Source organism: Pseudomonas sp. Leaf48, assembly GCF_001421885.1.
In the GTDB taxonomy this organism is placed as follows: Bacteria; Pseudomonadota; Gammaproteobacteria; order Pseudomonadales; family Pseudomonadaceae; genus Aquipseudomonas.
This window is the reverse complement of the sequence record NZ_LMLH01000007.1, coordinates 53,987-109,653: the sequence shown is the minus strand read 5'-3', so window position 1 is coordinate 109,653 and position 55,667 is coordinate 53,987. Positions and strand designations below refer to the sequence as shown.

Sequence of the window (55,667 nt, the reverse complement as noted above, 5' to 3'; positions counted from 1 at the left end):
CACGTCGGTTGAACTGGGTTATCGTTACCTGCGCAGCAATGCCAGCACCGAGATGGTTCAGCGCAGTGGCAGCAAACAAGGTTCGCTGGATCTGACCAGCAGCGCCCAGACTTACCTGGCAGCCAACTTCGCTTTCTAAAAAGTGTATTGCAATGGTCTGCGCCGGATCGCCTCAGTGGCTGATCCGGCATAGTCCTGTTAGCCGCCGAGGTACACTGTCGCACCTTTGCAGATGTTGATTTGCCTGGAGAGCGTTATGAAATTGCTGGTCGTCGAGGATGAAGCGCTATTGCGTCATCACCTGCAAACCCGCTTGACCGATAGTGGTCATGTGGTCGAGTCCGTTGCCAATGCCGAAGAGGCGCTGTATCAGACACAGCAGTTCAACCACGACCTGGCGGTGATTGACCTGGGCCTGCCGGGAATGGGCGGCCTCGACCTGATCCGACAACTGCGCTCCTCGGGCAAGACCTTTCCGATCCTGATCCTTACGGCTCGAGGCAACTGGCAAGACAAGGTCGAGGGCCTGGCCGCCGGTGCCGACGATTACGTGGTCAAGCCGTTCCAGTTCGAAGAGCTGGACGCCCGGCTGAATGCCTTGCTGCGTCGCTCCAGCGGATTCACCCAGTCGACCATTGTCGCCGGCCCCTTGTTGCTCGATCTCAATCGCAAACAGGCGTCCCTCGACGAACAACCCCTGGCGTTGACCGCGTATGAATATCGCATCCTCGAGTATTTGATGCGCCACCATCAGCAGGTGGTGCCCAAGGATCGTCTGATGGAGCAACTCTACCCGGATGACGATGAGCGTGATCCGAACGTGATCGAGGTATTGGTCGGCCGCCTGCGCCGTAAACTGGAAGCCCCGGCGGGGTTTAAACCGATCGATACCGTTCGAGGCCTCGGTTATCTGTTCAATGAGCGTTGCACTTGATTCGCTCGCTTCGCGTTCGTCTGATGCTCGCCGCCACGCTCCTGGCGGTGTTGTTCATGCTGGCGTTGTTGCCAGCGATGCAGGGCGCGTTCAGTCTGGCGCTGCAGGATTCCATCGAGCAGCGCCTGGCGTCGGATGTCACCACGCTGATTTCCGCCGCCCGGGTTGAAAACAACGGCCTGCAGATGCCGGCGCAATTGCCTGACGAGCGTTTCAACCTCACCGACAGCCGTTTGCTCGGCTACATCTACGACCGCGAAGGTCAACTGGTTTGGCGCTCGAAAGCCACCCAGGAAGAGCACATCAATTACAAGCCGCGTTATGACGGACGTGGCAATGAGTTCGCGCGAATCCGCGAAGCCAACGGCCAGGAATTCTTCGTCTATGACGTCGAGGTCAAATTGCTGGGCGGCAAGAGTGCTGCGTTCAGCATTGTTGCGCTGCAACCGGTTCGCGAGTACGAAATTACCCTCGAAGGACTGCGGGAAAATCTCTATCTGGGCTTCGGCGCTGCATTGCTGGTGCTGCTGGCGTTGCTGTGGATAGGTTTGACCTGGGGCCTGCAGGCGTTGCGTCGCTTGAGCCAGGAACTGGACCAGATCGAAGGCGGTACGCGCGAAAGCCTCAGTGAAGAGCATCCCCGGGAACTGTTGCGCCTGACCGGTTCCCTGAACCGTCTGCTGCACAGCGAACGTGAGCAGCGCAGCCGCTATCGGGACTCTCTCGATGATCTGGCCCACAGCCTGAAAACTCCGCTGGCGGTGCTGCAAGGTGTCAGCGAGGACATGGCTCAGCGTCCGGAAGATCGTGATCAGGCCTGGGTGCTGCAGACCCAGATCGAACGCATGAGTCAGCAGATCAGCTATCAGTTGCAGCGCGCCAGCCTGCGCAAAAGCGGTCTGGTGCGGCATCAGGTGCGGCTACGGCCGGTGCTGCAAAGTCTGTGCGATACGCTGGACAAGGTCTACCGCGACAAACGGGTGAAAGTCGCTTTTGATCTGCCGGAGCCCTGTTATGTGCCGATCGAGCAGGGGGCCTTGCTGGAAATGCTGGGTAATCTGCTGGAAAACGCCTATCGCCTGTGCCTCGGTGAAATTCGTATCAGCGTGCGCCAAACCCTTGGCGGCATCGAATTGTGTGTCGAGGACGACGGTCCCGGTGTACCACAGGATCAGCGCGCGCGAATCCTGCAACGTGGTGAACGCCTGGATCGTCAGCATCCGGGGCAGGGGATTGGCCTGGCGGTGGTCAAGGACATCATCGAGAGTTACAACGCCAAGCTGACCCTGGAGGACTCGTCGATGGGCGGGGCGGCGTTCAGGATCCATTTTCCGGTGGCGTGATTCAGGCGCGAGCCTGTCGCGTCAACCCTCGCAGGAGCCTGGCGTGCAGCGGTGCTCCTACATTTCCTGCGCCCGATAGGCGCCCGGTGTAAGCCCTGTCCACTTCTTGAACGCGCGGTGAAACGCCGAAGGCTCGGAAAAGCCGAGTTGTTCGGCAATCTGTTGCAATGACAAATCGGCGCGGTTCAGGTGATAAATCGCGATATCCCGGCGCAACTGATCCTTCAGCTCCTGAAAACTGGAACCTTCCTCACGCAGGTGCCTGCGCAATGTCTGCGGGCTGATGTGCAGATGTGCCGCCACGGCTTCCAGATCCGGCCAGTGCGAACTGTCGCGGTTGAGCAGGCGCCGCAACTGACTGGTCAGGCTGTCGCCGTCGTCGGGGCGCGACAACAGGTCGGCGGGGGAGCGCTCAAGGAAGTGCTTGAGCGTACGTTCGTCCTGTAGCAGTGGCATGTTCAGGTAGCGACTGTGAAAGCGCAGGCTGCTGCGGTCAGTGGAAAACTCGAGCGGGCAGGAGAACAGTAAATCGTATTCGGCACCGTGGTCGGGCCTGGGGTAACCGAAGGTGGCCTGCTCCAGACGGATGCGCTGGCCGATCAGCCAGCTGCCGAAGCGGTGCCATATCACCAGCAGACTCTCGCTGAGGAAGTGGTCCGGGTCCCACAGTTGTGAGTCGTCCAGGCTCAGGCACACCCAATCGTCCTCCTGGCTCAGGGTCAGGCGCGGAGCCCCGGGGAATAGGCTATAAAACAATAAGCCGCGACGCAGTGCCTTTTCCAGATTGCGGCAGTGAATCACGGCATGACACATCATCGCGAAGCTGCCTGGTCTGCTTGGGGCTTGCCCAAACCCCAGGTATTCGTCGTCCAGTGCCAGCCATAACCCTTGTATCAGTTGGGTGAACTGCTCTGGCGCAATGCGCGCCCTGGGCTCCTGGAGCAACTCGGGACTGATCCCCAGTTGCTGCAACAGACCCGAATAATCGTAGCCGTGCCGACGCGCACCGCCGAGAGCGGCCCGGGCGAAATGACTGGCGATGGTACGTTCGCGCATAACAGGCAGATCCATCCATTGAGCGACGGATGGTAGCTGCTCGGCAGCTGGTGTGAACAGGGCGGATATCCGCCAATTTGCAGGACCGGTTTTAGTGGAAGGGCGGATATCCGCCACCTGGATGTAACTGTCAGGCGACCTGGGAAACCCTGCAACCCTTGATGGCATGAGGCTGGCGGAGTTTTCGCATTAAGTGGCACGGGCCTTGCGATGCCATGAGCAGATGCCTGCCATGGTGCAGCTCGGAAAAACAAATCCCTCCAGTGCAGGAGGGTTCGCAATTGAGGTGTCACGTGCAACAGATGGATGTTGTCACCGGGCACCCTTGAGGAACTTTGCAATGACGACTCGTCAGCCACTGTACAAATCCCTGTATTTCCAGGTGATCGTTGCAATTGTCATCGGTATTTTGCTCGGTCACTTCTATCCACAGCTCGGTGTGGCCGTAAAGCCGCTGGGTGACGGGTTCATCAAGCTGATCAAGATGATCATCGCCCCGATCATCTTCTGTACCGTGGTCAGCGGTATTGCCGGCATGCAGAACATGAAGTCAGTGGGCAAGACCGGCGGGTATGCGTTGCTGTACTTCGAGATCGTGTCGACCATTGCCCTGCTGGTGGGGCTGGTTGTGGTCAACATCGTGCAACCGGGCGACGGCATGCATATCGACGTAACGACCCTGGACACCTCGAAAATCGCCAGCTACGTCGCAGCCAGTGCTGATCAAAGCGTTGTCGGCTTCCTCCTCAATGTGATCCCGAACACCATCGTCGGCGCATTCGCCACCGGTGACATCCTGCAAGTGTTGATGTTCTCGGTGATCTTCGGTTTCGCCCTGCATCGCCTGGGCGCCTACGGCAAGCCACTGCTGGACTTTATCGATCGCTTCGCCCACGTGATGTTCAACATCATCAACATGATCATGAAGCTCGCGCCACTGGGTGCCTTTGGTGCCATGGCGTTCACCATCGGTGCCTACGGCGTCGGCTCGCTGGTGCAACTGGGCCAGTTGATGATCTGCTTCTACATCACCTGCCTGTTGTTCATCCTGATCGTGCTGGGTTCGATTGCCCGTATGCACGGCTTCAGCGTGTTGAAGATGATCCGCTACATCCGTGAGGAACTGCTGATCGTACTGGGTACTTCCTCTTCGGAGTCGGTGCTGCCACGCATGCTGATCAAAATGGAACGCCTGGGCGCGCAGAAGTCCGTAGTTGGCCTGGTGATCCCGACTGGTTACTCGTTCAACCTCGACGGTACGGCGATCTACCTGACCATGGCGGCGGTGTTCATTGCCCAGGCAACCGACACTCAGATGGACCTCACCCACCAGATCACGCTGTTGGTGGTACTGCTGTTGTCCTCCAAAGGGGCTGCGGGCGTGACCGGTAGCGGTTTCATCGTCCTGGCTGCCACCCTGTCCGCCGTGGGCCACCTGCCGGTTGCCGGCCTGGCGCTGATCCTCGGTATCGACCGCTTCATGTCCGAAGCCCGGGCCCTGACCAACCTGGTGGGCAACGCGGTTGCGACCATCGTTGTGGCCAAATGGGTCAAGGAGCTGGATACCGACGTGCTGCAAGCGGAACTGGCTTCCGGCGGTCGCGGCATCGCCGACGAGCGTGAGCAAGACGACCTGGGTGTGGCCGAGGGCCCGACCCCGAGCAACGTCAAGTAAGACAGGCTGCAATGAAAAACCCGCTTCGGCGGGTTTTTTCATGAGCAGGATTTGAACGTTACGGTCATTGCAACTGGCGCATAAGGTGATTGCCGCAACGCCCTCGGCTGCCTAGGCTGGGGCATCGTAAAGGGAGAATTCTCATGCTCGGTCCACTGGCGTCACTCAAGGTTCTGGATTTCTCGACATTGCTGCCGGGGCCGTTCGCCTCCTTGCTGCTGGCGGACATGGGCGCCGAGGTGTTGCGCATCGAATCGCCGACCCGCATGGACCTGCTGCGGGTCCTGCCGCCCCAGGATCACGGGGTGTCGGCCAGCCATGCCTATCTCAATCGCAACAAACGCAGCCTTGCCCTGGACCTCAAGCAGCCTGAGGCACTGGAGGTGATCAAGCAGTTGCTCGAAGACTACGACATCGTGCTCGAGCAGTTCCGCCCTGGCGTCATGGATCGATTGGGCCTGGGCTATGAAGCCCTGAAGGCGATCAATCCGAAGCTGATCTATGTGTCGATTACCGGTTACGGTCAGACCGGCCCCTATAAGGACCGCGCCGGCCATGACATCAATTATCTGGCGCTGGCCGGGCTGGCGAGCTACACCGGTCGTGCCGACGCGGGGCCGCTGCCATTGGGTATGCAGGTGGCGGATGTCGCCGGTGGGTCGCTGCACGGGGTGATCGGCCTGCTGGCGGCGGTCATCGCCCGGCAGCAAAGCGGTCTGGGTCAGCATCTGGATGTGAGCATGACCGACTGTGCGTTCAGCCTCAACGCCATGTCGGGTGCCGGGTATCTGGCCTGTGGCGTTGAGCCGGGGCCGGAGGACCAGCTCCTCAATGGCGGCAGTTTCTACGACTACTACCGCTCCCGGGATGGGCGCTGGCTGTCGGTGGGTAGCCTGGAACCGGCATTCATGAAACCGTTGTGCGCGGCGCTGGGGCTGGAGGAACTGGCCAGTCTGGGTCTGTCAGCGCAACCGGCGCAGCAGAAAAAGCTCAAGGACGCGCTGAAGGTCGAGTTCGAAAAGCACGACTTCGCCGATTTATGCGCGTTGTTCGCCGAACTTGATGCCTGCGTCGAGCCGGTGTTGAGTCTGGGCGAGGCAGTGCTGCATCCGCAGTTGCAGGCGCGGGAACTGGTGACGCAAGTGCCGCGAGGTGATGGTTCGAGCCAGGCGCAGATGGCGTGTCCGTTGAAGTTTTCGCAAGGTTTGCCTGAGCCTCGGCATATTGGCGCGGCGCTGGGGCAACATACCGATCAGGTGTTGGGGGAGTTGGGGTTCAGTGCGCAGCGGATTGAGCAATTGCGGCGAGCCAAGGTAATTCTCTAGCGCCTGCTCTGGCCCCATCGCGAGCAGGCTCGCTCCCACACGGGTTCTGCGCCGTACACAAAATTTGCGTCTGATAGAAATCCAATGTGGGAGCGAGCCTGCTCGCGATGGGGCCCGACCAGACACCGCAAATCTGCTTTACTCAACCCGCATCTCCCCACTGAACACCAGCGTATTGCGACAGCGCCGGCACAAATACCGCCGCCCCTTTCTCACCAAACCATGGCGCTGGGCCGAGAAGGGAAAGTCGCTGTCGGCGCACGGGCACTTGTAGATATAGCGGGTCACGCTGCGGCGCTTGACGTCGTAGGTGTGGCAGCGATTGGGCGGCAGTTCATACACGCCGCGCATGATTAATTGCCACTCTTCGCCGTGGGGCTGGATGCGGTCGCCGAACAATTGATGGGCGATCAGGTGCGCGACTTCGTGGGCCACCGTCTGCTTGAGGAAGTCTTCGCTGTTTTCCCGGTACAGCTGTGGATTGAAGCGCAGCAGGTTTTCGTGCAGGTGGGCGACACCGGCTTTTTGCCCGCGCAACTTGAGGCTGACCACCGGGCGTTTGAACGATCGTTTGAAAAAGGATTCGGCTTGTTGGAAGCAGTCTTCGACGCGAGTATTGAGTTGCTCGGGCATGCTTGATGGATCTCCAGAGCAATCGAGTATGCCGCAACCTTGGGGCCTTGCGAATCGTCCGGGCGCCGAATGGTTATTCACCTTGCGATTAACCGGGGAACGAAAAGGCCGCCTTGCGGCTAATGCTGTTAACTTAAGCGGGTAGCACACTTTGTGGCGAGGGGGCTTGTCGGACCGCCGCACCGCCCCGTTCGGCTGCGGAGCAGTCGTAAAACCATCACACGCGGTGTACCTGATACTCCTCGATGGCTGGTTTTGGGGCCGCTCCGCAGCCCAACGGGGGCAAGCCCCCTCGCCACAAGTGTGTGCCCCAGCTTAAGTGAACAGCATTACGCCTTGCGGCGGCCTGTGTCGGCAGATCTGAGTTTTTTGTGGTGAGTTGCTAATTGGTATAGACCGGGCCCACGCCGAGTCCCCAGACAATCACGGTGAATGCCATGATGGCCACCAGCACCACCAGGCCAACGGCGAGCACCGAACTGGAAAACAGGAAGCCCTCGTCGGATGGAATGTTCATGAACGTTGGTAGCCCGACATAGAGCAGGTACACCGTGTAGCAGATGGCCGCGGTGCCGACGATCATCCCCAGCCACAGGTGCGGATACAGGGCCGCGAGGCCACCGATGAACAGAGGGGTCGCGGTATAGGTGGCAAAAGCAATGCAGCGTGCCAGGCTCGGATTGGCGTCATAGGTGCGAGCCATCCAGTGGATGAACGCGCCCATCACCGCGACTCCACCGATCATTGCCAGATACGACATGACCGTCATCCACAGCGCACTCTCCATGGTCAGCATCACCGGTGGCCGATTGCCGATCACCCAGCCGACCTGCGTGGTGCCGATAAAGGCCGACACTGCGGGAATCGCTGCCAGGATGAGGGTATGGGTCAAGTACATGTGGCTGATGCTTTCCTCCTGGTCGCCACGAATATCTTTCCATTCTTGGTCAGGGTGGGTGAAGAGCCCCACTACGTGATGGATCATGCCAGTCACTCCTCTTGTTTTTACCGTCGCCCCCCAGCGGAGCGCCTACGGGCCAAGGTGGCCAAGTAAGTTGCAGGTCTCGTGCGACCTTATGTCGCAGTATAGAAAGGAGTTCCCCCGAGGGCTTAGAGCAAATTGCGCTGTAAAGCCCCCAGGTAATCGCGGTTGTGTCTGTAGAGTCACCGCAGGAGCCGGCTGTGTTCGGCAGCTCTGCACAGGTTCGGATTTTTGCGTAAAATGCCGGCCTTTCGTCACACCTCACGGATTTCGCGTCATGGGCACTCTTACGGTCAACCAGAACAAACTGCAAAAGCGCCTTCGCCGTCAGGCCGGTGAGGCTGTCGCCGATTTCAATATGATTGAAGACGGCGACAAGGTCATGGTCTGCCTGTCCGGAGGCAAGGACAGCTACACCATGCTCGATGTGCTGATGCACTTGCAGAAGGTCGCCCCGATCAAGTTCGAGATCGTGGCCGTGAACATGGACCAGAAGCAGCCAGGTTTCCCCGAGCATGTGCTGCCGGCCTACCTCAAGGAACTGGGCATCGAGTATCACATTGTCGAGAAAGACACCTACTCGGTGGTCAAGGAGCTGATCCCGGAAGGCAAGACCACCTGTTCGCTGTGCTCGCGCCTGCGTCGTGGCACGCTCTACACTTTCGCCGACGAAATCGGTGCGACCAAGATGGCGCTCGGTCACCACCGTGACGACATCGTCGAAACCTTCTTCCTCAACATGTTCTTCAACGGTTCGCTCAAGGCCATGCCGCCAAAACTGCGCGCCGATGACGGTCGCAACGTGGTGATCCGCCCGCTGGCCTACTGCAACGAAAAAGATATCCAGGCCTATTCGGACCTCAAGCAGTTCCCGATCATCCCGTGCAACCTCTGTGGTTCCCAGGAAAACCTGCAGCGGCAGGTGGTCAAGGACATGCTGCAGGATTGGGAACGCAAGACCCCGGGTCGTACCGAGAGCATATTCCGCAGCCTGCAGAACGTGATCCCCTCGCAATTGGCGGACCGTAATCTGTTCGACTTCACCAGCCTCAAGATCGACGAAACGGCGGCCTCGCGGTTCGTCAATGTTGTAAACCTCTGATCTAACCTGTGGGAGCGGGCTTGCTCGCGAATGCGTAGTGTCTTCAACATATTTGTCGACTGACACTACGCATTCGCGAGCAAGCCCGCTCCCACAAGTTTTTTGCTTCGTTTCAACTTTCAGGAGAGGGCATGCGCGACTACAAGTGGCTGAATGAATACTGCTTGAACCGCTTCGGTTCGGCAGCAGAGCTGGAAGCCCATCTGCCCGTTCCCAAGACGTCCGCGCAATTGCGCAAGATCAGCGACGACCGTTACCTCTCGACCATGGCTTTGCGCGTTTTTCGGGCCGGGCTCAAGCACAGCCTGGTGGACGCCAAATGGCCGGCCTTTGAGGAAGTGTTTTTCCGCTTCGATCCGGAAAAGGTCGTGCTGATGAGCGCCGAGCACCTCGAACGCCTGATGCAGGACACGCGGATCATCCGCCATCTGGGCAAGCTCAAGAGCGTGCCGCGCAACGCGCAGTTCCTGCTGGACATTGCCCATGAAAAGGGCAGTTTTGGTGAGTTGATCGCTGAGTGGCCGGTGACCGATATTGTCGGGCTCTGGACCTTCCTGAAAAAACGCGGTCACCAGCTGGGCGGTCTGTCAGCTCCACGCTTCCTGCGCATGGTCGGCAAGGATACTTTTGTGCCGAGCTATGACGTGGTGGCGGCGTTGAATGCGCAGAAGATCATCGACAAGGTGCCGAGCAGCCTGCGCGACCTGGCGTTGGTGCAGGATGTGTTCAACCAGTGGCATGAGCAAAGTGGCGGCCGGCCGATGAGCCAGATTTCGATGATGCTGGCTTACACCGTTAACCATTGAGACCGGCCAATCGCCAGCAGGCTGGGATCTGCGGCATACACAGGTCCCCTGTGGGAGCCAGCCTGCTGGCGATTGCAATGTGTCAGGCGACGGAAATTTCGCCCTCGCCAGCCAGCTTGCGGTTCAACTGATACCGCCAGCGCACATACATCAGTGCCGAGCAGAACACCGCCAGGCTCGCGCCCATCTCCAGCAAACCGAAGATCTGCCGGTTCGGATCGTAGGCGGCCAGTGCACCCTTGATGAAATACAGGTTCACCACAAAACACATCCACGAATGCCCCCGGGCACTGCCGACGATCATCCCCGGCGCCAACAGCAGCAGCGGCACCAGTTCGATCAGCAGGATCACCCAGGGGCGCGCGCCATGCAGATCGGCGACCAACAGGTAGTAAACGCAGAGCAGTCCCGCCAGGCCGAAAAAGCACAGCAGACTGATGATGCGCATCGCCCGCACCCGGGGCTCCAGCCACTCGATGGCGGGCAGAATCTTCGGCTTTTTCGCCACCTCAGCTCTCCAGTTTCTGTGCAGTCTTCGCCAACCGCAGGCCCAGCGCCCGGCATAGCGCCACTTCATGTTCATTCAAACCGAGCTTACCGTCCGCCCCGGCGTGATGACTGGCGCCATACGGCGTGCCGCCGCCACGGGTTTCCAGCAGCGCCGACTCGCTGTAGGGCAGGCCGGTGATCAGCATGCCGTGGTGCAGCAATGGCAGCATCATCGACAGCAGGGTGGTTTCCTGACCGCCGTGCAGGCTCGCCGTGGAGGTGAACACACCGGCGGGTTTGCCCACCAGCGCGCCAGTCAGCCACAGGTTGCTGGTGCCATCGAGGAAGTACTTGAGCGGCGCCGCCATGTTGCCGAAGCGGGTCGGGCTGCCAAGCGCCAGGCCGGCGCAGTTTTTCAGGTCGTCGAGGCTGGCGTACAGCGCGCCTTCATCCGGAATGTCCGGTGACACAGCTTCGCATTCGGTGGAAATCGCCGGCACCGTGCGCAACCGCGCTTCCAGCCCGGCCTGTTCGACGCCCCGGGCAATCTGCCGGGCCATTTCGTTGGTCGAGCCGTTGCGGCTGTAGTACAGAACCAGAATGTACGGCGCACTCATGGCAACAGTTCCAGGATTTGCTCCGGTGGGCGGCCAATGACGGCTTTGTCGCCGACTTCAAGAATCGGACGTTCCATCAATTTCGGGTGGGCGGCGATGGCAGCGATCAATTGCGTTTCGCTCAGGCTGCTGTCGGCCAGGTTGAGGGCTTTGTACTCGTCTTCGCCGGTGCGCAGCAGTTGCCTGGCGCTCAGGCCGAGCTTACCCAGCAGGCTGTGGATTTGTGCGTCGTTCAGCGGAGTTTCCAGGTAGCGCACCACGGTCGGAGTCAGGCCGCGGGCTTCGAGCAGTTCGAGCGCACCGCGCGATTTCGAGCAGCGCGGATTGTGATAAAGCGTCAGATCGGTCATGAGCGGGTCGCATCTTGCGTAAGGTGGCGGCTATTCTAACTGTGCAGCGCGCATTCCAGAACCTTGAGAGGCGATGGGTCGCAGGCGCATTCAATTTTTCACAAGGAATACGACATGACTAGGCGACTGGCAGCAGCATTGACGATCATCGGGACGTTGATGCTGGGGGGCTGCGGTAATGACTATGGCATCGACCAGAACGGTCAGAAAGTAGTCGCCGAGCGTCTGGACGACAAATGGCTGGTGCTCAATTACTGGGCCGAATGGTGTGGCCCGTGCCGAACCGAGATTCCTGAATTGAACACATTGGCCGAGCAGCTCAAGGACAAGAAGATCGGGGTATTCGGGGTCAATTTCGACAATGTGCAGGGCGAAGAGCTGAAAAGCGCGAGCGAGAAGCTCGGGATCAGGTTCACCGTGCTGGCCCAGGACCCTGCCGAACTGTTCGAATTGCCACGCAGCGAGGCGTTGCCGGTGACCTACATCATCGATGACAAGGGCAAGGTGCGTGAGCAGTTGATGGGTGAGCAGACGGCGGCGGGGGTGATGGCGAAGCTCGAGGCGTTGCAGGCGAAGAATTGACGGGGGAGTGTAAAGAGCCTCCCCTCACCCCAGCCCTCCCGTGGGAGAGGGGGGCTTTCGAACCTGAGTTCGACTCGGTCGTTCAGGTCGATGTACAGCGAAAGAACGACTCCGTCGGTCCCCTCTCCCCTTGGAAGAGGGTTAGGGTGAGGGCCAGCGGTCTACCGGCTCAACCCTCTTCCAGCCACCACCTTAACGGCTTGCCTTCAGCCGGCCAGAAGCGCATCTGGTCGATCGACGAGACGTCCCAGCGCTGCACATTCTCCAGCGCTTGCAGGAAACGCTTCTCCTGTTCCATCAGCGCCGGCGCGCAGAGCTTGCGGGTGCTGCCGACTTTGCCGAAGCTCAGCTTGTTGCCTTCAAGGGTGTATGGGGCGAACCAGTGGTTGCAGCCGCCGTTACCGTAGGCCCGGCCGTCTGCTCCGAGGGTGATGGTCAGGTGGCTGTAGTCCATCAACGGACGCTCACCGATCCACTCCAGGATGTAGCTGCGGTTCTGTTCGAGCTGCACCGGATCGGCGGCGCAGCCCAGCAGACTGGCGCCGACCATACCGGTCAGAGCGAGGTGTTTCATCACGCGGGCTCCTGGCATTTCGGGCACAGGTGTTTCTCGGCGACGCTGGTCCAGCCCAACTCGGCGATCCGCGCGGTGGCCGCAGGCTTTTCAGCCTTGTTGCCCAGTTTGGCGTCGACCGCAAACTCGAAGCTCAGCTCTTTGGCGCAGCTGTCGCAATTGACTTGCCAGGTGTGGATCGCCAGTTCACCGAACACCGGACCGCTGGCCACCGCGACCCATTGACCGGGCGGGTTGATCAAGTGGCGAACGGTTTCGACGGTCAGGCGCATGGACAGGTCCTTGGCTCCTTTGAGGGTCACTACCAGCACGTCGTTGTTGCGAATCGAGCCGCCGTTGCCGGTGACTTGGTAACGCCCCGGCACCAGAGCGCGGCATTCAGTGAGGGTGTGTTGCGGGTTCATCAGGCTGTAGCGGAAATCGTGTTCGACCATGGGTCCTCCAAATATGCGCGATATGCTAGCACGGGCTAACACGCGGTATCGCGCAGGAGGATGACCTTCGATCCGTTTCAGTCGTCTGGAACCTGATTTTGTGGCGTGCCCGCCGCCCAGGCCGCGATGTTCTGCAGGGTGGTATCTGCAATCGCTCCCAGTGCTTCACGGGTCAGAAATGCCTGGTGCGCCGTGACGATCACATTCGGGAAGGTCAGCAACCTTGCCAGCACATCGTCTTGCAGCGGCAGGTCGGAGCGGTCCTCGAAGAACAGTTGTGCTTCTTCTTCATAAACATCCAGCCCCAGATAACCCAGGCGACCGTCCTTCAAGGCATCGATCAGGGCCGGCGTGTCGACCAGGCCACCACGCCCGGTGTTGATCAGCATTGCTCCCGGTTGCATGTGGGCCAGTGACTGGCGGTTGATCAAGTGCTTGCTCTGCTCGTTGAGCGGGCAGTGCAGGCTGATGATCTGCGACTCGGCCAGCAATTGCGGCAGGCTCAGGTACCGCGCGCCGAGGGCTTCGACCTGTGGGTTGGGGTACGGGTCGTAAGCGAGCAACTGGCAGCCGAAACCGTTCATGATTTTGGCGAAGGTCGCGCCGATCTGTCCGGTGCCGACCACGCCGACAGTCTTGCCCCGCAGATCGAAGCCGGTCAGCCCGTGCAGGCTGAAATCCCCTTCGCGGGTGCGATTGTAGGCGCGGTGCAGGCGGCGATTGAGCGCCAGGATCAGCGCTACCGCATGCTCGGCCACCGCGTGGGGCGAATAGGCAGGAACGCGCACGATGGTCAGCCCCAGGCGCTTTGCCGTCGGCAGGTCGACGTGGTTGAAACCGGCCGAGCGCAATGCAATCAGGCGGGTGCCACCGGCGGCCAGGCGTTCGAGCACGGCGGCGCTCAGGTCATCGTTGATGAACGCGCAGACCACTTCATGACCCTGGGCCAGCGCTGCAGTGTCCAGACTCAGGCGTGCGGTCTGAAAATGCAGTTCGATGCCAGCCGGTAGCTGGGCACCGAGGAAGCTGTCCTGGTCGTAGGTCTGGCTGCTGAAAAGAATCGTACGCATGACTTCCTCCTTGTCCGGTTCCTGTAGGAGCGAGTTTGCTCCGGGCGGCGTTCCGACGATGGACGACAACGATAATGCGGGCATCCTGAATGCCCGCGGCGCCCTCAGGTTTTTCGCGAGCAGGCTCGCTCCTACAGGGTTTGCGTTGAGTTTACGCGGTTGCGTGGCAACGCCATTGCTGTGAATCAAGCATTCATGCGCGACTGGGCAGCCAGGCGATTGATTGCCCGGTCCAGCTCTTCCAGGGCAATGGCAGCTTTCGGGTCCTGTTGCTTGAGCAGGGTCTCGCTGCGCTGGCAGGCGGCGCGCAATTGCGGTACGCCGCAATAACGCGTCGCACCATGCAGGCGATGCACCCGTTCGATCAGCGCGTTATGGTCGGCGGCGTGGCGAGCGCTACGTATGGCTTCGCGGTCGGCTTCCAGTGACGCCAGCAGCATTGCCAGCATGTCCGCCGCCAGATCCGCCTTGCCGGCGGCCAGGCGCAAACCTTCTTCGTGATCGAGCACCAGCAGGTCATGGGTTCCACCATGGCTATCACTGGCGCGATCCAGGCGGTGATCGCGCAGCGCCAGGCCACTCCACTTCAACACGACCTGCGCCAATTGCCGTTCGCTGATCGGTTTGGTCAGGTAGTCGTCCATGCCGCTTTGCAGCAGTGCGCGTTTTTCGTTGGCCATGGCGTGGGCGGTGAGGGCGATGATCGGTAGCGGTGTGCAGTGCCGTTCACTCTCCCATAGACGGATCGCCTCGGTGCTCTGGCGTCCGTCCATGCCCGGCATCTGTACGTCCATCAGCACTAGGTCGAATGTCTCGTGCTGAACCGCCTTGATCGCAGCGTAACCGCTGTCCACGGCGAGCACCTTGGCCCCCATGTCTTCGAGCAGGGTCTGCACCAACAGCAGGTTGGCCGGGTTGTCGTCGACGCACAGCACCTTCGGCGCACGGCTGGACAGCGGTTCGCCAGGCTCGCTGCGCGGGGGGCGCGGGCTGACCAGATCGGACAGGGCCCGGCGCAGTTTGCGGGTGCAGGCCGGTTTGGCCTGAAGCTGGCTGTGCGGGTTGGGCACCGAGAGATGGAACAGCGTCTGTTCAGTGGTCGGGCACAGTACCAGCACTTTGCAGCCGAGGTGTTCGAGGTCCCAGATATGCTGGTTGAGGCGCTCCGGCGGCATATCGTTGCTGGTAATTCCCAGCACCGCCAGATCGATGGCCTGATCGGTCTGATGGGCGCTGGTAACCCCGTTGGTCAGACTTTCCAGGGTATTGAACGGGATGACCGAGAGGCCGCAGTCTTCCAGTTGATGCTGCAACGCCTGCCTGGCCAGTTCGTGGTTTTCCAGCACCGCCACGCGGCGGCCGAACAGCGGCGCTGCGGGCAGGTCTTCGGCATCGTCACGGGTTTTGGGCAGGCTCAGGCTGATCCAGAATTCCGAACCTTCGCCCGGCGTGCTGTCTACGCCGATTTCGCCGCCCATCTGTTCGATAAGACGCTTGGAAATCACCAGCCCCAGGCCTGTACCGCCAGGTTGGCGCGACAGTGAATTGTCCGCCTGGCTGAAGGCCTGGAACAGGGCGCGCACGTCCTGGCTCGACAGGCCGATGCCGGTGTCTTGAATGCTGATGCGCAGTTGCACGGTGTCGTCGTGATCTTCTTCGAGCATGGCACGGGCGACGATGGTGCCTTCACGGGTGAACTTGATCGCGTTGCTCACAAGGTTGGTGAGAATCTGCTTGAGCCGCAGCGGATCGCCCACCAGGGACAGCGGTGTGTCGCGATAAACCAGGCTCACCAGCTCCAGCTGCTTGGCGTGGGCGGCAGGGGCGAGGATGGTCAGCGTGTCCTGTATCAAGTCGCGCAGGTTGAATGGAATATGGTCCAGGACCAGCTTGCCGGCCTCGATCTTCGAGAAGTCGAGGATCTCGTTGATGATCCCCAGCAGGCTGTCGGCGGATTTTTCGATGGTGCCCAGATAGTCCAGCTGACGCGGTGTCAGTTCGCTTTTCTGCAGCAGGTGGGTGAAGCCGAGGATGCCGTTGAGTGGTGTGCGGATTTCATGGCTCATGTTGGCGAGGAATTCGGACTTGATCCGGCTCGCTTCCAGGGCTTCCTTGCGCGCCAGGTCCAGTTCGATGTTCTGGATCTCGATGGTTTCCAGGTTCTGGCGCACGTCTTCGGTGGCCTGGTCGATGCTGTGCTGCAATTCTTCCTGGGCGTTTTGCAGGGTGCCGGCCATGCGGTTGATGCCGGAGGCCAGCTCGTCCAGTTCCTGGCTGCCCAGGGGTGGCAGGCGGGTTTCCAGATGCCCGTCCTTGAGCTGGGCCACCGCTTGCTTGATCTGGCCCAACGGGCGATTGATCGTGCGGCCCATGCGTAACGCCAGCAGTGCCGCGCCCAGCAGCCCGATACCGATCAGCAGCAGGCTGGCGAACAGGCTGCGGTAACCGCGTAACAGCATGCCGTTGTGCGACAGTTCGATTTCCACCCAGCCCAGCAGGCGTTCCGCTTCTTCGGGGATCACGTCGCCCGCCAGATTGCGGTGTTTGCCGAACACGGGAAGCAGGTAACGTGTCGCATCGTTGCCGCTGCGGCGCAGCATCTGCGTGCCGTCGCCCGAAGGCGCCGCATTGAGCATCGTCGGGCCGGCATGGGCCAGGAGAGTGCGGTCGGGCGCCAGGAAGGTGACTGCGCGCACATCCGGATGCTCCAGGGCCTGAGTGGCGATACGTTCGAGCAACTCATTGTCCTGGTGGCCCATGGCCGGGGCCACCAACGGGGCGAGTTGCTCGGTGAGCATTTCACCGTGCTTCAGCAGTTGGGTTTGCAGGTCCGATTGCTGCATCCAGGTAAAATAGCCGCCCAGGACCAATGCCATCAGGCTGGTCGGCAGCAAGGTCAGCATCAACACGCGGCCTTTGATTCCCAGTTTCTTGTGCACGCCTCTCTCCTGCATCCGGCTATTCATAGACCTGCACATGCGTCCGGCATGCACCACTTGCGCAGTGTAGCGATTTGCATGCGGGCGATCCTGGCAAAATTAATGTTGTCACGGGTAACGCTGGACCGCTCTTTTGCCATACCGGCAAACCTTGGGTTGCTCCTGGCGAAGCAATCTTGAATAATTGCATAACTGAGAATTATTAGCAGATAGTCATGAATCCCATTGCTGCCGGCCATCCTCGAATCCTGTCCATCGAAGACGACCTCGTGCTGGGCGCCTATGTTCACGAGCATCTGGACCGCAGCGGTTTCCAGGTGACCTGGTGCCAGAACGGCCAGGAAGGCCTGGCCTTGGCCCGCGAGCAATCGTTCGATGTGGTGTTGATGGATATCCTGTTGCCGGGCATGGACGGCCTGGCGGTGCTGACTCAATTGCGCCAGAGCCATTCCACCCCGGTTTTGCTGATGTCAGCCCTTGGCGCCGAGGCGGATCGCATCAGCGGTTTTCGCCTCGGCGCCGATGACTACCTGCCCAAACCCTTCAGCATGGCGGAGTTGCGAGTTCGTATCGAGGCGATTCTGCGACGGGTGGCGCTCGATCGGCGGCCGGCGCCGGCAGTGCCAGCACCGTCGACGGACAGTCTGCGATTCGATGATGAGTGTGGCGAGGTTTTCTACGGCGAGCAGGCGGTTGGCCTGACGCGCAGCGAGTATCGGCTGCTGGAAACACTCAAGCGTGCCGATGAGGTGCTGAGCAAGGCCTTTCTTTACCAGCATGTGCTCAAACGCGGTTATGCAGCGCATGATCGTAGCCTGGACATGCATATCAGCCAGATCCGCCGCAAGCTCAAGGCCGTCGGCTACACCGAGCGCGAAGTGCTTACGGTCTGGGGCAAGGGTTACATCCTGAGCGCAGCCGATGAGTTGTAATCTGCCGGGCCGGCATTCACTGTTCTGGAAGCTGGCCTGCCTGCTGGTGGCGTTCTGTCTGCTGATGATCTGGCTCAGTTGGTCCTGGGGGCGCTACATGGAACAGCGCAACCAGTTTCTGTCGGATGGCGCCCGGGGCACACTGACGCGTTATGCCGCCGAGGCCGAGCAGGCGTGGCGGCAAGGCCAGGAGTCAGGCGTCGATAGTTGGTTGCAGGCGACGCGTGAGCGCGAAGCAGTCTGGGTAGGCGTGATCGACGGGAACTTGCAGTCGTTGAGCAGTCAGCCGCTGACAGACGATGAGATCCGCCACCTGACCTTCCTGCGCGGCCTCGACTGGCCAATCCACAAGAAAGGCCAGCCCTGGATGCGCGTGCCGTTTCCCGGTGACCCGTCCGACGGCAGCCTGGTCATCGAGTTGCCGCAGCGCTTCGTGCCCGGGCAGTACCGGGTGTTCTGGCGCGTGATCACCAATGGTGTCATACCAGGGCTGTTTACCTTGCTGCTGTGCGTCGGGCTGTACCGCCTTCTGGTGGTGCCGCTCAATCACCTGCGTGAACAGGCCAATGCCTGGCGCGCCGATCAATTGAATGTGCGGCTGTCGAGCAGCACTACCAGGCGTTCCGATGAGCTGGGCGAACTGGGCCGGGCGTTCGATCACATGTCCGAACGTTTGCAGAATACCGTGGCGTTACAGCAGCAGTTGCTGCGCGACCTTTCCCACGAATTGCGTACGCCGCTGAGCCGCCTGCGGGTGGCCAGCGAAAGCGAGCAGGGGCTGGAGCAACTACGCGAGCGCATCGGTCGTGAAGTCGATGGCATGCAACGCCTGGTGGAGGACACTCTGCAACTGGCCTGGCTCGACACCGAACGCAAACGATTACCCGACGAGGCGATCCAGATCCAGGCCTTGTGGGAGATGCTCACGGAAAACGCCTGCTATGAAAGCGGCTGGCCTTCTGCCCAGTTGCAATGCACGGTGGATGCGTCCTGCTGGGTTCGCGGGAATCTCAATACCCTGGCCCAGGCACTGGAGAACATCCTGCGTAACGCCATTCGACATTCACCTGATGGCGGCATCGTTCACCTCGGTGGGCGGCGTGAGGGCACGTTCTGGCATTTATGGCTGGAGGACCAGGGCGGTGGCGTGGCTGAAGCTGATCTGGAGCGCATCTTTCTACCTTTTACCCGACTCGACGGTTCGCGCCCGGGGGATGGTGGATTCGGCCTGGGCTTGAGCATTGCGAGGAATGCGGTGCGGCGGCAGGGTGGCCGGCTTTGGGCGCAGAACACGGGAGCCGGGTTGCGCCTGAATATGTGTCTGCCGGCGGATTTCGATAGTGCAGGTGACGACGCCTTCGCGAGCAAGCCCGCGCGCTGACCGTGTTCCAGTCGTCGAATGTGTGAGCAACCTGGCACCTCTGTGGGAACGGCGGTGCGGCAAGCCGGCTTGCCCGCGAAGCGGCCCTTGCTCCCATCACAATACTCCCCTGTTTTCTTGCCCCCAGAGCCACCTCCAATGTCGCTTGCCGCTCCAGGCTTGCTGCTTATTCCCATAAACCATAAGCACCGCACTTTGCGTGATATGGCCTGCGAACGTTTGCCGGTATGATAGTCGCCCCCGCAGTCTGGATTGCGAATACGCCATGACCTTGCAGTACCCAACCATCGCCGATTGCGTCGGCAACACTCCGCTGGTCCGTTTGCAGCGCCTGCCCGGCGCCACCAGCAACACCCTTTTGCTCAAGCTCGAAGGGAACAACCCGGCGGGTTCGGTCAAGGACCGTCCGGCGCTGTCGATGATCACCCGTGCCGAGTTGCGCGGGCAGATCCACGCCGGCGATACGCTGATCGAAGCGACTTCCGGTAACACCGGGATCGCCCTGGCCATGGCCGCCGCGATCAAGGGTTATAAAATGATCCTGATCATGCCGGACAACTCCAGCGCCGAACGCAAGGCAGCCATGACCGCGTATGGCGCCGAGCTGATCCTGGTCACTCAGGAAGAAGGCATGGAAGGCGCCCGCGACCTCGCTCAGCGAATGGAAGCCGAAGGCCGTGGCAAGGTGCTGGATCAGTTCGCCAATGGTGACAACCCCGAGGCGCACTACACCACCACCGGCCCGGAAATCTGGCGCCAGACCGAGGGCACCATCACCCATTTCGTCAGCTCCATGGGTACTACCGGTACCATCATGGGCGTCTCGCGCTACTTGAAAGAGCAGAGCGAGAGCGTGCAGATCATCGGCCTGCAACCGATGGAAGGCTCGGCGATTCCGGGCATTCGTCGCTGGCCCGAAGAATACCTGCCGAAAATCTACCAGGCCGACCGCGTCGATCGCATCGTCGACATGGCGCAAAGCGAAGCCGAAGACGTGACCCGTCGTCTGGCCCGCGAAGAAGGCATCTTCTGTGGTGTGTCCTCGGGCGGTGCCGTGGCAGCGATGCTGCGCCTGTCCAGAGAAGTTGAAAACGCGGTGATCGTCGCGATCATCTGCGACCGTGGCGACCGATACCTGTCGACCGGCATTTTCGACGCGCCCAACTGATGGCCAAACATGAAAGAGGTCTGCGCTTCCAGCCCACCGGCGGCAGCAAGGCCCCGCAAGTCCCGACCGGCAAAAAGCAGCGCCTGAGCATCGAGCGCCTGGCCAATGACGGTCGCGGTATCGCGTTTTTCGAAGGCCGCACCTGGTTCGTCATCGGCGCATTGGCCGGTGAGGAGATCGAGGCGCGCGTGCTCGGTGCCCACGGCAAAGTGGTTGAAGCGCGCACCGAGCGGGTGTTCAAGGCCAGCGAATTGCGCCGCCCGGCGCCGTGCGCCCATGCCGGTCGTTGCGGCGGTTGCAGCGTGCAGCATCTGCCGCATAACGAACAGCTCGCCCTGAAACAGCGCATGCTCGCCGAGCAGTTGTCCAAGGTCGCCGGTGTCGAGCCCGACGAGTGGGCTGCGCCATTGAGTGGTCCGGAGTTCGGCTACCGTCGTCGCGCCCGTGTCGCCGTGCGCTGGGACATGAAGGCAAAGAAACTCGAAGTCGGTTTCCGCGCCGCCGGCAGCCAGGACATTGTTGGTATCAATGAATGTCCGGTGCTGGTACAGCCTTTGCAGCCGATCATGACCGGCTTGCCGGAAATGTTGCGGCGACTGAGCAAACCTCAGGCCCTCGGGCATGTGGAGTTGTTCAGCGGTTCCTCGCTGGCGGTGTTGCTGCGGCACATGGCGCCGTTGTCTGAAGCTGACCTGACGATCCTCAAGGATTTCTGCGCGTTCCATGAAGCCCAGTTGTGGCTGCATGGCGACGGTGAGCCGCAGCCGGTCGAGGCCGGTCAATCGCTGGGTTATCGTCTGGAGCAGTGGGACCTGGAACTGGCGTATCGCCCGGGGGATTTCATCCAGGTCAATGCCGGCGTCAACGAAGCGATGGTTGCCCAGGCGCTGGACTGGTTGAAGCCGGCGGCGGATGAACGGGTACTGGATCTGTTCTGCGGGCTGGGCAACTTTGCCTTGCCGCTGGCCCAGGCTGCTCGTGAAGTGGTGGCGGTCGAAGGTGTGCAGGTGATGGTCGACCGCGCAGAGGCAAACGCCGCCAGCAACAATCTGCATAACGCGAAGTTTTTTCAGGCCGATTTATCCCAGCCTTTGGCTGACGCCGAATGGGCCGCCGAAGGCTTTTGTGCGGTACTCTTGGACCCACCGCGTGACGGTGCTTTCGAGGTTGTGCGCAAGCTCAAGACCTTGGGCGCCGAACGGTTGGTGTATGTGTCGTGCAACCCTGCAACTCTGGCGCGCGACACGGTCGAATTGATCAAGCAGGGCTACCGGTTAAAACGTGCCGGGATTCTCGATATGTTTCCTCAAACGGCACATGTCGAGGCCATGGCGTTATTTGAAGCGAGCTAGGATGCTCGTCTGGTCCGACTGGCCCGTCCGTGCAGCCGCACTCCAGCCCGGCGTGGCGCACGGGCACCGAAGGTCAGCGATTTGACGCATTGAATCTGCGTCGTAGGGAAGGTAAGCAAGATGGTACAGGTGAGAGCACACCAGCCGATCAACACCGACGGCAGTATCAATCTCGAGGCTTGGCTCGATCATGCGGTCAGTGTCGATCTGGCACTGGATCGCGAAGCCTTGAAGGAAGCCTGCGAGTACGCTCGCGAGGCCGAACAACAAGCCAATGCGGCACAGAATCTGTGGTCGGAAGGCAACTCGACTTTCCGCACCGGCCTTGAGATCGCCGAGATCCTCGCCGACCTCAAGCTCGATCAGGACTCACTGGTCGCCGCGATCCTGTATCGGTGCGTGCGCGAAGACCAGATCAAGCTGCCGGCCGTCAGCCAACGCTTCGGCCCGGTGGTCGCCAAGCTGATCGACGGCGTGTTGCGCATGGCTGCGATCAGCGACAGTCTGAGCCCGCGTAAATCCCTGGTGCTGGGCACACAGGGCCAAGTGGAAAACCTGCGCAAAATGCTGGTGGCCATGGTCGACGACGTGCGCGTTGCCCTGATCAAACTGGCCGAGCGAACCTGCGCGATCCGCGCGGTGAAAACCGCCGACGATGAAAAGCGCAACCGCGTGGCCCGTGAAGTTTTCGACATCTACGCGCCGCTGGCCCATCGTCTCGGTATCGGTCATATCAAGTGGGAGCTGGAAGACCTGTCTTTCCGTTACCTGGAGCCGGACCAGTACAAGCAGATCGCCAAGTTGCTCCACGAGCGGCGACTGGATCGCGAGCGCTTCATCAGCGACGTGATGAGCCAGCTGAAAAACGAACTGCACGCCACCGGCGTTGATGCTGACATCAGCGGCCGGGCCAAACACATCTATTCGATCTGGCGCAAAATGCAGCGCAAGGGTCTGGAGTTCAGCCAGATCTACGACGTGCGCGCCGTTCGCGTGCTGGTGCCGGAAATGCGCGACTGCTACACCGCGCTCGGTATCGTCCACACCCTGTGGCGGCACATTCCGAAAGAGTTCGACGACTACATCGCCAACCCCAAGGAAAACGGTTATCGCTCGCTGCACACCGCGGTGATCGGGCCCGAGGGCAAAGTGCTGGAAGTGCAGATCCGCACCCACGCGATGCACGAGGAAGCCGAGCTCGGCGTGTGCGCGCACTGGCGCTACAAGGGCACCGACGTCAAGTCTGGCTCCAATCACTACGAAGAGAAAATCTCCTGGCTGCGTCAGGTGCTCGAGTGGCATGAAGAGCTGGGCGACATCGGTGGCCTGGCGGAACAGCTGCGGGTCGATATCGAGCCTGACCGGGTGTACATCTTTACCCCGGACGGTCACGCCATCGACTTGCCGAAGGGCGCCACACCCCTGGACTTCGCCTACCGCGTGCACACCGAAATCGGTCACAACTGCCGTGGTGCGAAGATCAACGGGCGCATCGTGCCGCTCAACTACAGCCTGCAAACCGGTGAGCAGGTCGAGATCATCACCAGCAAGCACGGCACTCCGAGCCGTGACTGGCTGAACCCGAACCTGGGTTATGTCACGACCTCCAGGGCGCGGGCGAAGATCGTTCACTGGTTCAAGCTGCAGGCCCGCGACCAGAACGTCGCGGCCGGTAAAACCTTGCTGGAGCGAGAACTCAATCGCCTCGGTCTGCCGGCGGTGGATTTCGACAAGCTGGCTGACAAAGCCAACATGAAAACCGCCGAAGACCTGTTTGCCGCCCTCGGTGCCGGTGATTTGCGCCTGGCGCAACTGGTCAATCTGGCACAGCAACTGGTCGAGCCGGAGCGCGGAAACGAGCAACTGGAACTGATTCCACGCAAAGCTACCGGCTACAAGCCGGGCAAGCGCGGCGACATCCAGATCCAGGGTGTTGGCAACCTGATGACCCAGATGGCCGGCTGCTGCCAGCCGTTGCCGGGTGATGCGATCGTCGGTTACATCACCCAGGGTCGAGGCGTGAGCATTCACCGTCAGGACTGTGCTTCGGTGCTGCAACTGTCGGGTCGCGAACCGGAGCGAATCATCCAGGTCAGTTGGGGGCCGGTACCGGTGCTCACCTATCCGGTGGACATCGTTATCCGCGCCTACGACCGTTCGGGGTTGCTGCGTGACGTCTCGCAAGTGCTGCTCAACGAGCGGATCAACGTACTGGCGGTCAATACCCGCTCGAACAAGGAGGACAACACCGCGCTGATGTCCCTGACCATCGAGATTCCGGGGCTGGATGCACTGGGGCGGTTGCTGGGGCGGATTTCCCAGTTGCCGAACATCATCGAAACCCGGCGTAACCGAACCCCCTGAAGAACGACGCCAATCAACTGTGGGAGCGGGCTTGCTCGCGAAGAGGGCGTGTCAGTCGGAATGTGCACTGAATGACACACCGCATTCGCGAGCAAGCCCGCTCCCACATTGGTTTTGTGTAGAGACATGACAGATGTATTCACTCGAAGACCTGCTGCACCTGATGAACCGCCTGCGTGACCCGCAGTACGGTTGCCCGTGGGACATCAAGCAAACCTACGCCACCATCGTCCCGCACACCCTCGAAGAAGCCTATGAAGTGGCCGATGCCATTGAGCGCGGTGATTTCGATCACTTGCAGGGCGAGTTGGGCGATCTGTTGTTTCAGGTCGTCTATTACAGTCAATTGGCTCGGGAAGAAGGGCGCTTCGAGTTTTCCGGCGTGATCGACAGCATCACCCGCAAGCTGATCCGCCGTCATCCGCACGTATTTCCCACCGGTGATCTGTATGCGCAGCGGGATGTGCCGCGCCTGAATGAAGAGCAGGTCAAGCAGCGCTGGGAGGAGATCAAGGCCGAGGAACGCGCCGAGAAATCCGTCGCACCGCAGCAACTGTCTTTGCTCGATGATGTGCCTGCCGCGTTGCCGGCGCTGTCGCGTTCGGCCAAGCTGCAGAAGCGCGCAGGGCAGGTCGGTTTCGACTGGCCCGATGCGCTTGCGGTGCTGGACAAGGTGCGTGAAGAGCTCGATGAAGTGCTCGAAGCCATGTCCGAAAACGATCCGCAAGCTGTGGCCGAGGAGATCGGTGACCTGCTGTTTTCCGTGGTCAATCTGGCGCGGCATCTCAAGGTCGACCCGGAAACCGCATTGCGGGGCGCCAACGGCAAGTTCGAAAGGCGCTTCCGTTTTATCGAACAGGCATTGCGCGATACCCTGCGTCCCATACAAGATTGCACCCTCGAAGAGTTGGACGCCCTGTGGGGCGAGGCCAAACGACAGGAAAAGAATTTGCCCAGCTGCGGTTGAGCAGTTGCCTAAGTGAGTAATAAGCACCATGAGCATTTCCCTTCGCGACCAGTTGCTCAAAGCAGGGCTGGTCAACCAGAAGCAGGCCAAGCAGGTCAGCAAAGACAAACAGAAACAACAGCGTCTGGCTCACAAAGGCCAGATCGAACTCGATGACTCCCAGCAGCGTGCTGCACAGGTAGCCATGGCCGAGAAGGTCAAACGCGACCAGGAGCTCAACCGCCAGCAGCAGGAGAAAGCCGAGGCGAAAGCCCGCGCCGCTCAGGTCAAGCAACTGATCGAAGTCTCGCGCCTGCCGAAACTGACGACCGAGGACTACTACAACTTCGTCGACGACAAGAAGGTCAAGCGTATTTGCGTCAATACGCTGATGCGCAACAAGCTCAGCAGCGGCTCGCTGGCCATCGTGCATCATGCCGGGGGCTATGAAGTGATTCCCCGTGAAGCTGCGCTGAAGATCCAGGAGCGCGACCCGCAGCGTATCGTGCAGCTGAATGTGCAGACCGAAGAAGTCATCGCCGAGGACGATCCGTACGCGGCCTATCAGATCCCGGATGATCTGATGTGGTAGTCGTTCAAATCTGTAATAACGACAAACCCCGCTCATGGCGGTAATGCTGTTCACTTAAGCGGGGCACACACATGTGGCGAGGGGGCTTGCCCCCGTTCGGCTGCGAAGCAGTCGTAAAACCATTGCACGTGGTGTACCTGATACGCCCCGATGGTAGGTTTTGGGGCCGCTTCGCAGCCCAACGGGGGCAAGCCCCCTCGCCACAGATTTTGTACTTGCCTGATGATCGTGTNTTACCTGATACGCCCCGATGGTAGGTTTTGGGGCCGCTTCGCAGCCCAACGGGGGCAAGCCCCCTCGCCACAGATTTTGTACTTGCCTGATGATCGTGTTAAGTGAACAGCATTACGCTCATGGCGGGGTTTGTCGTTTTCAATGCTGTCATTGCTCAAGCGGAGCGTAGCGCTCTTTGCTGCTCCAGGATTTCCAGTTCGGCCTTGTAATTGTGGGCGTCGATCTCGTTGTGGAACATCCCCACCAACAAATCCTGTTGATGCACATCCCAAATCCGTACCCCGGCGGCTACGCCTTCATGGGACATGTGTGAATCGTCGCGTTCAGTCACTTTTACAGTCATCTGCTAGCTCCAATCTCTGATATCTGCAGCAAGGCGTGTGCAGGACTCAGTTATAGAGTTTGTTAGCTTGCTAAGTAAACCTTCGCTTTGTGCAATGTATTTTTGCGAAAACCGCAACAGTGCTGCAGCCCGCTAAATCCGCGACATTCGGTCACAGGGCGATTGGTTGCATGACAGAAGTTTCATTTTCAGCACGCCACAGACCCTTGTAGGAGTGAGCCTGCTCGCGATGACGGAGTGTCAGACACCGATGATGGTGGCTGATCCACCGCTATCGCGAGCAGGCTCACTCCTACAGGGGGTTTGTGTTGGGGCATGATGTTTTCGCAGACCAAAAAAAACGCCCCGAACCAGTCGGGGCGTTTTCATGTGCGGCTCAGCGGCGGGGAATTACTTGCCTTCCCAGCGCTTCAGTACCAGCGTGGCATTGGTGCCACCGAAACCGAAGCTGTTGCTCATCACGGTGTTGATGGTGGCGTTTTCGCGGGTCTTGGTCAGCACCGGCAGGTCAGCCACTTCCGGATCCAGCTCGTCGATGTTGGCGGAGCCGGCAATGAAGTTGCCTTCCATCATCAGCATGCAGTAGATCGCTTCGTGAACGCCGGCGGCGCCCAGGGAGTGACCCGACAGGCTCTTGGTCGAGCTGATGGCTGGAGCCTTGTCGCCGAACACTTCACGCACACCTTTCATTTCCGCAACGTCGCCGACCGGAGTCGAGGTGCCGTGGGTATTGAGGTAGTCGATCGGGGTGTCGACGGTGGACAGCGCCTGCTGCATGCAGCGGATCGCGCCTTCGCCACTTGGGGCAACCATGTCGTAGCCGTCGGAAGTCGCGCCGTAGCCAACGATTTCGGCGTAGATCTTCGCGCCGCGAGCCAGAGCGTGTTCCAGCTCCTCAACCACAACCATGCCGCCACCGCCGGCGATGACGAAGCCGTCACGGTCGGCATCGTAGGCACGGGAAGCTTTTTCCGGCGTGTCGTTGCGCTTGCTGGACAGGGCGCCCATGGCGTCGAACAGGAACGACTGGCTCCAATGCTCTTCTTCACCGCCACCGGCGAAGACGATGTCCTGCTTGCCCATCTGGATCTGTTCCATGGCGGTACCGATGCAGTGAGCACTGGTGGCGCAGGCAGAAGCGATGGAGTAGTTCAGGCCCTTGATCTTGAACGGCGTGGCCAGGCACGCGGAAACGGTGCTGCTCATGGTCCGCGTTACACGGTATGGGCCGACGCGCTTGACGCCTTTCTCACGCAGGATGTCCAGCGCTTCCATCTGGTTGAGGGTCGATGCGCCACCGGAACCGGCGATCAGGCCGGTGCGCGGGTTGGACACCTGCTCTTCGGTCAGGCCGGAGTCGGTGATGGCGTCTTTCATGGCCAGGTAGGCATAAGCTGCCGCGTGGCCGACGAAGCGATAGATCTTGCGATCGATCAGCTCTTCAAGGTTGAGGTCAATGGAGCCGGAAACCTGGCTACGCAGACCCATTTCGGCATATTCCGGGTTGAACCGGATGCCAGGGCGGCTTGCACGCAGGTTAGCGGAGACGGTCTCTTTGTCATTGCCCAGGCACGAAACAATGCCCAGACCAGTGATAACGACGCGGCGCATGCGAATAACCCTTAGAAGTTGTCAGTGGAGGTGAATACGCCGACCCGGAGGCCTTCGGCGGTGTAGATTTCGCGACCGTCGACGGTAACCGAACCATCGGCGATGGCCAGGTTCAGCTTGCCCTTGAGGACGCGCTTGATATGAATGTTATAGGTGACTTTCTTGGCGGTTGGCAGGACCTGGCCGAAGAATTTCACTTCGCCCGAACCCAGCGCACGGCCACGGCCCGGCAGACCTTGCCAGCCGAGGAAGAAGCCGACCAGTTGCCACATGGCATCGAGGCCCAGGCAGCCTGGCATCACCGGGTCACCTTCGAAGTGGCAGGCGAAGAACCACAGGTCCGGGGTGATATCCAGCTCGGCGACCAATTCACCTTTGCCGTACTTGCCACCTTCTTCGCTGATCAGGGTGATGCGATCGACCATCAGCATGTTCGGGGCGGGCAGTTGCGCGTTACCAGGGCCGAACAGCTCACCGCGACTGCAGCGCAGCAGGTCTTCCCGGGTAAAGGCGTTTTGTTTGGTCATGCGAGCTCCTCAATAATCCCATGCGGCAGGTGGGGCAGATCTTCCCGGCCGATCGACGCGTTCATGCCTCGAATCGGCAGCCTACTCATAGACTATTGCGTTGTGGTGAAAGTCACAGTACCAAGGACATGAATGTACACTTGTGCACTGAAATTATTATTCAAGCCCATTTTCGGGCCAGTCGAGGTGCCTAAGACTGCCGCACTTTCGCCTTTCACGCCAGTCGCAGATGGTCGAAAGGCCTGCACTACTGCACCCAACGCTGCAGAATTTGCTGCAAATCAGTGCGTTTGAACGGCTTGGCCAGGTAATCGTTCATGCCCACTGACAAACAGGCTTCGCGGTCGCCCTGCAAGGCGTTGGCGGTCAGGGCAATGATTGGCACATCGGAGCATCCGGGCAACTGGCGGATTTGCCGAGTGGCCTCATAACCATCGATGATCGGCAACCGGCAATCCATCAGAATCGCCTCGAAAATCAGACTCTCGGCACTGCGTACCGCCTGCGCGCCGTCGCCAGCAATGCTTACCTTGAAACCCAGGCTGCGCAACATGGCTTCGATGACCGTCTGGTTGACCGGATTGTCCTCGACCAGCAGTACATTGCGCCCCTCACCGTCGCTGTTGCCGCTTGGCGCGCGCGGGGCCGGGGTCGGTTGCGTGTGTTGATCGAGTGCCAGGGGGATTTCCAGAGTGAACGCCGAACCCAGTCCTTCCTCGCTCCGGGCGCGCAGCGTGCCACCCATGCGTTCGGCGAGGGTGCGCGCAATCGGCAAACCCAGGCCGGTACCGCCATAGCGCCGGGAAATGGAACTGTCAGCCTGCTGAAAGGCGTTGAACATCAATTCCAGGCTCTCGGCCGGGATGCCGATTCCGCTGTCACGGACGGTGCAGGTGAACCACAGCAATTCGTGATCCAGCGACTGCCACTGCGCTTCGATGCTGATGCTTCCCTGCTCGGTGAATTTCAGCGCGTTGCCGATCAGGTTGACCAGTATCTGGCGGATGCGCGTCGGATCGCCTTTCACCTGCAACCGGCGCATGTCTTCGGGGACTCTCAATTGCAGATCGAGCCTGCGTTGCGCAGCGCTGTGATGGAACGACTGGGCGCAGCTGGCGATCAGGTCGGCGAGGTTGAACGCAATGTGTTCGAGCTCCAGTTCCGAACGCTCGATACGGGAGAAATCCAGAATGTCATTGATGACCTTGAGCAGATGTTCGGTGGATTCGCAGGCCAGCGCCGCGTATTCGACCTGCTCTTCGGTGAGGTCGGTGGTTTCCAGCAACTGCAGCATGCCCAGCACGCCATTCATCGGCGTGCGCAATTCATGGCTCATCATGGCGAGGAAGTCGGACTTGGCGTTATTGGCCATTTCCGCTTCTTCACGGGTCTGGATCAACTGAGCCATTGCCTGATGCTGTTCGCGACTGGCCTGTTCAAGGGCTCCGGCGAGGTTGTTGATGTGTTGCGACAACGCTCCCAGCTCGGTGTCGTCGACGATGGGCAGCGGTCTTTTGTAATCACCTTGCTGGATCGCCTTGACCGCGTTGCCGATATCGCGGATCGGTTGCGACAGACTGCTGGCCAGGCGCCGGGCCACCAAAAATGTGAACAACAGTGCGAATAGCGCCAGTATCGCCGCCTTGAGCAGGATTTCCTGCTGGCGCCGACTGAAGGCATCGTTGGAAAGCCCGACAATGACCCGGCCCAGATAGTCCTCGCCCGGGGTGGTTGTGGCGACTTTGCCGCCCTGCAGAAAATCGTTTTGCAAGGCGATCCGTTGCAGCCGGACAGGTGCCTGGAAGACTTCCACCTGTTGCGCGCGATTGTGGTGTGCGGTGGGTTGCTCGACGTACACCAGCACCCGGTTGGCACTGTCCTGGACCTCCAGAAAACGCACGTTGGGCGTGGCCAGGGTGGCTTTGAGCAGACTTTCAAGCACTTCGTTATTGCCCGAGATCACTCCGTACTCGGTGGCGGGGGCCAGTTGGTTGGCGATCAACTGACCCGTGTGAGTGATCTCCTGACGCAAATCCTGAATGCGCACGAAGGTGAAGAAGCTGATCAACATCAATGTCAGCAGCAGGGCAGGGCCGAGGCTGATGAGCTGGGTGCGGGTATTGATGTCCCAGCTGCGACGCAAGCTCATGGGCGGCGTTCTCCTTCGGCCAGCAATTTCGCGACTGACGCTTCGTTTATCTGTTCGATGCCTAATGAGCGAGCTACCTGCGGGTTGCTTGCGACCTTGAATCGGTGCGGGTATTGCGTGCGCGGCCAGGTCGCCGGCGGGCGGTCGAGCAATTCGTCGAGGATGGCCAGCCAATCGCTCTGATCACTGTAAGTGCTGGCCAGGCTGCCGGCCTTGACGAAGCCGGCATTGGGACCGATCAGCGCCAGCTGGCGTGCATAACTGCTCAGCAGCAGGTTCTTCGCCGTCAACGAGTTGTACAGGTCGGGGTCGTCCAGACCGAGCAGGACTTCGCATTTTCTCAGCAGTTTGTTTAATGGACGGCTGTCGCGGGTATCGTCCCAGCGCTGAGGGACCACCTCCAGACCCAAGGGGTGGGCCGACTCCCGCAATTCGCTCAAAAGGAATTCGCTGTGCGTGTCATAGAGCACGCCGACCCGTTTGACCTGAGGCAACAACAGGCGGGTCAGGCGCAACTGGCGTTCCAGCGGGGGATCGCTCCACAGCAGGCTGAGCCGGGGTGGCAGGCTGGTGTTCAGGCGTTGCCGTGCTTGCAGGCGGCTGATGCGCAACACCAGCGTGGCCGGGCCCTGTGCATCTTGCAGGCGCCAATCGAGGCTCGGCAGGTCGAGCAAAATCAATCGGGTATCGTCAGGCAGTTTGCCTGGCCCAGGTAAGTTGGCCAGCACCTGGAAGCGCACGCTGTCGCTCGGCCGCAACTCGGCCAGGGCTTGAGTAAACGCCTGCATACCGGGGGTTTCTTCGGCAGCGGTCAGCAGAATGTCCGCGGCATGACCTGGCGGGCTGCCTGCAAGACTGCTCAGCAGCAGGCATAGCACCGCCATCAGGCGCCCCAGGCCTGGCGTTCTCCATGATTGGCAATGCAGCATCTTAAAGCTCCAGCTCGGCGCTGAAGTACATCACCTGGCGCTCGTCATAATTGTTATCGACGAAGGTGGTCGGCTGGTTGTCCAGGCGTTGCTGGAGCACGCCGGCCAGTTCCAGGTTGGCCTTGCCCAGGCCGATGCGCTTGGCGATGCGTGCATCGACCCGTTCGAAGCGGTAGCCATTGAGGGCATCGTCACCATAGTAGAAGAGCGCGCTGTTCCAGCCCCGCCCCCAGTCGCGCAGCCAGCCGGCAGAACCGCTGTTGCGCGCAGTCTGCCTGGCGTCCAGAGGATCGCTGGTGTCGGCATCGACATAGGCATACGTCAGCCGCAGGCGATCGGCATTGCCGAGCCGCCAGTCGAACTGGGTTTCGGCGCCTGAGAAGCGTGATTTGTTCGAGTTACTGGCAATGTACTGATTGTTGCGCAGTGGTTCGCTGATCATGCCGGTGATTTCGTCGTGGAACAGCTTCACATCCAGCGCCAGCCCGATCTCGGCAAAATAGCCGTTGTAGCCCAGTTCCCGCGAGCGCATGTGCTCTTGTTCGAGGTCACCGGGACCGCGGGTTCTGACGAAGTAACGGGCACTGGACTGGCCAAAGGCCCCGGGTCGCAGATTGCTGACCCGATAGCTCCAGTTGACGTTGTCCTCGAACATGTCCGGCGAACGGATCGCTTCAGAATACACCGCACGCAAGCCGTGGCGCGGGTTGATCAGGTAATTGACGGCGACGCGCGGGGTCAGTGAGCTGCCGATCAAGCGGGTGTCTTCGTACATGGCGCCGCCTTGCAGCAGCCAGTGTTGCGTGGCGCGCCACTCGAATTGGCCGAATGCCCGCCACGTCGTGTCATCGAGCGTGCCATCGAAGTAGGTCTCGGAATCCGCCCGGTCGTAACGATAGTTCAAGCCGCTGACCAGTCGCAGGCTGTCGGACAGGCTCAGGGTGTCCTGCAGTTCCAGGTCGTAGCGCGATTCGCGCACACTCTGGTCGATGTCACCACAGACTGTCTGACTGGCACCGTTGCGCCATTGCTCGAGTACCTGATTGGCCAGCGCCTGCTCGGCCGGGGTGCCGGGTGGAGCGCCGGAGCCGATGAACCGGGTGATATTGCGGGCCAGGCGTTCGGTGTAGTTCGGGTTGAGCTGCCACAGTTCGGTCAGTTGCGGGCTGAATGAAACTTCGGCGTCACAGGCACGCCAGGTTTGCTGGCGATCCCAGTGCTGGGCCGAGCCCTGGACATACAGACTGTGATCGGGGTTGAAGTCCAGATTCCAGCGCAAGGAGCCGGCGTAATCCTTGGAGGTGACGTCGGAATTGTCGCCGGCTCTGGTTATCCCGGAAAACACCGGACGGTAGTCATAGGGTCGCTGATTGGTGCCGTCCTTGGCATTCAATTGCCAATCGAGGCTCTGGCGTTCGTCGAGTGTGTGACTGACCGCGAGGTTGAGGCGCTCCAGGCGACGGCTGTCATGGTAATCGGCGCCCCTGCGGTCGTAGTCGAAGCCATCGTCCTGCTGGCCGGACAGGGACAGTCGCAAGTCACCGTCATCCCAGCCGACACCCTGGCTGGCGTAAAAATCGTTGATGCCACGCTGCCCCCGGGTCACCTTCAGGCGCGTGCCGTGGCTGTCGGCCGGTCGCCGGGTGATGATGTTGACCACCGCCATCAGCGCATTGGCGCCGTAACTGACCGTGTTCGGGCCGCGAAACACTTCGATGCGCTCGATGTCTTCCATGGCTACCGGGATGTCACTCCAGTCCACCACCGCCAGGCCGGCGCGGTAGACCGAGCGGCCGTCGATCAATACCTGCATGCGCCGTGCTTCGGTGGCATTGGTGCCGTGATAGTTCACTGCCGCCTGATTGCCACTGATGTTGCCGACCATCATTCCTGGCACCAGACGCAACAGTTCGCTGACGTCCCTGGCGCCACTGGCGCTAATCAGCGCGCTATCGATCACGGTCATGCTCCCCGGCACGGCAGCCGGCGACTGCTTCAGGCGCGTGGCCGTCAACACTTGCGGCATTTCCTCACCGTCGAGAAACAGGTCGTCGGCCAGCAATGGCGAACTGAAGATCAGCGCCAGCACCAGCGGCGAACGTGATGAAGCGAAATCCGGGGTCACAGCACATCCCTGTCAACGATGGATGGCGCGCATGTTAACCGAGCTGATCGACTTTTCCATTGATGATGCTGGCATTTTCCGCGGATCTATCGGGCTTCTTCCTACAAAAGTCGGTAATTAACAGCGGGGCTGGTCGAGGATGGGCCGCTCCGTATAATGCCAACATCGCCACTGGTATGGATTAACGGATTGCATATGACTGAACAGCGCCCAATTGCGGTCCTGGGAGGCGGAAGTTTTGGTACCGCCGTGGCTAATCTGCTGGCCGAGAACGGGCATCAGGTGCTGCAGTGGATGCGTGACCCCGAGCAGGCCGAGGCCATTCGGGTCAATCGCGAGAACCCGCGCTACCTCAAAGGCATCAAGATTCTGCCCGGCGTCACGCCGGTCACCGACCTTGTGACCACCCTCGAAGCCTGCGAGCTGTGTTTCGTTGCACTGCCGTCCAGCGCGTTGCGCTCGGTGCTGGTGCCCCATGCCGAACGCTTGACTGGCAAGTTGCTGGTAAGCCTGACCAAAGGCATCGAAGCCCAGACGTTCAAACTGATGAGCGAGATTCTCGAAGAGATCGCTCCGCAAGCTCGCATCGGTGTGTTGTCGGGGCCCAACCTCGCGCGGGAAATCGCTGAACACGCGCTGACCGCGACTGTGGTTGCCAGTGAAGACGAAGAGCTGTGCCGGCAGGTCCAGGCGGCTTTGCATGGCCGGACTTTTCGCGTCTACGCCAGCGCCGACCGTTTCGGCGTGGAGTTGGGTGGGGCCCTGAAGAACGTCTACGCAATCATCGCCGGCATGGCGGTGGCGCTGGGCATGGGGGAAAATACCAAAAGCATGCTGATCACCCGGGCGCTGGCGGAAATGACCCGCTTCGCGGTGAACCAGGGCGCCAACCCGATGACGTTCCTCGGGCTTGCCGGCGTAGGTGACCTGATCGTCACCTGCTCTTCACCCAAGAGCCGTAACTACCAGGTCGGGTTCGCCCTCGGCCAGGGCCTGAGCCTGGAAGAGGCGGTCACGCGCCTGGGCGAAGTCGCCGAGGGGGTCAACACCCTCAAGGTGCTCAAGGCCAAGGCCCAGGAAGTCGGTGTGTACATGCCGCTGGTCGCCGGGTTGCACGCGATTCTGTTCGAAGGACGCACGTTGGAGCAGGTCATTGGTCTGTTAATGCGTGGCGAGCCGAAAACCGACGTCGATTTCATTTCCACCAGTGGTTTCAACTAAGCATCAGGGAGCTCGCATGAACGATCCGAAAATAGAAGCCCGGTACGAATCCATCCTGCTGCGGGTGTTGTGGATGGTCGTCTATGTAGTGATCTGGCAAGTGGCGCAGTTCATCCTGGGCGGCGTCGTGCTGGTGCAGTTGATCTATCGTTTGGTCTATGGCGCCCCGAGCGCCAGCTTGATGAACTTCGGCGACAGCCTGAGCCAGTTCCTGGCACAGATCGGTCGTTTCGGCACTTTTCACAGCGACCAGAAGCCCTGGCCGTTCGCCGACTGGCCGACGCCACGCACACCGGAAGGTGAAGCACCGCATGCCGTGGCGCCCGCACCGCATCCGGTACGAGATGAGGAACCCAAACTATGAAACTCTGGGTATTGCGTCATGGTGAAGCCGTGCCACACGGTTCGCGCGTCCACGATTCGGAGCGGGAGCTGACGGAGCGGGGGCGCGAGGAAGTGCTTCACAGCGCCGCGTTGTTGATGGGGCAACCGCTGACTGCGATCTATGCCAGCCCTTACCTGCGCGCACAGCAGACCGCGCAACTGGTGCGCGAGACGTTGGGCTTCGAACCGGAAATCCGCACCGTCGACTGGCTGACCCCGGACTCCGATTCGGACAAAGTGGCCGAGCAACTCGTGTCGGTGAGTGACGTCCTGCTGGTCAGTCACAACCCGCTGGTGGGCAACTTGTTGAGCTACCTGCAACACGGTGCGGGATACCCGCCGGAAAAGGTGAGCACCGCCGGGTTGGCCGAAATCAAGGGTGATGAGCTTTTGGTCGGGTCGATGACGCTCGACAGCATCAAGCATCCTTAAAAAAATAACCAAGCACTTGCTTGGTTGACTACGCTTGCTCCAGAACAAAAAAACACTGGAGCGAGTCGCATGTCTGCTGCTTTTCGTTTGCCGCTGGACGTTTTCTACGAGCGTGAGGCCCGTCATCCCCAGCAGCGCTTCCTGGTGCAGCCTGTCGGAGGCGGCCAGGTCGAGACATTGACCTGGGCGGACGTCGGTCATCAGGCCCGTTGCGCAGCCCACTGGTTGCGCGCGCGGGAACTGCCCCAGGGTAGCCACATCGCCCTGATATCGAAAAACTGCGCGCACTGGATCATCGCCGACCTGGCGATCTGGATGGCCGGGCACGTGTCAGTGCCGCTGTACCCGAACCTCACCGCAGAGTCAGTTGCCCAGGTACTTGAGCATTCCGAAGCGGCGCTGGCGTTCATCGGCAAACTCGACGACTGGCCGGGGATGTCCCGCGGGGTCAACCCGCAACTGCCGACCATCAGCCTGCCGTTGCATCCGCCTGGCACCTTTGATTTCGGCTGGAGCGATCTGCTACACAGTTCACCGATCCAGGACAACCCAAAGCCCGCTGCCGATCAACTGGCAACCATCATCTACACCTCTGGGACCACCGGCGTGCCCAAAGGGGTGATGCACAGCTTCGGCAACCTGGGGTTTGCGACCACTCGCGGCACCGGACTGTTCGGTCTCAATGAATCGGACCGGCTTCTGTCGTATCTGCCGCTGTGCCACGTGGCCGAGCGGATGTTCGTCGAGATGGCGTCGATCTATACGGGGCAAACGGTGTTCTTTGCCGAGAGCCTCGACACCTTTTTGACTGACCTGCAAAGGGCGCGGCCAACGGCACTGTTTGGCGTGCCACGCATCTGGACCAAATTCCAGATGGGCGTCTACGGCAAAATCCCGGCCAAACGTCTCGACTTCCTGCTTGGCCTGCCATTTATCGGCAAGCGGGTCGGGCACAAGGTCCTGGTCGGGCTTGGGCTGGATGCCTTGCGAGTAGCCCTGTCCGGTGCTGCGCCGGTGCCGCAGACCTTGCTCCTGTGGTACCGCAAGTTGGGGCTGGATGTGCTGGAGGTCTACGGCATGACCGAAAGCTGCGGTTATTCGCATATCTGTTTGCCGGGGCAGAACAAGCCGGGTTGGATCGGCAAGCCTTGCCCGGATGTCGAAGTGCGGATTGACGACACGGGGGAGGTTTTGGTGCGCAGTGGCGCCACCATGCTCGGGTATTACAAGGAACCGGAAAAAACTGCCGACACCCTCACCGTAGACGGCTTTTTGCGCACCGGCGACAAGGGCGAGCAAGACGCCGAAGGCAACCTGCGCCTGACCGGGCGCCTGAAAGAAATCTTCAAGACCAGCAAAGGCAAATACGTGGCTCCGGCGCCGATCGAGAATCGCCTGGCGGTGCACTCACGCATTGAACAGGTCTGTGTGGTCGGCGATGGCTTGAGTGCGCCGCTGGGGTTGTGCGTGTTGTCCGCGGTCGGTCAACAGGATGCCGGCGGGTCTGCGCGCGCCGGTTTGCATTCGAGCCTGGAAAAACTTTTGGAAGAGGTCAACAGCGCCCTCGACAAGCACGAACGTCTGCGCCGCCTGGTGGTGGTCAAGGACAGCTGGGCGGTGGAAAACGGTTTTCTCACACCGACCTTGAAGATCAAGCGCAACGTGATCGAAGCGGCTTACGGCGGGCGCTTCGAAGAGTGGAGCGAGCGCAGCGAAGCCGTGTTGTGGCAGGATTGATGGACGAACAAAACCAATAAGGGAAATCTGCGATGAGCCTGTGGCGTACCACTCCCAACATCGAACAGTTGAACGCAATCCAGAAAAACACCATTGGCGAAGTGCTGGATATCCGTTTCGAAGCCTTCGACGAAGAGTCCCTGACCGCGAGCATGGTCATCGATCACCGCACTCACCAGCCTTACGGCTTGCTGCACGGTGGCGCCTCGGTGGTATTGGCCGAAACGGTGGGCTCAATGGCCAGCTACCTGTGTATCGACGCCAGCAAGTTCTATTGCGTGGGCCTTGAAATCAACGCCAATCATCTGCGTGGGCTGCGCAGCGGGCGGGTGACGGCGGTGGCCAAGCCGATTCACATCGGGCGCACGACCCATGTCTGGGATATTCGCTTGACCAGCGACGAAGGCAAGGCCAGTTGCGTGTCGCGCTTGACCATGGCGGTGGTGCCGCTGGGTGAGCAGCCGCCGGCACGTTGAGATCGGGTTCGCGCAGTTGGATCGATCCCTCACTGTAGAGACCGGTACATCCTTTACACATGAGACCGGGGACATCGTTTACACCTTTTACAGGGGGAGTGGGGACTGATCGTGGGTTTCTTTAGAAATAATGCGACCTGACAGTGCTGGGGTGAATCCGTAATCAGCTCGACTCTTGGGTTAGCTCCCTCACCCTAACCCTCTCCCGGAGGGAGAGGGGACTGATCGTGGGTTTCTTTAGAAATACTGCGACCTGACAGTACTGTGCGAATCCATAATCGACTCGATTTCTCAGGTCGATGTATGACACCAGACACCTCGGTCGGCCCCCTCTCCCTCTGGGAGAGGGCTGGGGTGAGGGGCAAACGATTCAAAAGACCCCAATGATTGATCTGACCTGACTGTCATCATTCCTGTCAGTTACGGTCATTGCTGCAAGATGTTTCCTTGCGGACAATGAACCCCTGTTCTCGCTCATGGATTTGCAGGTATGTCGCAACAGATATTTTTCGCCCACGCCAATGGTTTTCCTTCCGGGACCTACGGCAAGTTGTTTGCGGCGCTGGCACCCGAGTTTCAGGTGACGCATCTGGAGCAACACGCCCATGACCCGCGCTTCCCGGCGGACGACAACTGGTACAACCTGGTCGATGAGCTGATTCATCACCTGCAGCAGCAATCACAACCGGTGTGGGGCGTTGGCCACTCCTTCGGTGGCGTGTTGCACCTGCACGCGGCATTGCGTTGTCCCGAGCTGTATCGCGGCGTAGTCATGCTCGATTCACCGGTACTTACCCGCACCGATCAATGGGTCATCCGCGCGGCCAAGCGTTTCGGTTTCATCGACCGCCTGACCCCGGCCGGACGCACCCTGGGACGTCGCGAGGAGTTTTGCGACCTGGAAAGTGCCCGTCGCTATTTTGCCGGGAAAACCCTGTTTCGCGGTTTCGATCCGGAATGCTTTGATGCCTACCTGCAGCATGGCCTGCACCAGGTGGGTGACAAGCTGCGCCTGCGTTTCGACCCGGCCACGGAAATCAGCATCTACCGTGGCGTTCCACACACCAGTCCAGGGAGCACCCGGCAATTGAAAGTGCCCCTGGCGGTGGTGCGCGGGCACAATAGCCGCGTGGTGATGCGTCACCATTCCAGTTCCGTCGGCCGCCTGCCCCAGGGCGAGTCCCTGACCATGCCCGGCGGCCACATGTTTCCCCTTGAGCGACCGCTGGATACCGCCTCGTTGTTGAAAGATCTGTTCAACCGCTGGGACGGCCTCCAACAACAGGATTGCGCATGAACCACGCCTTCGAAGAAGTCCGCCTGAGCCTGCCGCACATCGAGCTGGCGGCGCACTTGTTCGGCCCGCAAGACGGTTTGCCGGTCATTGCCCTGCACGGCTGGCTGGACAACGCCAACAGCTTCGCGCGCCTGGCGCCCAAGCTCAAAGGCCTGCGCATCATCGCCCTGGACATGGCCGGCCACGGCCATTCCGGACACCGCCCGCCGGGTGCCGGATACGCCATGTGGGATTATGCCCATGACGTGCTGCAGGTCGCCGAACAACTGGGCTTGCAGCGTTTTGCCCTGCTGGGGCACTCCATGGGTGCCATCGCTTCATTGATCATTGCCGGTTCGATGCCGGAGCGTGTCACTCACCTGGCGTTGATCGATGGAATCATTCCTCCTACCGACAAAGGCGAAAACGCCGCCGAACGCATGGGCATGGCCCTGCAGGCGCAGCTGGATCTGCGGGAAAAGCGCAAACCGGTCTATGACACACTCGATCATGCCATCGAGGTGCGCATGAAAGGTCTGGTGGCAGTCAGTCGTGAAGCCGCCGGACTGCTGGCGCAACGTGGCCTGATGCCGGTGCCGGGCGGTTACACCTGGCGCACTGACAGTCGTCTCACGTTGCCATCGCCGCTGCGTCTGACCACCGAGCAGGCCATGGCTTTCGTCCAGCGAGTCAGCTGTCCGGCGAAACTGGTGGTGGCTGCCGACGGCATGCTCGCCAAACATCCCGAGTTGCTGGAACGTCTACCCTTTAGCCATGAACAGTTGCCAGGCGGGCACCATTTGCACCTGAATGACGAAGCAGGTGCGGATCTTGTCGCAGACTGTTTCAATCGGTTCTTCGCCATTCCTTGACTTGCGCCGGGCAACTGTCGAGGCTGGGCGGGTTGAAAAGGGAGACAACCATGATAGATCTCTACACCGCGACCCCGAATGTCGATCGCGCCATCGGTGGAACTGCCTGGGCGCCGCAACGCCCCGATCAAGCCACTGTCGTCAAGGATGCCCAGGCCATGCTGATCCAATGAGTCTATCCGTGCGTTCCATCAGCCTGTTGGCGCTATGCTGTCTCAGCCCCCAGTTGTTTGCCGCCGATGTTCCGGGAAGTCAGGACCTGCCGATCGTGCCGCGCATGGCCGACGCGCAGATCGTCGACTATCGCCCCGCAGCCGAACTGGAGCGGATCTATCCCTTGGGCTCGATCCGCAAGATCAGCGGCCAGTTGCGCTTCGACGGTCAGGTCAGCACCCGTGGCAATGCCACTTCGGTGACTTACGAGCTGCCACCGGAACATTCATCGACCGAAGCCTTCACCGCCGCCCGCGAGGCGTTGCAGAAACAGGACGCGCAATTGCTGTTCTGGTGCCAGGCCCGCGATTGCGGTGAAAGCAGCCTATGGGCCAACGAAGTCTTCGGCAATGCCAAGCTGTATGGCTCCGACGATCAACAAGCCTATTTGCTGCTGCGTCTGGCCGCCCCCCGGGACAACACCCTTGTAGCGCTCTACAGCATCACCCGTGGCAATCGCAAAGCCTATCTGCACGTCGAACAGTTCGACGCCGCAGCGCCATTGGGCGATTTGCTGCCGACGTCGGCGACCTTGTTGCGTGAACTCAAGAGCACCGGCGAACTCGATTTCCCCAAACTGACTTCAGCACCTGATGACGCTTGGCTGCGTCTGATTTCTCGCGGACTGAACCTGGACACCACCCTGCGGGTCAGTGTTTCCGGAGCAAATGCCGAGGCCTGGCGTCAGGCGCTGATCGGCCAGGGCGTACGCGCGGCGCGCCTGGAAACCGGCAGTGTCGAAGGCTCTGGCCTGCACATCGTACTATTGCGGTAGGCTTTACCCGGCGAACGTGGGCGACACGTTCGCCTACTCTTTTGCTGACTGACTTTTTCGAGATTGCAGATGATCAATAACGATCGCCTTTTGGTGCAGATCCTGCTCGTGGTGCTGTTTGGCGCGAGCCTGTGGGTGATGGCGCCGTTCTGGTCGGCGATGTTCTGGGGCGCGGTCCTGGCCTTTGCCAGTTGGCCATTGATGCGTCTGCTGACCCGCTGGCTCAATGGCCGCGAATCCCTGGCGGCGGCATTGCTGACGCTGGGCTGGATGGTGCTGGTAGCAGCTCCCCTGGTATGGCTGGGTTTCAACCTTGCCGATCATGTGCGCGATGCCACGGCGTTCATCAAGGATGCACAGGTCGAAGGCCTGCCCGAGGCTCCTGCCTGGCTGGGCAGTATTCCGCTGGTAGGCGAGCGCCTGACGGGGATCTGGAACAGCATCGACCAGCAAGGTGCGGCGATGCTGCAATCGCTCAAGCCTTATCTAGGGCAGGTCGGCAACTGGTTGCTGGCGCGCAGCGCGCAGATCGGCGGCGGGATTCTCGAGCTGACCCTGAGCATCGTCTTCGTGTTCTTCTTCTATCGGGACGGGCCTCGGCTGGCGGCGTTTGTTCACGGCTTGCTGGAGCGCCTGATCGGTCAGCGTGCCGGCTATTACATCGAGCTGGTGGCCGGTACGGTGCAGCGGGTGGTAAATGGTGTGATCGGTACTGCGGCGGCCCAGGCCGTGCTGGCGCTTATCGGCTTCCTGATTGCCGGGGTGCCCGGGGCGCTGGTGCTCGGTATCGTGACTTTCCTGCTCAGCCTGATTCCCATGGGACCACCGCTGGTATGGATTCCGGCCACGGCCTGGCTGGCCTGGAAGGGCGAGTACGGCATGGCGGTATTTCTCGGCGCCTGGGGCATGTTCATCATCAGCGGCGTCGACAACGTGCTCAAGCCGTACCTGATCAGCCGGGGCGGCAACCTGCCGTTGGTGATCGTATTGCTCGGGGTGTTTGGCGGGTTGATCGCCTTTGGCTTCATCGGTTTGTTCATTGGCCCGACGTTGCTGGCGGTGGCTTACAGCCTGTTGACTGACTGGAGCAAGACGCAAGCCCGCGTTGAAGATCGCAGGCCCTGAAGTCCTGAGGCGGGGGTGTCGAGAGTGTGTCGTGTCTGTATCGGACTCGACACAATGGCCCCAAAGACTAGTCTTGGCTGAGTGTTCTCGACGATTTACCGATCATCGGGTCCCGCAGCGGCGCTGGTTCCGCTACAATGCGCGCCGATTTCGACTTGCCTGAGAGCCCACTCATGTCCGCCTGCCAGACTCCTATCATCGTCGCCCTGGATTTCCCCACCCGTGACGCCGCACTGAAGCTGGCCGATCAGTTGGACCCGAAGCTGTGCCGGGTCAAAGTCGGCAAGGAACTGTTCACCAGCTGTGCCTCGGAAATCGTCGGCACCCTGCGTGACAAGGGTTTCGAAGTGTTCCTCGACCTCAAGTTCCATGACATCCCCAACACCACTGCCATGGCCGTCAAAGCGGCTGCGGAGATGGGCGTGTGGATGGTCAACGTACATTGCTCCGGTGGCCTGCGCATGATGGCTGCGTGCCGTGAAGTGCTCGACCAGCGCAGCGGTCCGAAACCGCTGCTGATCGGCGTGACCGTGCTGACCAGCATGGAGCGTGAGGATCTGGCCGGTATCGGCCTGGACATCGAGCCGCAAGAGCAGGTTCTGCGCCTGGCGGCACTGGCCGAAAAAGCCGGGATGGACGGTCTGGTGTGCTCGGCACTGGAAGCCCAGGCCCTGAAAACGGCGCACCCGTCCCTGCAACTGGTGACCCCGGGGATTCGCCCGGCGGGCAGCGCCCAGGACGACCAGCGCCGGATCCTGACCCCGCGGCAGGCGCTGGATGCCGGTTCCGACTATCTGGTGATCGGCCGCCCGATCAGCCAGGCGGCAGACCCGGCCAAAGCGCTGGCTGCGGTGGTGGCCGAACTCGCCTGATCAATCGCTGAAAACCAAATGTGGGAGCGGGCTTGCTCGCGAAGAGGGCATGTCAGGCAACATTGATGTTGACTGACACACTCCCATTCGCGAGCAAGCCCGCTCCCACATTGGCAAATGGGTAGATCAAATAACGGTCATACCTTCAGAACCAACTTGCCGAAATTCTCCCCGCTGAACAACTTCATCAGCGTCTCCGGGAAGGTCTCCAGTCCCTCGACAATGTCTTCCTTGCTCTTGAGCTGCCCCTGGGCCATCCAGCCGGCCATTTCCTGCCCGGCCGCAGCGAATCGGCTGGCGTAGTCCATCACCACAAAACCTTCCATGCGTGCGCGGTTGACCAGCAGTGACAGGTAGTTGGCCGGCCCCTTGACCGCTTCCTTGTTGTTGTACTGGCTGATTGCGCCGCAGATCACCACCCGGGCCTTCATGTTCAGGCGGCTCAGCACCGCGTCGAGAATGTCACCGCCGACGTTATCGAAATACACGTCCACGCCTTTAGGACATTCGCGCTTGAGGCCGGCGATGACGTCTTCGTTCTTGTAGTCGATGACGCCGTCGAAACCCAGTTCATCGATGAGGAACTTGCACTTGTCAGCACCACCGGCGATGCCGACGACCCGGCAACCCTTGATCTTGGCGATCTGCCCGGCAATGCTGCCCACCGCCCCGGCTGCACCCGACAACACCACGGTTTCACCGGTCTTCGGCGCACCGACGTCGAGCAGGGCGAAGTACGCGGTCATCCCGGTCATTCCCAGTGCCGACAAATAGCGCGGCAGCGGCGCCAACTGCGGATCGACCTTGTAGAAACCCCGCGGCTCGCCAAGGAAATAATCCTGCACACCCAGTGCACCGTTGACGTAGTCCCCGACCGCGAACCCCGGATTATTCGAAGCGACGACTTTACCTACACCCAGTGCGCGCATGACTTCACCGAGACCGACCGGCGGGATGTAGGACTTGCCCTCGTTCATCCAGCCGCGCATCGCCGGGTCCAGGGACAGGTATTCGTTTTTGACCAGTATCTGACCCGCCGCCGGCTCACCAACCGGTACTTCCTGATAAGTGAACGTCTCACGGGTCGCCGCGCCTACAGGGCGTTTGGCGAGCAGGAATTGGCGATTGGTCTGGGTAGTCATGACAGGCACTCAAGATGAATGGAGCTTTGTTGATAGCCCTTCAACGTCAATGCCGCAAGTTTGGCTGATGTGGCGAATGCAGGTTGATCCAGAGCAGTGATAGTTGGTACGGCAGTTCCATCACTGCAAATCATGGGCGTCCAACCGGGCTTCTGATAGTGCTGCCGCCGGCAACGTCCCTGTCGCTAGACTGAAAACAGGCGATCCCCCGTTTTCTTCTTTTCGAGGACACAGCAATGAGCATGACGTTTTCCGGGCAGGTAGCAGTGGTGACAGGTGCAGCAGCCGGTATCGGTCGCGCGACCGCCCAGGCGTTCGCCGCCGAAGGTCTGAAGGTGGTGGTGGCGGACATGGACGCGGCGGGCGGTGAAGGGACGGTGGCGCTGATTCGTACAGCAGGTGGCGAAGCGACCTTCGTGCGCTGCAACGTGACGCTGGAAAGCGATGTAAAAAACCTGATGGATGAAGTGGTCGCCACCTACGGTCGCCTGGACTATGCCTTCAACAATGCCGGCATCGAGATCGAGAAAGGCAAGCTGGCCGATGGCACGCTCGATGAGTTCGACGCGATCATGGGCGTCAACGTCAAAGGCGTCTGGCTGTGCATGAAATACCAGTTGCCACTGTTGTTGGCCCAAGGCGGCGGTGCGATCGTCAATACCGCTTCGGTTGCCGGTCTCGGGGCAGCACCGAAAATGAGCATCTATGCAGCCTCCAAGCACGCGGTGATCGGTTTGACCAAATCGGCGGCCATCGAATACGCCAAGAAAAAGATTCGGGTCAACGCGGTATGTCCGGCGGTCATCGACACCGACATGTTCCGTCGCGCTTATGAGGCCGACCCGAAAAAAGGCGAGTTCGCCAATGCCATGCACCCGGTAGGTCGCATCGGCAAGGTCGAAGAAATCGCCAGCGCCGTGTTGTATCTGTGCAGTGATGGTGCGGCCTTCACTACGGGGCATTCGCTGGCTGTGGATGGTGGCGTGACGGCGTTCTGAAGACGGCTTGCAGGCCACGCCCCCGAATCGACATAAAAAAGCCACCTCATTCGGTGGCTTTTTAACATCCCATGATCAGTCGTAGATCACTTTCTTCTTCCAGTCCGCATCCGCCTCGACGTCCTTGAGGCCTTGGGTCAGTTGATTCACTTCGCCTTCCATCGGCGCTGTGCGGTCCATGACCTGGTCATTGGCCCGGGCCAGGAGTTTTTCCAGGTACTCCAGTTGTTCGGCGTAGAGCTGTGCTTCCTGTTGCTTGCGCAGGTATTGCACGCCACGTTCGAACGCCAGGCGCGCCTGGCCGGGCTGGTTCTGTTGCAGGCAGTGCTGGCCGAGGTTGTTGAAGAACTCGATGTGCAGCAGGACGAGGATGTGACGGACTTCGCGAATCCAGCGTTTGGCTTCAGTGGGCAGCAGGAAACCGTCCTGTGCGGCGCGGGTGATCTGGCCGTGCAGGGCTTCGAGTAAAAAGCGTACATCCTTGGCCTTGGCTTCGGTCTGGATCGGTGCCGGCGGGTTGTTGACCGGGATGGATTCACCCTGGGCGGCAAGGGTTTCCAGTTCGATGATTCGCGCCTTGAGGTTGGCACTGGATTTTTCCAGATTAAGCAGGCGATGGCACACGTTCAGTTCCAGGCGGGTCAGCAGCAACTTGAGCGCGGGTGTCATCAACTGGCCGGGGAAGGTTTCGGTGATCTCGCCGCAGCGACGCAAGCGGTCATTGAGTTCAGCCTTGGTACGGGCCTTTTCCAGCTTGTTGTTTTCCACTACATGGTTCATGTAGCCAATGACGATCAGCAGTGCGATCCCGGCTACGACTAGCAGGGTGATCATGAGTGGTGTCACCGGTAAGACCTCTTCTTATAGGTTTGCCTGTGAGTCCGGTGGCTTGCATATATGCGCCCGGGCCCGCACGACGGGAGGAATCGGACATCCCTGTAATTGTATCGGCCGCATCCCTGCTTCTATAAATGATGGCACCTACTATAGAGAGTGCCATCACTGGGCTGACTATAACGCCTTGAGAGGTGTCAGAATATAGGCGCCAGATGTCGACCAGCGGAAAATCCTCAGGGGCGCCCAAAAGCAGGTCGAAGTCATTGATTTAAATAAATTTATATCAGGGGGTTGACGACCTCTCAATCCATCCATAGAATGCGCGCCACTTGCAGCGTAAAGCACACAGCGAAACGAAGCAGGGAGTGAATGTTGTACGTGTGTCCCCTTCGTCTAGTGGCCTAGGACACCGCCCTTTCACGGCGGTAACAGGGGTTCGAGTCCCCTAGGGGACGCCAATGCGGGAATAGCTCAGTTGGTAGAGCACGACCTTGCCAAGGTCGGGGTCGCGAGTTCGAGTCTCGTTTCCCGCTCCAATTTTAAACAGCGTTGCCTTCGGGCAGGGCTGAGTGAAACCAGAACCAAGTCTTCGGATGCGGATCTGGGCACCGAAACACACACCATGTGTTCCGGGCAGCGTGTCCCCTTCGTCTAGTGGCCTAGGACACCGCCCTTTCACGGCGGTAACAGGGGTTCGAGTCCCCTAGGGGACGCCATTTGCGGGAATAGCTCAGTTGGTAGAGCACGACCTTGCCAAGGTCGGGGTCGCGAGTTCGAGTCTCGTTTCCCGCTCCAATTTCACAAAAACGCCGCTCATTGAGCGGCGTTTTTGTTTGTGCGGTTTTTGCGTCGCGTGCATGAAAAAGCCCCGGTTCTTTCGAATCGGGGCTTTTGCGTTTCTGCGTACAACTGTAAGAGCCTACCCAGTCTTTACAGCGTCGGATAGTCGATGTAACCAACCGGGCCCTTGGCGTAGAACAGTTCCGGACGTGCGTCGTTCAGCGGTGCGTCGGCCTTCAGGCGAGCCGGCAGGTCCGGGTTGGCGATGAAGGGTACGCCGAAGGCGACTGCATCGGCCTTGCCGCTGGCCAGCCAGGCGTTGGCGCTGTCCTTGGTGAAGCGTTCGTTGGCGATGTAGGGGCCGCCGAAGGCTTCCTTCAGTTGTGGGCCGAGGCTGTCTGCACCTTCTTTTTCTCGGGAGCAGATAAACGCGATGCCGCGTTTGCCCAGTTCACGGGCCACGTAGGTGAAGGTTTCGGCCAGGTTGTCATCGCCCATGTCATGGGAGTCGGCGCGCGGTGCCAGGTGCACACCCACGCGGCCGGCGCCCCAGACTTCGATGGCTGCGTCGGTCACTTCCAGCAACAGGCGTGCACGGTTTTCCAGGGAGCCTCCGTAGTTGTCGGTACGCTGGTTGGTGCTGCTTTGCAGGAACTGATCAAGCAGATAGCCGTTGGCGCCATGGATTTCCACGCCATCAAAACCGGCAGCCTTGGCGTTCTCGGCACCGGTGCGGTACGCGTCGACGATGTCGGCGATTTCCGCCGTCTCCAGGGCGCGTGGGGTCGGGTAGTCGGCCAATGGGCGAACCAGGCTGACGTGGCCTTTAGGCTGGATGGCACTTGGGGCGACCGGTTTTTCGCCGTTCAGGTACGAGTCGTGGGAAACCCGGCCGACGTGCCACAGCTGCAGGAAGATCTTGCCGCCGGCGCCGTGGATCGCCTTGGTGACGTTGGCCCAGCCGCGTACTTGATCATTGGACCAGATGCCCGGGGTGTCCGGGTAGCCGACGCCCATCGGCGTGACCGAGGTGGCTTCGCTGAGGATCAGGCCAGCGGAGGCCCGCTGCACGTAGTACTCGGCCATCAGCGCGTTCGGTACGCGACCTTCGTCGGCGCGGCAGCGGGTCAACGGGGCCATGATGATGCGGTTGGCCAACTCAAGGTCGCCCAGTTTGATTGGATCGAAAATAGTCGTCATGCAATACAACCCTCGTGAGGTAATGGTCAATCAGTTGGTAGCAGTTGCCAGCTCGGGATTGCCGCTCTGGCGGAAAGTAATCAGGGTCACCAGCAGGGCGAGTACCGCCAGTGCGGCTGCGGCCAGTGGTACGCTGGTCAGGCCGAATCCGTGGGCGATCACGCTGCCGCCGACCCAGGCACCCAGCGCATTGCCGACGTTGAAAGCGCCGATGTTCAGGGTCGACACCAGGTTCGGAGCGGCCTTGCCGAAGGTCACCACGTTCACTTGCAGTGCCGGTACGGCGGCGAAACAGGCGGTGGCCCAGAGGAATAGGGTAATTTCCGTCGGAATCACGGCGACGCTGGTCCAGGTCAGTACGGTAGAAACCACGGCCATGGCGATGAAGACACCGATCAGTGTCGCGGCCATGCCTTTGTCCGCCAGCTTGCCGCCGATGATGTTGCCGACCGTCAAGCCCAGGCCGATCAGCATCAGGCTCCAGGTCACGCCACGGGGCGAGACGCCGGTGACTTCGCCCAATAGCGGCGCGACGTAGGTGAACAGGGTGAATACCGAGGCGGCGAACAGCGCGGTCATGCTCAACGACAGCCAGATTCCGGCGCCCTTGAGTGCGGCCAGTTCGGCGCGCATGTCGAGCTTTTCTTCATCGCGCTTGGCGGGCAGGAAACGGATCAGGCCAATCAATGCGATCACACCGATCACGGTGACGGCCCAGAAGGTCGAGCGCCAGCCGGCTTCCTGACCCAAGGCAGTACCCAGTGGCACGCCAAGGACATTGGCCAGGGTCAGGCCGGTGAACATCAGTGCCACGGCCGATGCGCGTTTGTTGGCTGGCACCAGGCCGGCGGCCACCACCGAGCCGATACCGAAGAACGCGCCATGGCACAGGGCTGTCACTACCCGGGCGAACATCAGCACGTTGTAGTCGCCGGCGACGGCACAGAGCAGGTTGCCGATGATGAAAATCCCCATCAACGCCACCAGGGCGGCCTTGCGCGGCAACCGGGCGGTGGCCAGGGCCATGAACGGCGCACCGATGGCCACGCCCAGGGCGTAACCGGTCACCAGCCAGCCGGCGCCGGGGATCGACACACCGAGATCGGCCGCCACGTTGGGCAGCAAGCCCATGATGACGAACTCGGTGGTGCCGATGGCGAAGGCGCTCAAGGCCAGGATGAGTAGCGAGAGGGGCATGTTTAAATTCCTGTTGGCTGGCTGACGTTAAGGGTCAGAGCTCATTACTGAAGGTTTTGAGGAACTCCTGAATGGTTTCCTCATTGCGTTTGAAAAAATGCCACTGGCCGACTTTGCGGCTGCTGATCAGGCCGGCACGTTGCAGGGTGGCCAGGTGTGCGGACACCGTGGACTGCGACAAACCGCAGCGTTGATCGATCTGCCCGGCGCAAACGCCGTGCTCGTTGCTGTGGGACTGATCGGGAAATTCGACGGTCGGGTCCTTGAGCCAGTGCAGGATTTCTCGCCGTACCGGGTGTGCCAGGGCTTTTATTATTTCGTCGAGATTGATGGTCATGGTGTGGGCTCGTGATGAGTGAAACGCTATATCGCGATGAAGCGAACTTTAAATCGATATTTCGCGATATACAAATATGATTTGGCTCTGACCAGCTCATAATTCGCTATATCGAGTTATAACGATATGTTGAGTGTAACAATGCAGGGGGGCAGTGCTAAGCTGCGCCCATGAACTATCTCGCACATCTTCACCTTGGTGGCCAGCGTCCCGGGCAGTTGCTTGGCAGCCTGTATGGTGATTTCGTCAAGGGGCGGCTGCAGGGGCAATTCGATCCGGAGATCGAAGCGGCTATCCAGTTGCATCGCAGCATCGACGTTTTTACCGATCGCCATCCCTTGGTGGACGTCGCGCTGTCGCGGTTTTCCCTCACACGCCGACGTTACGCCGGGATTGTGCTCGACGTGTTTTTCGACCATTGCCTGGCCCGGGACTGGGCGCTGTATGCCGACCGGCCATTGCCGCTGTTCACCGCGGACGTTTACCGGGCGCTGTCCAGCGAACGGCAGTTGCCGGAGCGTCTGGCGAAGATCGCGCCGCATATGGTGGCCAACGATTGGTTGGGGTCGTATCAGCAATTCGAGGTGTTGGAGCAGGTGCTGCGCGGGATTTCGCGGCGATTGACCCGGCCGGAAGAGCTGGCGGGTGCGATGCAGGAATTGCGCGTGTTGTATGAACCGTTGAGCGAGGATTTCAGCTTGTTCTACCCGCAGCTTCAGGATTTTGCGCAGAACTATCCAACAGCATAACCGCCCCTGTAGGAGCGAGCATGCTCCGGGCGGCGTTCCGACGATGGTCGTTAACGATAACGCGGGGAGTCTGATTCCCCGCGGTGTGCTTGACTCCATCGTCGGAACGCCGCCCGGAGCATGCTCGCTCCTACAAGGGTTATGTGTTTATGCGGCGATGGCGGGGCGCATCGGTGCTCGTTGCGGTTCGACAATTTCACCGAACAACACCTTCTGCACCGCCTGCTGCGCCTCGAACGCCAGCGCCGCCCGTTCCCGGCCCTGGCAATCGATCGGCTTGAGCAGATGAATCTCCACGTCGCCGCGCTCATTGGCAAACAGACGCATCAGGTGCGAGAGCAGATCATCATCGCCAATGAACGGTGCCAGCGTATCGGGCTCACCGTCACGCACATAACGAATCGCCACCGGCTGCAGTGCCACCTCGGAGTCGATGGCGGCAGACAGCAGGCGACCGTGAAAGGTACGCAATGACCGGCCATCGGTGGTGGTGCCTTCCGGGAACATCAGCAGCGGGTGAGCCTGTTCCAGATGGCGGGTCATCTGCTTGCGGATCAACTGGCTGTCGCCCGACCCGCGCCGGATAAACAGGCTGCCAGCCTTGGCCGCCAGCCAGCCGGCCACCGGCCAGGTGCGCACTTCGGCCTTGGACAGGAACGACAGCGGCGTGAGCATGCCCAGCAGCGGGATGTCGGTCCAGGAGACGTGGTTGCTGACCCAGAGCATGGGTGTCGTTGGCAGTTCACCCTGAACAGTTACGTCAAAGGGCAGGGCATTGCTCAGGCGCGCCATGAAAAAACGCGACCAGCGCTGACGACGCTCCATCGCATGAGCCATTCCCAGGCGCTCGAACAAGCCGAACACGCAGGCCATGCTCAGGCCCAGTCCGACCACCAGCAGCACTCGCGCGATCCGCGCGTACACCCGTAACCGGCTCATTACACAGCCGCCTTGAAGTGCTTGGCATAACGCGGGCAGAGTTCGTCACGCTTGAGCAGGATGAACACGTCGGCGACCTGGAAGTCTTCGTCCCAGCAGGGTTCGCCGCAGATTTTTGCGCCCAGGCGCATGTAAGCCTTGAGCAGCGGCGGCATCTCGGCGATTACGTTGGAAGGGATATCGAGGGTCGGCAGTGGATTTTTCGGCTCGGCCCGCAGGTGCTCGGTGCACAGGTAGCGTTCGCGCAGGCGCTGCATGATCGCGTGGGCCTGCACGCCGCCATCCTGCATCGGGATGCTCGCGCAACCCATCAGATAGCTGTAGCCGCCCTCATTCAGCACTTCGGCCAGTTCACCCCAGAGCACGGCGATGGTGCCGCCATTGCGGTAGGCCGGGTCGACGCAGGTGCGGCCGATCTCCAGGATCGGGCCTTGCAGGTGCACCAAACCGTGCAGGCTGAATTCTTCTTCGCTATAGAACTTGCCCAGGCTGCTCGCGGCGCTATGATCGAGCAAGCGGGTGGTCGCCACCAGGTGTCCGGTGTTCAAGTCGCGTACACCGATGTGTGCGCAGTGAGCGTCATAGTCATCCATGTCCAGACCCAGTTCAGCACCCTTGAGCCTGGCGTTGAATTCGCCGCTGAACACGTTGAAGCGCAAGGCCTGGGCTTGCTGCAATGCCTCGGGCCCGACCAAGCGTTCGGCTTGCAGGCGGCGTTGGTTGCCAGTGTCGCTGATACGGGCGATTTGAGTCATGACGAATCTCCGTGCAGGCTGCTCACCCGTCTTTGGGCTACAGCGAATCGACTTTCATTGTCTAGCCGTGTTGTGCAAGGTCAGGCTATGTAGCCCCGGTGTCATCGCCATTAAGCTTTGGTGATGCTTATATGACAGCTCACAAGGAGTCCCTTATGCCCTGGCAAACCCTGCTCAAACGCCGTGAACGCTTGCCCGCCAACCCCGACCTGGCCGAAGGTTTCGCGACGTTGCTACAACAATTGGGTACGGTCACGCCGTTCGAGTTGGCGGTGGCTGGCGGACGGCTGATGGCGACGCCGGGGCTGGCGTTTCTGGTGGGCTATCAAGCTGCGCTGCGCATGCTCTGGCCGAGCGCGCCGGCGAGCCTGGGCGCGTTATGTGCGACCGAGCAGCGCAGCCTGCGTCCGGCAGACATGCAAACCCGGCTGACGGGCTTGCGCCTGAGCGGGCGCAAGGATTTCGTCACCGCTGGCGATGCCGCCGACTGGCTGTTGATCGCCGCTCGCAGTGAAGAGCCCGGCCAGGAGCCGCGCCTGAGTCTGGCGCTGATCTATCCCGATGAGCCGGGCGCGCGAGTGGAAAAACTCCCGGCGATCCCGTTGATGCCCGACATCAGCCATGGCCGCCTGTTTCTGGATAACGCACTGTGTGAATTGCTCGCGGGGGATGGCTGGGATGCCTACGTCAAACCGTTCCGCACCCTGGAAGACGTCTATGTGTTGAGCGCGATGAGCGCATGGCTGTTCGGCGTCGGACAGGAGTGCGACTGGCCGCAAAACCTGCAGTTGCGTTTGCTGGCGTTGCTGGGCGGGTGTGCGGAAGCCAGCCGCCAGGCCCCGAACAATGTGGTCGGGCATGTATTGCTGGGCGGGTTGTTTGCGCAATTCGACGCACTCAAGGCTGAAGTGAACGAGGCATTGGCCGATGGACCGCCGCAATGGGCGGCGATGTGGCAGCGTGATCAGGCGGTGATGGATCTGGCGGCAGGGGCGCGGAGCAAGCGGTTGGCCAAGGCTCTTGCTGGATCAGCTGTGGATTGACTGGCCCCATCGCGAGCAAGCTCGCTCCCACAGGTTTTGAGTCGTACACAATATCCTGTCCACCCAAGAACCCTGTGGGCGAGCCTGCTCGCGATAGCTATCTGTCAGGTAATACAAATCCCGGAACTGTCATCAACCTCGACTAGGCTCAGCAGGTCATTGCCAAAGAGCCCCCTCCATGCCTAACGGCTTGTCCCTGATTTGCATGTTGCTGCTCAGTCTTCCGGCAAGTGCCGAAAACTGGCCCACCGAGCAATGGCCGACCGGCCCGACCATCACCGGGCCGGCGCTGCAAGCTCTGGAAACCTATGCCTTCCCACCCCGCAGCGAGGCCACCCGCGAAGGCATCCGTACCGACGCCTTGCTGGTGGTTCGCGATGGCCAGTTGATCTACCAACGCTACGCTGGCCCGACCAACGCCGACACCCCGCACCTGACCTGGTCGATCAGCAAAAGCCTGATGGCTACGCTCCTGGGTGTGGCTTATGGCGAAGGGCTGTTCAAGCTTCAGGACCCGGCGGCCAGATTCTACCCGCCACTGAAAAAACACCCGGACATGAGCATCGCCGACTTGCTGCACTGGGCCTCGGGACTGGACTGGCAGGAAGACTATGAATACGCACCGTTGAAATCTTCGGTGGTCGCCATGCTCTACACCCGTGGCCGTGGGGACATGGCCGCGTTCACCGCTGACCATGGACAATATTCGGCGCCGGGCCATGCGTTTCGTTACTCCAGCGGTGACAGCAATCTGTTGGCAGCGGCGTTGAAAAACATGGTTGGCCCGAGTCGCTATGCGGATTATCCATGGACGGCCTTGTTCGAACCCCTGGGGATTCGTCATGCAGTCTGGGAAACCGATGCCACGGGCACGTTCGTCGCATCGTCCTATGCCTACCTCACCGCCCGGGATCTGGCGCGAATCGGTTTGTTGATGGCCCGTGACGGACGCTGGGGCGATCGCCAATTGCTGCCCAGGGACTGGGTTGCGTTCAACCGTGAGCCTTTCGCCCGGTTTCAGCCAGGGCAGGATGAGGCAGTGCCAGGCGGTCACTGGTGGCTCAACCGCGCCGTGGGTGGCGCGTCACAACCCTGGCCAGACGCCCCTGCGGATACGTTTGCCGCGCTGGGTCATTGGGGGCAGGCCATGTACGTGATACCCGGCGAGAAGCTGGTGATCGTGCGCTACGGCGATGATCGCGACGGCAGCTACCGGCACAACGAATTGCTCAAGCTCGCGCTCAAGGCCTTTGCCGGGAAGGTGCAGCCATGAGCCGGCAGGTTTTTGTTCGTCGCCATCCGTTCAGCACGTTTTTACTGATCTTGCTGATCGCCTTGCTCGGCTGGATCTGGCACGAACGGGTGGCTCTGTGGGCATTCCCCGACATCATCAGCGCTTACACAGCCAAGGAATACTGCTCGTGCCGATATGTAATGGGTAACGACGCCGACTACTGCCACAGCTATGTAAAGCAGTGGCTGCCCACCAGTGGTTTTATCGATGACCCTGCCGGCAAGCGCATCACCGTCAGCGGCATGGGCCGCAGCAATAGCGCACAGTGGATGGGTGAGCGACAGGGGTGCCGATTGTTGCCTTGAAAAGCAAGATCAAAAAATCGCAGCCTGCGGCAGTTCATGCTGGAACGTGTGCAGCGGCACTGATCCCTGTAGGAGCTGTCGAAGTCTGCGAACTTTTGATCTTCGGTTTGCAATAGCGCTGTGGGCAGTTAAGGTTCAGCACAGGTTTATCTGTCCCAATGAGTCTTTATGTTCAAGCGGTCCATCATCAAAACCCTCTCCGTCCTGCTATTGACCGGCGCGTCTTTGTCGGCGCAGGCCAACTGGTACCTGGACGGCGAATCCTCACGACTGTCGTTCGTCAGTACCAAAAACGCCAATATCTCAGAAGTGCAGCGCTTTCTGGTGTTGCACGGCAAAGTCGATCCCGACGGCAAGGCCGAGGTAGAGGTCGAACTGGAGTCGATCAACAGCGGCATTCCGTTGCGCGATGAGCGTATGCGCAAGGAGCTGTTCGAGATCCAGACTTTCCCCGAGGCGCTGGTGACCACGCAGATCGACCTGCGCCCGATCAACGACCTCGCCCCCGGCGCGCAGCTGGAATTGCGCCTGCCGCTGACCGTCAACCTGCACGGCAAGCAACATGAGTATCGCGCCGAACTGTTGGCGACCCGCCTCGATGACCGACGTTTTCAGGTGGTGACGCTCGAACCTCTGGTGATCAACGCCGAAGACTTCGATCTGGCGCCAGGCCTGGAAACGTTGCGCAAGGTCGCCGGTTTGTCGGCCATCAGTCTGTCGGTACCGGTGGGTGCGGTACTGATTTTCACGGCGCGCTGACATGGCCGGAGCAATCTTTCCATGGCGTGCAGGCAACCATTTCGAACTGCTGATCGATGGCCCGCAGTTCTTTCCGCGCATGCTGGTGGAGATTGCCCGGGCCCAGGAGCAGGTCGAGCTGGAATTGTATCTGGTGGAGGCCGGTGCCTGCGCCGAAGCCATGGTGCAAGCGCTGGTGCAGGCCGCCGAGCGTGGGGTGCGGGTGCGCTGCCTGTTCGATGATTACGGCAGCCTGGCCTTCACCCTGGCCCTGCGCCAGCGCCTGACGGCCGCCGGGGTGGAGCTGCGTTTCTATAATCGTCTGAACTGGCGGCGTTGGCTGGGCAATTTCTATCGCGATCACCGCAAGCTGTTGCTGGTGGATCAGCGCCTGGCCGTGGTCGGC

General features: G+C 60.5%; 56 protein-coding genes and 4 tRNA genes (2 of these 60 running past the window's edge). 37 read left to right on the top strand and 23 right to left on the bottom strand.

The window, feature by feature from the left end; genetic code table 11:
• From ASE98_RS07625 to ASE98_RS07615, 3 genes are all read left to right on the top strand, one after another.
• Positions 1-139, top strand: partial view of an outer membrane beta-barrel protein gene (locus ASE98_RS07625; protein WP_060540775.1) — the end only. The gene continues 461 nt to the left of window position 1, outside the view; 139 of the gene's 600 nt are visible here — the last part of the coding sequence; its start codon lies beyond the left edge, outside the window; its stop codon occupies positions 137-139.
• Positions 140-256: 117 nt separating this feature from the next.
• The gene (locus tag ASE98_RS07620) at positions 257-934 is read left to right on the top strand and encodes a response regulator (RefSeq protein ID WP_060540774.1); all 678 of its coding nucleotides are present in this window, start codon (positions 257-259) and stop codon (positions 932-934) included.
• Positions 931-2,277 (top strand): ATP-binding protein, encoded by a 1,347-nt coding sequence (locus tag ASE98_RS07615; protein ID WP_060540773.1) that lies wholly within the window; start codon positions 931-933, stop codon positions 2,275-2,277. Before ASE98_RS07620 ends, ASE98_RS07615 begins: the two co-directional genes overlap by 4 nt.
• 57 nt (positions 2,278-2,334) lie before the next feature.
• On the opposite strand, the gene ASE98_RS07610 is transcribed toward ASE98_RS07615, so the two are convergent.
• Positions 2,335-3,333, bottom strand: coding sequence for an AraC family transcriptional regulator (locus ASE98_RS07610; protein WP_060540772.1), 999 nt, complete (start codon positions 3,331-3,333; stop codon positions 2,335-2,337).
• Between the two features lie 340 nt (positions 3,334-3,673).
• On the opposite strand from ASE98_RS07610, the gene ASE98_RS07605 reads away from it, so the two are divergent.
• Positions 3,674-5,008: a dicarboxylate/amino acid:cation symporter gene (locus ASE98_RS07605; RefSeq protein ID WP_060540771.1), complete on the top strand. Its 1,335-nt coding sequence runs from the start codon at positions 3,674-3,676 to the stop codon at positions 5,006-5,008.
• Between the two features lie 143 nt (positions 5,009-5,151).
• Entirely contained in the window at positions 5,152-6,333 is a 1,182-nt protein-coding gene (locus tag ASE98_RS07600) for a CaiB/BaiF CoA transferase family protein (protein WP_060540770.1), read from the top strand.
• 138 nt (positions 6,334-6,471) lie between these two features.
• Here ASE98_RS07600 and ASE98_RS07595 read toward each other — a convergent pair whose 3' ends face one another.
• Together ASE98_RS07595 and ASE98_RS07590 are read right to left on the bottom strand one after the other, a co-directional pair.
• Complete coding sequence (locus ASE98_RS07595; protein WP_060540769.1) at positions 6,472-6,966, bottom strand: SprT family zinc-dependent metalloprotease; 495 nt, start codon at positions 6,964-6,966, stop codon at positions 6,472-6,474.
• 382 nt (positions 6,967-7,348) lie between these two features.
• A complete protein-coding gene (locus tag ASE98_RS07590) occupies positions 7,349-7,951 on the bottom strand; it encodes a Yip1 family protein (protein WP_060540768.1) in 603 nt (200 codons plus the stop codon).
• 274 nt (positions 7,952-8,225) lie between these two features.
• Between ASE98_RS07590 and ttcA the strand changes: the two genes are divergently transcribed.
• Positions 8,226-9,050, top strand: coding sequence for a tRNA 2-thiocytidine(32) synthetase TtcA (ttcA, locus tag ASE98_RS07585; protein WP_060540767.1), 825 nt, complete (start codon positions 8,226-8,228; stop codon positions 9,048-9,050).
• Between the two features lie 131 nt (positions 9,051-9,181).
• On the top strand, positions 9,182-9,856 hold the full coding sequence (locus ASE98_RS07580; RefSeq protein WP_060540766.1) for a DNA-3-methyladenine glycosylase I: 675 nt from the start codon (positions 9,182-9,184) through the stop codon (positions 9,854-9,856).
• 82 nt (positions 9,857-9,938) lie between these two features.
• On the opposite strand, the gene ASE98_RS07575 is transcribed toward ASE98_RS07580, so the two are convergent.
• The 3 genes from ASE98_RS07575 to arsC are packed head-to-tail and all read right to left on the bottom strand — an operon-like array spanning position 9,939 to position 11,312.
• Complete coding sequence (locus ASE98_RS07575; protein ID WP_060540765.1) at positions 9,939-10,364, bottom strand: DUF2069 domain-containing protein; 426 nt, start codon at positions 10,362-10,364, stop codon at positions 9,939-9,941.
• Position 10,365: 1 nt separating this feature from the next.
• Complete coding sequence (gene wrbA, locus ASE98_RS07570; RefSeq protein WP_060540764.1) at positions 10,366-10,962, bottom strand: NAD(P)H:quinone oxidoreductase; 597 nt, start codon at positions 10,960-10,962, stop codon at positions 10,366-10,368.
• The gene (gene arsC, locus ASE98_RS07565) at positions 10,959-11,312 is read right to left on the bottom strand and encodes an arsenate reductase (glutaredoxin) (protein WP_060540763.1); all 354 of its coding nucleotides are present in this window, start codon (positions 11,310-11,312) and stop codon (positions 10,959-10,961) included. The genes wrbA and arsC overlap by 4 nt, the downstream gene beginning before the upstream one ends.
• Positions 11,313-11,426: 114 nt before the next feature.
• Here arsC and ASE98_RS07560 point away from each other — a divergent pair, with 114 nt between their 5' ends.
• Positions 11,427-11,894, top strand: coding sequence for a TlpA disulfide reductase family protein (locus ASE98_RS07560; RefSeq protein WP_060540762.1), 468 nt, complete (start codon positions 11,427-11,429; stop codon positions 11,892-11,894).
• Between the two features lie 169 nt (positions 11,895-12,063).
• Here ASE98_RS07560 and ASE98_RS07555 read toward each other — a convergent pair whose 3' ends face one another.
• From ASE98_RS07555 to ASE98_RS07535, 4 genes are all read right to left on the bottom strand, one after another.
• Entirely contained in the window at positions 12,064-12,468 is a 405-nt protein-coding gene (locus tag ASE98_RS07555; RefSeq protein WP_060540761.1) for an META domain-containing protein, read from the bottom strand.
• The gene (locus ASE98_RS07550) at positions 12,468-12,902 is read right to left on the bottom strand and encodes a hypothetical protein (protein ID WP_060540760.1); all 435 of its coding nucleotides are present in this window, start codon (positions 12,900-12,902) and stop codon (positions 12,468-12,470) included. The genes ASE98_RS07555 and ASE98_RS07550 overlap by 1 nt, the downstream gene beginning before the upstream one ends.
• 77 nt (positions 12,903-12,979) lie before the next feature.
• Complete coding sequence (locus ASE98_RS07545) at positions 12,980-13,972, bottom strand: 2-hydroxyacid dehydrogenase (protein WP_060540759.1); 993 nt, start codon at positions 13,970-13,972, stop codon at positions 12,980-12,982.
• A 185-nt stretch (positions 13,973-14,157) separates the two neighbouring features.
• Positions 14,158-16,911: a response regulator gene (locus ASE98_RS07535; RefSeq protein ID WP_060540757.1), complete on the bottom strand. Its 2,754-nt coding sequence runs from the start codon at positions 16,909-16,911 to the stop codon at positions 14,158-14,160.
• 215 nt (positions 16,912-17,126) lie between these two features.
• Here ASE98_RS07535 and ASE98_RS07530 point away from each other — a divergent pair, with 215 nt between their 5' ends.
• The 7 genes from ASE98_RS07530 (at position 17,127) to ASE98_RS07500 (ending at position 25,646) form a co-directional block, all read left to right on the top strand.
• Positions 17,127-17,843: a response regulator transcription factor gene (locus ASE98_RS07530; protein WP_060540756.1), complete on the top strand. Its 717-nt coding sequence runs from the start codon at positions 17,127-17,129 to the stop codon at positions 17,841-17,843.
• Positions 17,833-19,224 (top strand): sensor histidine kinase, encoded by a 1,392-nt coding sequence (locus ASE98_RS07525; protein WP_060540755.1) that lies wholly within the window; start codon positions 17,833-17,835, stop codon positions 19,222-19,224. Before ASE98_RS07530 ends, ASE98_RS07525 begins: the two co-directional genes overlap by 11 nt.
• Positions 19,225-19,489: 265 nt before the next feature.
• A complete protein-coding gene (gene cysM / locus ASE98_RS07520) occupies positions 19,490-20,392 on the top strand; it encodes a cysteine synthase CysM (RefSeq protein ID WP_060540754.1) in 903 nt (300 codons plus the stop codon).
• Entirely contained in the window at positions 20,392-21,744 is a 1,353-nt protein-coding gene (gene rlmD, locus ASE98_RS07515) for a 23S rRNA (uracil(1939)-C(5))-methyltransferase RlmD (protein WP_060540753.1), read from the top strand. The genes cysM and rlmD overlap by 1 nt, the downstream gene beginning before the upstream one ends.
• Before the next feature lie 120 nt (positions 21,745-21,864).
• Complete coding sequence (relA, locus tag ASE98_RS07510) at positions 21,865-24,108, top strand: GTP diphosphokinase (protein ID WP_060540752.1); 2,244 nt, start codon at positions 21,865-21,867, stop codon at positions 24,106-24,108.
• Positions 24,109-24,241: 133 nt separating this feature from the next.
• Positions 24,242-25,075 carry a nucleoside triphosphate pyrophosphohydrolase gene (mazG, locus tag ASE98_RS07505; RefSeq protein WP_060540751.1) on the top strand — a complete coding sequence of 278 codons (834 nt, stop codon included), beginning with the start codon at positions 24,242-24,244 and terminating at the stop codon, positions 25,073-25,075.
• A gap of 28 nt (positions 25,076-25,103) precedes the next feature.
• Entirely contained in the window at positions 25,104-25,646 is a 543-nt protein-coding gene (locus ASE98_RS07500; protein WP_060540750.1) for a DUF2058 domain-containing protein, read from the top strand.
• Positions 25,647-26,034: 388 nt separating this feature from the next.
• Here ASE98_RS07500 and ASE98_RS07495 read toward each other — a convergent pair whose 3' ends face one another.
• The 6 genes from ASE98_RS07495 to ASE98_RS07470 form a co-directional block, all read right to left on the bottom strand.
• A complete protein-coding gene (locus ASE98_RS07495; RefSeq protein ID WP_060540749.1) occupies positions 26,035-26,223 on the bottom strand; it encodes a hypothetical protein in 189 nt (62 codons plus the stop codon).
• 390 nt (positions 26,224-26,613) lie between these two features.
• Complete coding sequence (fabB, locus tag ASE98_RS07490) at positions 26,614-27,834, bottom strand: beta-ketoacyl-ACP synthase I (RefSeq protein WP_007974551.1); 1,221 nt, start codon at positions 27,832-27,834, stop codon at positions 26,614-26,616.
• An 11-nt stretch (positions 27,835-27,845) separates the two neighbouring features.
• Positions 27,846-28,361, bottom strand: a complete 516-nt coding sequence (fabA, locus tag ASE98_RS07485) for a 3-hydroxyacyl-[acyl-carrier-protein] dehydratase FabA (protein ID WP_003179264.1) — start codon at positions 28,359-28,361, stop codon at positions 27,846-27,848.
• A gap of 247 nt (positions 28,362-28,608) precedes the next feature.
• On the bottom strand, positions 28,609-30,510 hold the full coding sequence (locus ASE98_RS07480) for an ATP-binding protein (protein WP_060540748.1): 1,902 nt from the start codon (positions 30,508-30,510) through the stop codon (positions 28,609-28,611).
• A complete protein-coding gene (locus ASE98_RS07475) occupies positions 30,507-31,439 on the bottom strand; it encodes an ABC transporter substrate-binding protein (protein ID WP_060540747.1) in 933 nt (310 codons plus the stop codon). Before ASE98_RS07475 ends, ASE98_RS07480 begins: the two co-directional genes overlap by 4 nt.
• Position 31,440: 1 nt before the next feature.
• Positions 31,441-33,564: a TonB-dependent receptor plug domain-containing protein gene (locus ASE98_RS07470; protein ID WP_060540746.1), complete on the bottom strand. Its 2,124-nt coding sequence runs from the start codon at positions 33,562-33,564 to the stop codon at positions 31,441-31,443.
• Between the two features lie 195 nt (positions 33,565-33,759).
• Here ASE98_RS07470 and ASE98_RS07465 point away from each other — a divergent pair, with 195 nt between their 5' ends.
• The 11 genes from ASE98_RS07465 (at position 33,760) to pyrF (ending at position 42,947) form a co-directional block, all read left to right on the top strand.
• Positions 33,760-34,785, top strand: coding sequence for an NAD(P)H-dependent glycerol-3-phosphate dehydrogenase (locus ASE98_RS07465; RefSeq protein ID WP_060540745.1), 1,026 nt, complete (start codon positions 33,760-33,762; stop codon positions 34,783-34,785).
• Between the two features lie 16 nt (positions 34,786-34,801).
• Positions 34,802-35,149 (top strand): DUF4389 domain-containing protein, encoded by a 348-nt coding sequence (locus tag ASE98_RS07460; RefSeq protein ID WP_060540744.1) that lies wholly within the window; start codon positions 34,802-34,804, stop codon positions 35,147-35,149.
• Positions 35,146-35,601, top strand: coding sequence for a phosphohistidine phosphatase SixA (gene sixA, locus ASE98_RS07455; RefSeq protein WP_060540743.1), 456 nt, complete (start codon positions 35,146-35,148; stop codon positions 35,599-35,601). The genes ASE98_RS07460 and sixA overlap by 4 nt, the downstream gene beginning before the upstream one ends.
• Before the next feature lie 69 nt (positions 35,602-35,670).
• On the top strand, positions 35,671-37,338 hold the full coding sequence (locus ASE98_RS07450; protein WP_060540742.1) for an AMP-binding protein: 1,668 nt from the start codon (positions 35,671-35,673) through the stop codon (positions 37,336-37,338).
• A 32-nt stretch (positions 37,339-37,370) separates the two neighbouring features.
• Positions 37,371-37,814 carry a hotdog fold thioesterase gene (locus ASE98_RS07445; RefSeq protein WP_042560476.1) on the top strand — a complete coding sequence of 148 codons (444 nt, stop codon included), beginning with the start codon at positions 37,371-37,373 and terminating at the stop codon, positions 37,812-37,814.
• Between the two features lie 490 nt (positions 37,815-38,304).
• Positions 38,305-39,111: an alpha/beta fold hydrolase gene (locus tag ASE98_RS07440; protein ID WP_060540741.1), complete on the top strand. Its 807-nt coding sequence runs from the start codon at positions 38,305-38,307 to the stop codon at positions 39,109-39,111.
• On the top strand, positions 39,108-39,962 hold the full coding sequence (locus ASE98_RS07435) for an alpha/beta hydrolase (protein WP_060540740.1): 855 nt from the start codon (positions 39,108-39,110) through the stop codon (positions 39,960-39,962). Before ASE98_RS07440 ends, ASE98_RS07435 begins: the two co-directional genes overlap by 4 nt.
• Before the next feature lie 50 nt (positions 39,963-40,012).
• Positions 40,013-40,135 (top strand): hypothetical protein, encoded by a 123-nt coding sequence (locus tag ASE98_RS27465; RefSeq protein WP_256352807.1) that lies wholly within the window; start codon positions 40,013-40,015, stop codon positions 40,133-40,135.
• 8 nt (positions 40,136-40,143) lie between these two features.
• Complete coding sequence (locus ASE98_RS07430) at positions 40,144-40,950, top strand: DUF4892 domain-containing protein (protein ID WP_060540739.1); 807 nt, start codon at positions 40,144-40,146, stop codon at positions 40,948-40,950.
• 69 nt (positions 40,951-41,019) lie between these two features.
• A complete protein-coding gene (locus ASE98_RS07425; protein ID WP_060540738.1) occupies positions 41,020-42,075 on the top strand; it encodes an AI-2E family transporter in 1,056 nt (351 codons plus the stop codon).
• Between the two features lie 173 nt (positions 42,076-42,248).
• Complete coding sequence (gene pyrF / locus ASE98_RS07420; protein WP_162237386.1) at positions 42,249-42,947, top strand: orotidine-5'-phosphate decarboxylase; 699 nt, start codon at positions 42,249-42,251, stop codon at positions 42,945-42,947.
• A 137-nt stretch (positions 42,948-43,084) separates the two neighbouring features.
• Here pyrF and ASE98_RS07415 read toward each other — a convergent pair whose 3' ends face one another.
• Entirely contained in the window at positions 43,085-44,089 is a 1,005-nt protein-coding gene (locus ASE98_RS07415; protein ID WP_060540736.1) for an NADP-dependent oxidoreductase, read from the bottom strand.
• Between the two features lie 236 nt (positions 44,090-44,325).
• Here ASE98_RS07415 and ASE98_RS07410 point away from each other — a divergent pair, with 236 nt between their 5' ends.
• Entirely contained in the window at positions 44,326-45,087 is a 762-nt protein-coding gene (locus ASE98_RS07410) for an SDR family oxidoreductase (RefSeq protein WP_060540735.1), read from the top strand.
• A gap of 75 nt (positions 45,088-45,162) precedes the next feature.
• Here ASE98_RS07410 and ASE98_RS07405 read toward each other — a convergent pair whose 3' ends face one another.
• Positions 45,163-45,921 carry a hypothetical protein gene (locus ASE98_RS07405; RefSeq protein ID WP_060540734.1) on the bottom strand — a complete coding sequence of 253 codons (759 nt, stop codon included), beginning with the start codon at positions 45,919-45,921 and terminating at the stop codon, positions 45,163-45,165.
• Between the two features lie 385 nt (positions 45,922-46,306).
• Between ASE98_RS07405 and ASE98_RS07400 the strand changes: the two genes are divergently transcribed.
• The 4 genes from ASE98_RS07400 (at position 46,307) to ASE98_RS07385 (ending at position 46,719) form a co-directional block, all read left to right on the top strand.
• A tRNA-Glu gene (locus tag ASE98_RS07400) sits at positions 46,307-46,382 on the top strand.
• A gap of 2 nt (positions 46,383-46,384) precedes the next feature.
• A tRNA-Gly gene (locus tag ASE98_RS07395) sits at positions 46,385-46,460 on the top strand.
• A gap of 104 nt (positions 46,461-46,564) precedes the next feature.
• Positions 46,565-46,640: transfer RNA gene (locus ASE98_RS07390), tRNA-Glu, on the top strand.
• A gap of 3 nt (positions 46,641-46,643) precedes the next feature.
• Positions 46,644-46,719, top strand: a tRNA-Gly gene (locus tag ASE98_RS07385).
• A 135-nt stretch (positions 46,720-46,854) separates the two neighbouring features.
• Here ASE98_RS07385 and ASE98_RS07380 read toward each other — a convergent pair.
• From ASE98_RS07380 to ASE98_RS07370, 3 genes are read right to left on the bottom strand one after another with little or no spacing between them, the layout of a single operon-like run.
• Positions 46,855-47,904 (bottom strand): alkene reductase, encoded by a 1,050-nt coding sequence (locus ASE98_RS07380; protein ID WP_060540733.1) that lies wholly within the window; start codon positions 47,902-47,904, stop codon positions 46,855-46,857.
• A gap of 30 nt (positions 47,905-47,934) precedes the next feature.
• Positions 47,935-49,101 carry an MFS transporter gene (locus ASE98_RS07375; RefSeq protein WP_060540732.1) on the bottom strand — a complete coding sequence of 389 codons (1,167 nt, stop codon included), beginning with the start codon at positions 49,099-49,101 and terminating at the stop codon, positions 47,935-47,937.
• Between the two features lie 34 nt (positions 49,102-49,135).
• The gene (locus tag ASE98_RS07370) at positions 49,136-49,438 is read right to left on the bottom strand and encodes an ArsR/SmtB family transcription factor (protein ID WP_060540731.1); all 303 of its coding nucleotides are present in this window, start codon (positions 49,436-49,438) and stop codon (positions 49,136-49,138) included.
• A 170-nt stretch (positions 49,439-49,608) separates the two neighbouring features.
• Between ASE98_RS07370 and ASE98_RS07365 the strand changes: the two genes are divergently transcribed.
• The gene (locus ASE98_RS07365; protein ID WP_060540730.1) at positions 49,609-50,187 is read left to right on the top strand and encodes an acyl carrier protein phosphodiesterase; all 579 of its coding nucleotides are present in this window, start codon (positions 49,609-49,611) and stop codon (positions 50,185-50,187) included.
• A gap of 147 nt (positions 50,188-50,334) precedes the next feature.
• On the opposite strand, the gene ASE98_RS07360 is transcribed toward ASE98_RS07365, so the two are convergent.
• Both ASE98_RS07360 and olsB read right to left on the bottom strand, forming a co-directional pair.
• On the bottom strand, positions 50,335-51,126 hold the full coding sequence (locus tag ASE98_RS07360) for a lysophospholipid acyltransferase family protein (RefSeq protein WP_060540729.1): 792 nt from the start codon (positions 51,124-51,126) through the stop codon (positions 50,335-50,337).
• Entirely contained in the window at positions 51,126-51,881 is a 756-nt protein-coding gene (olsB, locus tag ASE98_RS07355; protein WP_060540728.1) for an L-ornithine N(alpha)-acyltransferase, read from the bottom strand. The genes ASE98_RS07360 and olsB overlap by 1 nt, the downstream gene beginning before the upstream one ends.
• A gap of 155 nt (positions 51,882-52,036) precedes the next feature.
• Here olsB and ASE98_RS07350 point away from each other — a divergent pair, with 155 nt between their 5' ends.
• The 5 genes from ASE98_RS07350 to ASE98_RS07330 all read left to right on the top strand — a co-directional run.
• Positions 52,037-52,924 carry an acyl-CoA dehydrogenase family protein gene (locus ASE98_RS07350; RefSeq protein WP_060540727.1) on the top strand — a complete coding sequence of 296 codons (888 nt, stop codon included), beginning with the start codon at positions 52,037-52,039 and terminating at the stop codon, positions 52,922-52,924.
• Between the two features lie 178 nt (positions 52,925-53,102).
• The gene (locus tag ASE98_RS07345) at positions 53,103-54,197 is read left to right on the top strand and encodes a serine hydrolase domain-containing protein (RefSeq protein ID WP_060540726.1); all 1,095 of its coding nucleotides are present in this window, start codon (positions 53,103-53,105) and stop codon (positions 54,195-54,197) included.
• Positions 54,194-54,523, top strand: coding sequence for a hypothetical protein (locus ASE98_RS07340; protein ID WP_060540725.1), 330 nt, complete (start codon positions 54,194-54,196; stop codon positions 54,521-54,523). The genes ASE98_RS07345 and ASE98_RS07340 overlap by 4 nt, the downstream gene beginning before the upstream one ends.
• Positions 54,524-54,691: 168 nt before the next feature.
• Positions 54,692-55,282, top strand: coding sequence for a YceI family protein (locus tag ASE98_RS07335; protein WP_060540724.1), 591 nt, complete (start codon positions 54,692-54,694; stop codon positions 55,280-55,282).
• Position 55,283: 1 nt separating this feature from the next.
• Positions 55,284-55,667: the 5' portion of a phospholipase D-like domain-containing protein gene (locus tag ASE98_RS07330; RefSeq protein ID WP_060540723.1), read on the top strand. Its footprint extends 774 nt past the window's final position; 384 of the gene's 1,158 nt are visible here — the first part of the coding sequence; its start codon is at positions 55,284-55,286; its stop codon lies beyond the right edge, outside the window.

Coding starts and splice junctions, on each gene's coding strand:
- ASE98_RS07555 (WP_060540761.1), bottom strand. CDS start 12,468: ATGAAACACCTCGCTCTGACCGGTATGGTCGGCGCCAGTCTGCTGGGC.
- ASE98_RS07480 (WP_060540748.1), bottom strand. CDS start 30,510: ATGAGCTTGCGTCGCAGCTGGGACATCAATACCCGCACCCAGCTCATC.
- pyrF (WP_162237386.1), top strand. CDS start 42,249: ATGTCCGCCTGCCAGACTCCTATCATCGTCGCCCTGGATTTCCCCACC.
- ASE98_RS07345 (WP_060540726.1), top strand. CDS start 53,103: ATGCCTAACGGCTTGTCCCTGATTTGCATGTTGCTGCTCAGTCTTCCG.
- ASE98_RS07435 (WP_060540740.1), top strand. CDS start 39,108: ATGAACCACGCCTTCGAAGAAGTCCGCCTGAGCCTGCCGCACATCGAG.
- ASE98_RS07605 (WP_060540771.1), top strand. CDS start 3,674: ATGACGACTCGTCAGCCACTGTACAAATCCCTGTATTTCCAGGTGATC.
- ASE98_RS07360 (WP_060540729.1), bottom strand. CDS start 51,126: ATGAGCCGGTTACGGGTGTACGCGCGGATCGCGCGAGTGCTGCTGGTG.
- cysM (WP_060540754.1), top strand. CDS start 19,490: ATGACCTTGCAGTACCCAACCATCGCCGATTGCGTCGGCAACACTCCG.
- ASE98_RS07380 (WP_060540733.1), bottom strand. CDS start 47,904: ATGACGACTATTTTCGATCCAATCAAACTGGGCGACCTTGAGTTGGCC.
- ASE98_RS27465 (WP_256352807.1), top strand. CDS start 40,013: ATGATAGATCTCTACACCGCGACCCCGAATGTCGATCGCGCCATCGGT.
- ASE98_RS07620 (WP_060540774.1), top strand. CDS start 257: ATGAAATTGCTGGTCGTCGAGGATGAAGCGCTATTGCGTCATCACCTG.
- ASE98_RS07530 (WP_060540756.1), top strand. CDS start 17,127: ATGAATCCCATTGCTGCCGGCCATCCTCGAATCCTGTCCATCGAAGAC.
- fabB (WP_007974551.1), bottom strand. CDS start 27,834: ATGCGCCGCGTCGTTATCACTGGTCTGGGCATTGTTTCGTGCCTGGGC.
- ASE98_RS07405 (WP_060540734.1), bottom strand. CDS start 45,921: ATGATCACCCTGCTAGTCGTAGCCGGGATCGCACTGCTGATCGTCATT.
- ASE98_RS07365 (WP_060540730.1), top strand. CDS start 49,609: ATGAACTATCTCGCACATCTTCACCTTGGTGGCCAGCGTCCCGGGCAG.
- ASE98_RS07445 (WP_042560476.1), top strand. CDS start 37,371: ATGAGCCTGTGGCGTACCACTCCCAACATCGAACAGTTGAACGCAATC.
- ASE98_RS07335 (WP_060540724.1), top strand. CDS start 54,692: ATGTTCAAGCGGTCCATCATCAAAACCCTCTCCGTCCTGCTATTGACC.
- ASE98_RS07595 (WP_060540769.1), bottom strand. CDS start 6,966: ATGCCCGAGCAACTCAATACTCGCGTCGAAGACTGCTTCCAACAAGCC.
- fabA (WP_003179264.1), bottom strand. CDS start 28,361: ATGACCAAACAAAACGCCTTTACCCGGGAAGACCTGCTGCGCTGCAGT.
- ASE98_RS07460 (WP_060540744.1), top strand. CDS start 34,802: ATGAACGATCCGAAAATAGAAGCCCGGTACGAATCCATCCTGCTGCGG.
- ASE98_RS07425 (WP_060540738.1), top strand. CDS start 41,020: ATGATCAATAACGATCGCCTTTTGGTGCAGATCCTGCTCGTGGTGCTG.
- ASE98_RS07500 (WP_060540750.1), top strand. CDS start 25,104: ATGAGCATTTCCCTTCGCGACCAGTTGCTCAAAGCAGGGCTGGTCAAC.
- ASE98_RS07450 (WP_060540742.1), top strand. CDS start 35,671: ATGTCTGCTGCTTTTCGTTTGCCGCTGGACGTTTTCTACGAGCGTGAG.
- ASE98_RS07440 (WP_060540741.1), top strand. CDS start 38,305: ATGTCGCAACAGATATTTTTCGCCCACGCCAATGGTTTTCCTTCCGGG.
- ASE98_RS07550 (WP_060540760.1), bottom strand. CDS start 12,902: ATGGTCGAACACGATTTCCGCTACAGCCTGATGAACCCGCAACACACC.
- ASE98_RS07600 (WP_060540770.1), top strand. CDS start 5,152: ATGCTCGGTCCACTGGCGTCACTCAAGGTTCTGGATTTCTCGACATTG.
- mazG (WP_060540751.1), top strand. CDS start 24,242: ATGTATTCACTCGAAGACCTGCTGCACCTGATGAACCGCCTGCGTGAC.
- olsB (WP_060540728.1), bottom strand. CDS start 51,881: ATGACTCAAATCGCCCGTATCAGCGACACTGGCAACCAACGCCGCCTG.
- wrbA (WP_060540764.1), bottom strand. CDS start 10,962: ATGAGTGCGCCGTACATTCTGGTTCTGTACTACAGCCGCAACGGCTCG.
- ASE98_RS07545 (WP_060540759.1), bottom strand. CDS start 13,972: ATGCGTACGATTCTTTTCAGCAGCCAGACCTACGACCAGGACAGCTTC.
- ASE98_RS07465 (WP_060540745.1), top strand. CDS start 33,760: ATGACTGAACAGCGCCCAATTGCGGTCCTGGGAGGCGGAAGTTTTGGT.
- ASE98_RS07410 (WP_060540735.1), top strand. CDS start 44,326: ATGAGCATGACGTTTTCCGGGCAGGTAGCAGTGGTGACAGGTGCAGCA.
- ASE98_RS07610 (WP_060540772.1), bottom strand. CDS start 3,333: ATGCGCGAACGTACCATCGCCAGTCATTTCGCCCGGGCCGCTCTCGGC.
- ASE98_RS07590 (WP_060540768.1), bottom strand. CDS start 7,951: ATGATCCATCACGTAGTGGGGCTCTTCACCCACCCTGACCAAGAATGG.
- rlmD (WP_060540753.1), top strand. CDS start 20,392: ATGGCCAAACATGAAAGAGGTCTGCGCTTCCAGCCCACCGGCGGCAGC.
- ASE98_RS07415 (WP_060540736.1), bottom strand. CDS start 44,089: ATGACTACCCAGACCAATCGCCAATTCCTGCTCGCCAAACGCCCTGTA.
- ASE98_RS07560 (WP_060540762.1), top strand. CDS start 11,427: ATGACTAGGCGACTGGCAGCAGCATTGACGATCATCGGGACGTTGATG.
- arsC (WP_060540763.1), bottom strand. CDS start 11,312: ATGACCGATCTGACGCTTTATCACAATCCGCGCTGCTCGAAATCGCGC.
- relA (WP_060540752.1), top strand. CDS start 21,865: ATGGTACAGGTGAGAGCACACCAGCCGATCAACACCGACGGCAGTATC.
- ttcA (WP_060540767.1), top strand. CDS start 8,226: ATGGGCACTCTTACGGTCAACCAGAACAAACTGCAAAAGCGCCTTCGC.
- ASE98_RS07580 (WP_060540766.1), top strand. CDS start 9,182: ATGCGCGACTACAAGTGGCTGAATGAATACTGCTTGAACCGCTTCGGT.
- ASE98_RS07370 (WP_060540731.1), bottom strand. CDS start 49,438: ATGACCATCAATCTCGACGAAATAATAAAAGCCCTGGCACACCCGGTA.
- ASE98_RS07340 (WP_060540725.1), top strand. CDS start 54,194: ATGAGCCGGCAGGTTTTTGTTCGTCGCCATCCGTTCAGCACGTTTTTA.
- ASE98_RS07375 (WP_060540732.1), bottom strand. CDS start 49,101: ATGCCCCTCTCGCTACTCATCCTGGCCTTGAGCGCCTTCGCCATCGGC.
- ASE98_RS07475 (WP_060540747.1), bottom strand. CDS start 31,439: ATGCTGCATTGCCAATCATGGAGAACGCCAGGCCTGGGGCGCCTGATG.
- ASE98_RS07495 (WP_060540749.1), bottom strand. CDS start 26,223: ATGACTGTAAAAGTGACTGAACGCGACGATTCACACATGTCCCATGAA.
- sixA (WP_060540743.1), top strand. CDS start 35,146: ATGAAACTCTGGGTATTGCGTCATGGTGAAGCCGTGCCACACGGTTCG.
- ASE98_RS07525 (WP_060540755.1), top strand. CDS start 17,833: ATGAGTTGTAATCTGCCGGGCCGGCATTCACTGTTCTGGAAGCTGGCC.
- ASE98_RS07350 (WP_060540727.1), top strand. CDS start 52,037: ATGCCCTGGCAAACCCTGCTCAAACGCCGTGAACGCTTGCCCGCCAAC.